Annotated in this window: 37 protein-coding genes; 15 read left to right on the forward strand and 22 right to left on the reverse strand. The window is 63.4% G+C overall.

Annotated elements, in window-relative coordinates:
- The first annotated feature begins 385 nt into the window (after positions 1 to 385).
- From ACIQ17_RS06530 to hemC, 4 genes are all read left to right on the forward strand, one after another.
- A complete protein-coding gene (locus ACIQ17_RS06530) occupies positions 386 to 1,498 on the forward strand; it encodes an NADH:flavin oxidoreductase/NADH oxidase (protein ID WP_398466629.1) in 1,113 nt (370 codons plus the stop codon).
- A 231-nt stretch (positions 1,499 to 1,729) separates the two neighbouring features.
- A complete protein-coding gene (locus ACIQ17_RS06535) occupies positions 1,730 to 1,915 on the forward strand; it encodes a DUF3311 domain-containing protein (RefSeq protein WP_398466631.1) in 186 nt (61 codons plus the stop codon).
- Positions 1,905 to 3,380, forward strand: coding sequence for a monocarboxylate uptake permease MctP (gene mctP / locus ACIQ17_RS06540; protein WP_398466633.1), 1,476 nt, complete (start codon positions 1,905 to 1,907; stop codon positions 3,378 to 3,380). Before ACIQ17_RS06535 ends, mctP begins: the two co-directional genes overlap by 11 nt.
- A gap of 188 nt (positions 3,381 to 3,568) precedes the next feature.
- On the forward strand, positions 3,569 to 4,537 hold the full coding sequence (hemC, locus tag ACIQ17_RS06545; protein WP_398466696.1) for a hydroxymethylbilane synthase: 969 nt from the start codon (positions 3,569 to 3,571) through the stop codon (positions 4,535 to 4,537).
- A 135-nt stretch (positions 4,538 to 4,672) separates the two neighbouring features.
- Here the strand turns inward: hemC and ACIQ17_RS06550 are convergent, their stop codons facing one another.
- Positions 4,673 to 6,772 carry a S9 family peptidase gene (locus ACIQ17_RS06550; protein WP_398466635.1) on the reverse strand — a complete coding sequence of 700 codons (2,100 nt, stop codon included), beginning with the start codon at positions 6,770 to 6,772 and terminating at the stop codon, positions 4,673 to 4,675.
- Positions 6,773 to 6,916: 144 nt separating this feature from the next.
- Between ACIQ17_RS06550 and ACIQ17_RS06555 the strand changes: the two genes are divergently transcribed.
- Positions 6,917 to 8,458: a class I adenylate-forming enzyme family protein gene (locus tag ACIQ17_RS06555; RefSeq protein WP_398466637.1), complete on the forward strand. Its 1,542-nt coding sequence runs from the start codon at positions 6,917 to 6,919 to the stop codon at positions 8,456 to 8,458.
- A 9-nt stretch (positions 8,459 to 8,467) separates the two neighbouring features.
- Here ACIQ17_RS06555 and ACIQ17_RS06560 read toward each other — a convergent pair whose 3' ends face one another.
- The 3 genes from ACIQ17_RS06560 to ACIQ17_RS06570 form a co-directional block, all read right to left on the reverse strand.
- Positions 8,468 to 8,683 (reverse strand): SlyX family protein, encoded by a 216-nt coding sequence (locus ACIQ17_RS06560; RefSeq protein ID WP_398466639.1) that lies wholly within the window; start codon positions 8,681 to 8,683, stop codon positions 8,468 to 8,470.
- Positions 8,676 to 9,470 (reverse strand): rhodanese-related sulfurtransferase, encoded by a 795-nt coding sequence (locus ACIQ17_RS06565; RefSeq protein ID WP_398466641.1) that lies wholly within the window; start codon positions 9,468 to 9,470, stop codon positions 8,676 to 8,678. The genes ACIQ17_RS06560 and ACIQ17_RS06565 overlap by 8 nt, the downstream gene beginning before the upstream one ends.
- Positions 9,471 to 9,626: 156 nt before the next feature.
- The gene (locus ACIQ17_RS06570) at positions 9,627 to 9,842 is read right to left on the reverse strand and encodes a CsbD family protein (protein WP_398466643.1); all 216 of its coding nucleotides are present in this window, start codon (positions 9,840 to 9,842) and stop codon (positions 9,627 to 9,629) included.
- 173 nt (positions 9,843 to 10,015) lie between these two features.
- Between ACIQ17_RS06570 and ACIQ17_RS06575 the strand changes: the two genes are divergently transcribed.
- Positions 10,016 to 10,546 carry a cupin domain-containing protein gene (locus tag ACIQ17_RS06575; protein WP_398466645.1) on the forward strand — a complete coding sequence of 177 codons (531 nt, stop codon included), beginning with the start codon at positions 10,016 to 10,018 and terminating at the stop codon, positions 10,544 to 10,546.
- 39 nt (positions 10,547 to 10,585) lie between these two features.
- Here the strand turns inward: ACIQ17_RS06575 and ACIQ17_RS06580 are convergent, their stop codons facing one another.
- The 7 genes from ACIQ17_RS06580 to ACIQ17_RS06610 all read right to left on the reverse strand — a co-directional run bounded on the left by ACIQ17_RS06580 (position 10,586) and on the right by ACIQ17_RS06610 (position 19,377).
- Positions 10,586 to 12,094 (reverse strand): flavin-containing monooxygenase, encoded by a 1,509-nt coding sequence (locus ACIQ17_RS06580; protein ID WP_398466647.1) that lies wholly within the window; start codon positions 12,092 to 12,094, stop codon positions 10,586 to 10,588.
- A gap of 138 nt (positions 12,095 to 12,232) precedes the next feature.
- A complete protein-coding gene (locus tag ACIQ17_RS06585) occupies positions 12,233 to 13,561 on the reverse strand; it encodes an amidase (RefSeq protein WP_398466649.1) in 1,329 nt (442 codons plus the stop codon).
- A gap of 207 nt (positions 13,562 to 13,768) precedes the next feature.
- Entirely contained in the window at positions 13,769 to 14,737 is a 969-nt protein-coding gene (locus ACIQ17_RS06590) for an ABC transporter substrate-binding protein (protein WP_398466651.1), read from the reverse strand.
- Between the two features lie 35 nt (positions 14,738 to 14,772).
- The gene (locus ACIQ17_RS06595; RefSeq protein ID WP_398466653.1) at positions 14,773 to 15,630 is read right to left on the reverse strand and encodes an ABC transporter permease; all 858 of its coding nucleotides are present in this window, start codon (positions 15,628 to 15,630) and stop codon (positions 14,773 to 14,775) included.
- Entirely contained in the window at positions 15,627 to 16,409 is a 783-nt protein-coding gene (locus tag ACIQ17_RS06600) for an ABC transporter ATP-binding protein (RefSeq protein WP_398466654.1), read from the reverse strand. The genes ACIQ17_RS06595 and ACIQ17_RS06600 overlap by 4 nt, the downstream gene beginning before the upstream one ends.
- A gap of 232 nt (positions 16,410 to 16,641) precedes the next feature.
- Complete coding sequence (locus ACIQ17_RS06605; protein ID WP_398466655.1) at positions 16,642 to 18,333, reverse strand: thiamine pyrophosphate-dependent enzyme; 1,692 nt, start codon at positions 18,331 to 18,333, stop codon at positions 16,642 to 16,644.
- Between the two features lie 165 nt (positions 18,334 to 18,498).
- Positions 18,499 to 19,377 (reverse strand): LysR substrate-binding domain-containing protein, encoded by an 879-nt coding sequence (locus ACIQ17_RS06610; protein ID WP_398466657.1) that lies wholly within the window; start codon positions 19,375 to 19,377, stop codon positions 18,499 to 18,501.
- A 93-nt stretch (positions 19,378 to 19,470) separates the two neighbouring features.
- Between ACIQ17_RS06610 and ACIQ17_RS06615 the strand changes: the two genes are divergently transcribed.
- Positions 19,471 to 20,418: an AEC family transporter gene (locus tag ACIQ17_RS06615; protein WP_398466659.1), complete on the forward strand. Its 948-nt coding sequence runs from the start codon at positions 19,471 to 19,473 to the stop codon at positions 20,416 to 20,418.
- A gap of 7 nt (positions 20,419 to 20,425) precedes the next feature.
- Here the strand turns inward: ACIQ17_RS06615 and ACIQ17_RS06620 are convergent, their stop codons facing one another.
- The 5 genes from ACIQ17_RS06620 to ACIQ17_RS06640 form a co-directional block, all read right to left on the reverse strand.
- Complete coding sequence (locus ACIQ17_RS06620; protein WP_398466661.1) at positions 20,426 to 23,113, reverse strand: DUF2339 domain-containing protein; 2,688 nt, start codon at positions 23,111 to 23,113, stop codon at positions 20,426 to 20,428.
- 121 nt (positions 23,114 to 23,234) lie between these two features.
- The gene (locus ACIQ17_RS06625; RefSeq protein ID WP_398466663.1) at positions 23,235 to 23,741 is read right to left on the reverse strand and encodes a tyrosine phosphatase family protein; all 507 of its coding nucleotides are present in this window, start codon (positions 23,739 to 23,741) and stop codon (positions 23,235 to 23,237) included.
- A 33-nt stretch (positions 23,742 to 23,774) separates the two neighbouring features.
- Positions 23,775 to 24,389, reverse strand: a complete 615-nt coding sequence (locus ACIQ17_RS06630) for a YfbR-like 5'-deoxynucleotidase (protein ID WP_398466665.1) — start codon at positions 24,387 to 24,389, stop codon at positions 23,775 to 23,777.
- Positions 24,389 to 25,015, reverse strand: a complete 627-nt coding sequence (locus ACIQ17_RS06635; protein WP_398466667.1) for a DNA-3-methyladenine glycosylase I — start codon at positions 25,013 to 25,015, stop codon at positions 24,389 to 24,391. Before ACIQ17_RS06635 ends, ACIQ17_RS06630 begins: the two co-directional genes overlap by 1 nt.
- Positions 25,012 to 25,893, reverse strand: coding sequence for a YgfZ/GcvT domain-containing protein (locus tag ACIQ17_RS06640; protein ID WP_398466669.1), 882 nt, complete (start codon positions 25,891 to 25,893; stop codon positions 25,012 to 25,014). The genes ACIQ17_RS06635 and ACIQ17_RS06640 overlap by 4 nt, the downstream gene beginning before the upstream one ends.
- A 129-nt stretch (positions 25,894 to 26,022) precedes the next feature.
- Here ACIQ17_RS06640 and ACIQ17_RS06645 point away from each other — a divergent pair, with 129 nt between their 5' ends.
- Positions 26,023 to 27,357, forward strand: coding sequence for a dihydroorotase (locus ACIQ17_RS06645; protein ID WP_398466671.1), 1,335 nt, complete (start codon positions 26,023 to 26,025; stop codon positions 27,355 to 27,357).
- A gap of 150 nt (positions 27,358 to 27,507) precedes the next feature.
- Here the strand turns inward: ACIQ17_RS06645 and ACIQ17_RS06650 are convergent, their stop codons facing one another.
- The 5 genes from ACIQ17_RS06650 to ACIQ17_RS06670 all read right to left on the reverse strand — a co-directional run bounded on the left by ACIQ17_RS06650 (position 27,508) and on the right by ACIQ17_RS06670 (position 33,001).
- Positions 27,508 to 27,774, reverse strand: coding sequence for a hypothetical protein (locus ACIQ17_RS06650; RefSeq protein WP_398466673.1), 267 nt, complete (start codon positions 27,772 to 27,774; stop codon positions 27,508 to 27,510).
- Between the two features lie 202 nt (positions 27,775 to 27,976).
- Positions 27,977 to 29,200, reverse strand: a complete 1,224-nt coding sequence (locus ACIQ17_RS06655; protein WP_398466675.1) for an alpha/beta fold hydrolase — start codon at positions 29,198 to 29,200, stop codon at positions 27,977 to 27,979.
- A 54-nt stretch (positions 29,201 to 29,254) separates the two neighbouring features.
- Positions 29,255 to 29,917, reverse strand: coding sequence for a sulfite oxidase-like oxidoreductase (locus ACIQ17_RS06660; RefSeq protein ID WP_398466677.1), 663 nt, complete (start codon positions 29,915 to 29,917; stop codon positions 29,255 to 29,257).
- 29 nt (positions 29,918 to 29,946) lie between these two features.
- Positions 29,947 to 31,182, reverse strand: a complete 1,236-nt coding sequence (locus tag ACIQ17_RS06665) for an MFS transporter (RefSeq protein WP_398466698.1) — start codon at positions 31,180 to 31,182, stop codon at positions 29,947 to 29,949.
- Between the two features lie 394 nt (positions 31,183 to 31,576).
- On the reverse strand, positions 31,577 to 33,001 hold the full coding sequence (locus ACIQ17_RS06670) for an amidase (protein WP_398466679.1): 1,425 nt from the start codon (positions 32,999 to 33,001) through the stop codon (positions 31,577 to 31,579).
- Between the two features lie 143 nt (positions 33,002 to 33,144).
- Between ACIQ17_RS06670 and ACIQ17_RS06675 the strand changes: the two genes are divergently transcribed.
- A complete protein-coding gene (locus ACIQ17_RS06675) occupies positions 33,145 to 33,990 on the forward strand; it encodes an alpha/beta hydrolase (RefSeq protein ID WP_398466681.1) in 846 nt (281 codons plus the stop codon).
- Positions 33,991 to 34,185: 195 nt separating this feature from the next.
- Here the strand turns inward: ACIQ17_RS06675 and ACIQ17_RS06680 are convergent, their stop codons facing one another.
- A complete protein-coding gene (locus ACIQ17_RS06680) occupies positions 34,186 to 35,196 on the reverse strand; it encodes a polyprenyl synthetase family protein (protein WP_398466683.1) in 1,011 nt (336 codons plus the stop codon).
- A gap of 244 nt (positions 35,197 to 35,440) precedes the next feature.
- On the opposite strand from ACIQ17_RS06680, the gene ACIQ17_RS06685 reads away from it, so the two are divergent.
- The 6 genes from ACIQ17_RS06685 to glyS form a co-directional block, all read left to right on the forward strand.
- The gene (locus ACIQ17_RS06685) at positions 35,441 to 35,671 is read left to right on the forward strand and encodes a DUF2007 domain-containing protein (RefSeq protein ID WP_398466685.1); all 231 of its coding nucleotides are present in this window, start codon (positions 35,441 to 35,443) and stop codon (positions 35,669 to 35,671) included.
- Entirely contained in the window at positions 35,671 to 36,435 is a 765-nt protein-coding gene (locus ACIQ17_RS06690; RefSeq protein ID WP_398466687.1) for a tRNA1(Val) (adenine(37)-N6)-methyltransferase, read from the forward strand. Before ACIQ17_RS06685 ends, ACIQ17_RS06690 begins: the two co-directional genes overlap by 1 nt.
- A gap of 225 nt (positions 36,436 to 36,660) precedes the next feature.
- A complete protein-coding gene (locus ACIQ17_RS06695) occupies positions 36,661 to 37,545 on the forward strand; it encodes a S49 family peptidase (protein ID WP_398466689.1) in 885 nt (294 codons plus the stop codon).
- A gap of 190 nt (positions 37,546 to 37,735) precedes the next feature.
- Positions 37,736 to 37,924, forward strand: a complete 189-nt coding sequence (locus ACIQ17_RS06700) for a hypothetical protein (protein WP_398466700.1) — start codon at positions 37,736 to 37,738, stop codon at positions 37,922 to 37,924.
- Positions 37,925 to 38,271: 347 nt separating this feature from the next.
- Positions 38,272 to 39,207 carry a glycine--tRNA ligase subunit alpha gene (locus tag ACIQ17_RS06705; RefSeq protein WP_398466691.1) on the forward strand — a complete coding sequence of 312 codons (936 nt, stop codon included), beginning with the start codon at positions 38,272 to 38,274 and terminating at the stop codon, positions 39,205 to 39,207.
- The coding region (glyS, locus tag ACIQ17_RS06710; protein WP_398466693.1) for a glycine--tRNA ligase subunit beta at positions 39,207 to 40,860 on the forward strand (1,654 nt) is incomplete at its 3' end. The genes ACIQ17_RS06705 and glyS, both read left to right, overlap by 1 nt.

A 40,860-nucleotide genomic window follows, 5' to 3' on the forward strand; every position in this document is an offset into this window, starting at 1 on the left:
GGTGGCTGGGGCCGCGGCGGTGGTCGTGGCTGGGGGCGCGGTGGTGGTTTCTATCGTGGTCGCGGTTACGGTCGTGGCTATGGCTTCTACGGCGGTCCGCGCTTCGTGGCGCCGGGCTGCTATTTCAGCCGCCGCTGGGGCCGGGTTGTTTGCCCGTATTGATCGGCAATTGTCGCCTTTCACGGTGACGACAGCATCGAGGCGCTCCGGAAAACCGGGGCGCCTCTTTGTTTGAGGGGTGTTCATTTTGCATGGGACTGCTGCATTTTGAACGGGACGCGCATCGCGGCGCTGGACCGTCTTGCCTTTTTCGCGCGCTGCACCAATCTCGAATGGGCCAGCCGGCGTCGCGTCGGCATCCACGTCCTCCTGCCGCGGGATTTCCATGAGCATTCTGTTCTCCCCCACTAAGTTGCGCGATCTTGCCTTGCCCAATCGCATCGTGATCGCGCCCATGTGTCAGTATTCGGCGGAAGACGGCCGGGCCACCGACTGGCACATGATCCATCTCGGCAATATGGCGCTGTCCGGTGCCGGCATGCTGGTGATCGAAGCGACTGCGGTAGAAGCCATCGGCCGCATCACGCCCGGCGATCTCGGCCTCTATGACGATGCGACCGAAGCCGCGTTGAAACCGGTCCTGGCCGCGATCCGCAAACATTCGAAGATCGCCGTCGCGATGCAGATCGCTCATGCCGGCCGCAAGTCCTCGAGCCATGCGCCGTGGGATGGCGGCCAGCAGGTGCCGCTCGACAAGGGCGGCTGGGTTGCGGAAGCGCCGTCGGCGATCCCGACCAAGCCTGGCGAGCTGCCGCCGAAGGCGATCGATGCCGCCGGGCTCGTGCGCATCCGCGATGCCTTCGTGGCTACAGCCCGGCGCGCCGATCGCCTGGGTATCGATGCGATCGAGATCCATGCGGCGCATGGTTACCTGCTGCACGAGTTCCTGTCGCCGATCTCCAACCGGCGCACCGACAGCTATGGCGGTTCGCTGGAAAACCGGATGCGCTTCCCGCTCGAAGTCTTCGATGCGGTGCGCGCGGCGTTTCCGGCGCACAAACCGGTGGGCGTGCGCGTCTCGGCGTCGGACTGGATCAAGGGCGGCTGGGATATCGAGCAGACCATCGTCTTCGCGCAGGAACTCAAGAAGCGCGGTGTGGACTGGATGGATGTGTCGTCCGGAGGCGTCTCGCCACAGCAGAAGATCACGCTCGGGCCGGGCTATCAGGTGCCATTCGCCGAAGCGGTGAAGCAGGCGACCGGATTGCCGACCATGGCCGTTGGCCTGATCACCGAGACGCAGCAGGCCGAGGATATCCTGCAAGCGGGGAAAGCGGACTTCATCGCGGTCGCGCGCGGCATTCTCTACAATCCGCGCTGGCCGTGGCATGCGGCGGCCGAGCTTGGCGGTCAGGTTCAGGCGCCGCCGCAATATTGGCGATCGCAGCCTTCGACGCAGAAAGCGCTGTTCGGCGACATCACGTTCGGCGCACGCTGAGAAGGCCGTCGGAGTTAGTCAGCTATCAATAGCCGTCGTCCCGCTGTGCCGGACAGCGGCTATTTTAGTGATCACGTAAAAGTTCCCGTGAATCGCGTCCGCCACGCGAATGGCAGCCCTGCGGCGAAGTTGTGTTTACACGCCATGGCTGTGCTCCTACACCCCCGAAAATTCTGCGCCATAAAATAATCGCGGCATCCGGCGCTGCCCGTTTTCGAGAGGAGCCCTGCCATGGGCCGCCATCTTCTATGGCTGTTGCTGATCCCATTCGTCGGACTGCTCTGGGTCCCGTTCTACAATTTTCATGACCCGGTGCTGTTCGGCTTCCCCTTCTTCTACTGGTATCAGCTCGCCTGGGTGCCGGTGACCGCCTTCCTGACCTGGCTTGCTTACCGGACGTATCCCAATGAAGACTGATCTCGACGTCCCGGCGCTTGCCGTCTTTCTGTTTTTCTTCGCCCTCGTCACTGTGATGGGTTTCGTCGCCTCGCACTGGAAGCGTCCGAAGACGCTCGCGAGCCTCGACGAATGGGGCCTCGGCGGCCGCCAGTTCGGCACCTGGATCACCTGGTTCCTGGTCGGCGGCGATTTCTATACGGCCTATACGGTCATCGCCGTGCCGGCGCTTGTTTACTCGGTCGGCGCCTACGGCTTCTTCGCGCTGCCCTACACGATCCTCGTCTATCCCTTCGTCTTCATGGTGATGCCGAAGCTGTGGCAGGTCGCCAAGGACAATGGCTATGTCACCGCGGCCGATGTGGTGCATGGCCGCTACGCCTCGCGCACGCTGGAAGCTGCCGTCGCCATCACCGGCGTCGTCGCCACGATGCCCTACATCGCTTTGCAGCTCATCGGCATGGCCGCTGCAGTGAAGGCGCTCGGATTTGAAGGCGAGATGCCGTTGATCGCAGCCTTCGTTGTGCTGGCGCTGTACACCTACTCATCCGGCCTGCGCGCGCCGGCGCTGATCGCCTTCGTCAAGGACATCATGATCTACATTGCCGTGATCGCAGCGATCTCGGTGATTCCCGGCAAGCTCGGCGGCTATGCGAATGTGTTCAACATGGCGGATGAAGCGTTCAAGGCCAAGGGCTCCGGCAGCATCCTGCTCGGACCGAGCCAGTACTTTGCCTACGCGACACTGGCGCTCGGCTCGGCGCTTGCGGCCTTCATGTATCCGCACACGCTGACGGGCATCTTCGCCAGCAAGAGCGCCACGACGATCCGCAAGAACGCGGTGCTGCTGCCGGCCTATACGCTGATGCTCGGCTTGCTCGCCTTGCTCGGCTATATGGGCCATGCGGCACAGCTCAAGCTCGCCAGCAACAACGACGTCGTGCCCGCGCTATTCCAGACACTGTTCCCGAGCTGGTTCGCCGGCTTCGCCTTTGCGGCGATCGCGATCGGCGCGCTGGTGCCGGCCGCGGTGATGAGCATCGGCGCGGCCAACCTGTTCACGCGCAATTTCTGGAAGGCCTATGTCAATCCGCAGATCGACACGGCCGGCGAAGCCACTGTGGCGAAGCTTGCCTCGCTGGTGGTCAAGGTCGGCGCGCTGCTGGTGATCATCTATCTGCCGACGCAGTTCGCGCTCGATCTGCAGCTGCTCGGTGGCCTGTGGATCCTGCAGACGCTGCCGGCGCTGATCTTCGGCCTGTTCACCGGCTGGTTCACCGCGCCGGCATTGCTGGCGGGCTGGGTGGTCGGCCTGTTCGGCGGCACCTACCTGACCTGGATCGACGGCTTCAAGCCGCTGCATCTGCTCTCGCTCGGCAGCTTCCAGGCCACGGTCTATATCGGCCTGATCGCGCTGGTGGCGAATATCGTCGTCGCCGTGCTGGTCAATCTGGTGGTGCCGAAGCGTCCTGTCGTCGCGGCGTAGGGCGGATGAGGCGTAGCCGTAATCCGCCGGCCGAGTTCGTGTGGCGAAGAACGGCGGATTACGCTTCGCTAATCCGCCCTACGCATTGAGCCAGCGCATTGCTCCATGCATGCGCTGGCTCTATTGTCCGCGCCGTGATGGCCTCCCGCAGAGGGAGGCGAAATGGAGCGTGACACGTGACGGATCAGATGCGCATCGGCACCCGCAAGAGCACGATGGCGCTGGCGCAGACCGAAGAGATCGCGCGCCGCCTCAATGTGGCCGCGCCGGACCTTGCCGTCGAGATCGTCAAATTCGATCCGGTCGGCGACCGCGACCAGACCAGCAATCTGCTGCGCCATGGCGGCAAGGGCGGCGCCTTTGTCGGCGAGATCCGCGATGCCGTGCGCGCCGGCAAGCTGCACGCCGCGATGCATTCGCTGAAGGACATGCCGGGCAATGAGGACACGCCGGGTCTCGTCATCGGCGCCACCCTGGTGCGCGATCCGCCGACCGATTCGCTGGTGCTGCGGCCGGGTCTGACGCTGGACGAATTCACCCGCTCGCGCGGCAAGGGTTTCAAGATCGGCACCAATGCCGTCCGCCGTGCCGCCTATCTACGCCGGCTGTTCCCCGACATCGAGGTCATCCATTTCCGCGGCGCCGCTGATACGCGCGTGCGAAAACTCGACAATGGCGAGATGCAGCGTTTGCCGGGCGGCGGCGAGGTCGGGCCGGCCGATGCGCTGATCATGGCGCGCTCGGGCCTCGAGCGTGTCGGGCTGGCTAATCGCATCGTGCGCGATTTCTCACCGCAGGAGATGTTGCCGGCTGCCGGGCAGGGCATCGTTGCCGTGGAATGCGCAGCGAATGACTGGACAACGCGACGCTATCTGTCGCTGATCGACGATCCCGCCGCGCATCTCGCCTGCGATGCCGAACGTGAAGTGTTGTGGGTGCTGAACGGCCACTGCAATTCGCCGATCGCCGCCTATGCCGTGATCAATGGCGGCGAGATGTGCCTGACGGCATCGGTACTGGACGAAGCCGGCGAGCGTTTTATTGAAGTGACGCGCATGGGCCCGGCCGACCGCCCGCGCGAACTGGGGCGGGCTGTGGGGCTGGAGCTGCTCGACAAGGGCGCTGCGGAATTGATCGAGCGGACGCGGCCGGAATAACTCTTCCGTCATCCCGGCGAACGCCGGGATCCATAGACACCGACGCTGCGGCGTGATCGCTACTGCTGCAACAACGATGTCTTCATTTCGATGTCGGAGGTTATGGGTCCCGGCGTTCGCCGGGACGACCGGCGGTTAAGTCTCCGCCATCCCGACGCTCCACAGCGCAAATGCATAGACGATCGCGATCTCATCCAGCCTGTTGAAGCGACCGGACGCGCCGCCATGTCCCGCGCCCATATTCGTGCGCAACAATACCGGACCGCCGCCGGTCATGGTCGCACGCAGGCGCGCGATCCATTTCGCCGGCTCCCAATAGGTCACGCGCGGATCGGTGAGGCCGCCCATCGCCAGAATCTTCGGGTAGGCCTTTGCCGCGACCTGATCATAGGGCGAGTAGGACAGGATCGTGTTGAAATCATCCGCACTCTCGATCGGGTTGCCCCATTCCGGCCATTCCGGCGGCGTCAGCGGCAGCGTGTCGTCGAGCATCGTGTTCAGCACGTCGACGAACGGCACCTCGGCGACGAGGCCGGAGAACAAGTCGCCGGAGCGGTTGGCAACGGCGCCCATCAGCATGCCGCCGGCGCTGCCGCCATGGCCGACGATGTTCTTCTCCGATGTATATTTCGCTGCGATCAACGCGCGCGCCGACGCTGCAAAGTCATCAAATGAATTCGTCTTCTTGTCGCGCTTGCCATCGAGATACCAGCCCCAGCCCTTGTCGGCGCCGCCGCGGATATGGGCGATAGCGTAGACGAAGCCGCGGTCGACCAGCGACAGGCGATTGGCGGAGAACGAGGCCGGCATCGCGATGCCATAGGAGCCGTAGCCATAGAGCAGCAGGGGTGCCTTGCCGTCCTGCACGAAATCCTTGCGATGCAGGATCGACACCGGGACCTCGGCGCCGTCCTCTGCCTTCGCCATGATGCGGGTGGTGACGTAATCCGCCGGGTTGTGGCCCGAAGGGATCTCCTGTCGTTTCCGCAAGGTCCGCTCACGGCTCACCATGTCGTAGTCATAGACTTCCGACGGGGTCGTCATCGACGAATAGGCGAAACGCAGATTGGTCGTGTCGAATTCGTAGCCGCCGAGCGTGTCGAGCGAATAGGCGCCCTCGTCGAACGCAATGGCGTGCTCGTCGCCCGTTGCGAGATCGCGGATGACCACGGATGGCAGTGCATTGGCGCGCTCCAGCCGGATCAGGTGATGCGCATAGAGCTCGATGTCGATGAGATAGATGCCCTCGCGATAGGGGATCAGGTCCGTCCAGTTCGCGCGGTCCGGTGCGCTGATCAGCGCGGTGACGATCTTGAAGTCGATGGCATCGTCGGCATTGGTGAGAATGAACAGCTGGTCGCCGCGATCTGCGAGCGAATACTGCACGCCTTCCTCGCGTTTTGCGACAAGGCGCGGTGGTGCGTCGGGAGTGGTGAGGTCGATGAGCTGCTGCTCGGATGTCTCGTGATCGCCGCCGGCAATCACGCAGAAGCGGCCGCTGGCGCTTTCGTGGATATGGGTGAACCAGCCGCTATCCTGCTCTTCGAACACAAGCTTGTCGTCAACTTGCTTGGTGCCGAGGCGATGCAACCAGACCTGCATCGGGCGGTGATTGTCGTCGAGCTTCACATAGAAGAACGCCTTGGAATCCAGCGTCCACACCACGCCGCCATCGGTTTCCTCGACGAGATCGTCGAGGTCCTCGCCCGTGGCCCAGTCGCGCACGCGGATGGTGAAATATTCGGAGCCCTTGATGTCGGCGGTCCAGGCTTCCAGCGTGTGATCGGGCGAATGGCGGGCTTCGCCGAACTTGAAATAGTCGTGGTGCTTCGCGAGCGCGTCGCCGTCCAGAATGATCTGCGCATCGCCACCATCGCGCGGCGTGCGGCCGAACAGTTCATGCTGTCCGCCCTCGCGGAATTTGCGCAAGTAAGACCAGGGGCCATCGGGCGATGGGACCGAGGAATCGTCCTCCTTGATGCGACCGCGCATCTCGGCGACGAGCTTCTTCTGCAGCGCCGCGGTGCCGCCCAGCAGGCTCTCGGTATAGGCGTTCTCCGCCTCCAGATAGGTGCGGATCTCCGGCTCCAGCACAGACGGATCGCGCAACACCTCCTGCCATCTGGCGTCCTTCAGCCAGGCATAGTCGTCGTTGACGGTGATGCCGTGGGCCGTGAAGGAATGCGGATGAACGGGCGCAACCGGCGCTGAGGTTTTCGAAGTCTGCTGTGTCATGAAGGCTCTTTTCGCGGAGGTCCGATCGGCTATGATCCCGTCCGTCGGCATGGCGACGTGCTGTGAATATAGGCGGGATCACCCGCTTTGCCATCCTTCGGGCCTTGCTCGGAGGACAAGACAAAACAAGAAACGAGGAAACAAATGCCTGAATTCGTTGCGCTCGATGCGCTGGTCCGGGGCACCGCCGAGCGGGTGCCGCACAAGACCGCCGTGATCGATCCCGACCGCGCGATCAACTATGCCGATTTCAATGCGCTGATCGACCGCATCGCCGCGTCGCTGCAGGCGAGTGGGCTGAAGCCGCAGGATGCGATCTCGATCTGTGCACTGTCCTCCATCGAATATGCGGCGACCTTTCTGGGCGCGCTGCGCGCGGGCGTCGCGGTGGCGCCGCTGGCGCCGTCATCGACCCCGACCGACTTCGCTGCGATGGTGAAGGATGCGGCCGCAAAAATCCTGTTCATGGACAATGCCACCGCGGACAATTTTGCTACGGCGGATATCGACCCCGCCATCCCACGCGTGGCGCTCGACGGCGGCAAGGCCGGGACGGCATTCAAGGCGTGGCTGGCGCCGGAAGGCAGCAAGCCCGCGCCGGTCACGATCGATCCGGATTGGGTGTTCAACATCATCTATTCGTCAGGCACCACGGGGACGCCGAAAGGTATCGTGCACACCATGTGGATGCGCTGGCGGCAATACGGCCAGCTCGATCCGCTCGGTTATGGCGGGGATGCCGTCACCGTGCTGTCGACGCCGCTTTATTCCAACACAACGCTGGTCTGCTTCAATCCGACCTTTGCGGGCGGCGGCACGCTGGTGCTGATGAAGAAGTTCGATGCGCGCGGTTTCCTCGAGCTGAGCGCGAAGCATCGCGCCACCCATGCGATGCTGGTGCCGGTGCAGTATCGTCGCATCATGGCGGTGGAGGATTTCGACAGTTTTGACCTGTCCTCCTTCGTCATGAAGTATTCGACCTCGGCGCCTTTCGCCGCGGGGCTGAAGGCCGATGTGCTGAAGCGCTGGCCGGGCGGCCTGACGGAATATTACGGCATGACCGAAGGTGGCGGCACCTGCATGCTGCTGGCCCATGAACATCCGACCAAGCTGCACACCGTCGGCCAGCCGGCACCGGATCACGATATCCGGCTGATCGACGAGGACGGCAATTTCGTCGCCCAGGGCGAGATCGGTGAAGTGGTCGGGCATTCGCCGGTCATCATGCAGGGCTATCTCAACCAGCCCGGCAAGACGGCAGAGACATTCTGGCGCGATCCGTCAGGCAAGCTCTATGTGCGCACCGGCGATGTCGGTCGCTTCGACGAGGATGGCTTCCTGACGCTGATGGACCGCAAGAAGGACATGGTGATCTCCGGCGGCTTCAATATCTATCCGAGCGATCTGGAGATGGTGCTGGTCCAGCATGATACGGTGCTGGAAGCGGCGGTGGTCGCGATGCCATCGGAGGAGTGGGGCGAGACGCCGGTGGCGTTCGTGGTGCTGCGTCCCGGCGCGTCTGCGGACGCTGCGGAGATCAAGGGCTGGGCCAATGAGCGGCTCGGCAAATTCCAGCGGCTCAATGATGTGGTGATGGTCGACGTGCTGCCGCGCAGCGCCATCGGCAAGGTGCTGAAGCGGGAGTTGCGGGACCGTAGGCTGTCGGGCGATCATCTGTCGGCCTGAGATCGCCCATCAATAATGCGGTGGGCGCTCATTCGTGGGCATGCCCACCGCCGTCTCTGCCTCTGCCAGCCGTTCGCCGAGTGCCGCCATCTGCCGGGTCAGCATGTCGATCTGCTTCCATTGCGCGGTGATCGTCGCATTCAGCGTCTCGATCGTATCGTCCTGATAGGCGATCCGCATTTCCATCTTGTCGATGCGCTCGCGCAGGCTGTCGCTTTCACTCATCTGCAGCCTCGCGCGTGAGAGCAAAGTCTTCGGAATTGATGGGCAGCCCTTCCCGGATCGACTGGCTTTCCTTCAGCCCGTGGCCGAGCGCGACACGCTGGTCGAACACGAAGCAGTCGCCGCGCCACAGGCTTTCGCTTTCCGGGACGTCTTCGAGATATTGCAGGATGCCGCCCTTGAGGTGATAGACCTCGGCAAAGCCATGGGCGAGCATGTAGGAACTCGCCTTCTCGCAGCGGATGCCGCCGGTGCAGAACATGGCGATCTTCTTGTGTTTGGCCGGATCGAGCGTGCGCGCGACGAAATCCTTGAACTGGCCGAAGCTGGCAATGTCAGGATCGACCGCCCCTTCAAACGTGCCCATCGCCACTTCGAACGCATTACGGGTGTCGAGCACCAGCGTGTCCTCGTCCGCGATCAGCGCATTCCAGTCGGCGGCCTCCACATAGGTGCCGACCAGCTTGTTGGGATCGGTGAGGGGATCGCCGAGCGTGACGATCTCCTTCTTCAGCCGCACCTTCATGTGCAGGAACGGCATCATGCTGGCGCGGGAAAATTTCAGTTCGAGATTGTTCAACCGGCCGCCGAACAGCACGCCGCTGTCCAGCTCCCGCATCAGGGCGTCGATCTCGGCATCCTTGCCGGCGATGGTCCCGTTGATGCCTTCCTCGGCCAGCAACAGGCTGCCCTTGATGCCGAGCTGATCGCACAGCGCACGCAGGGGCGCCTGCAATTGACGAAAGTCAGGCAGGGAGGCGAATTGATAGAGGGCGGCAACCTTGTACATGCCGGGGATGTAGCAAAGCAGGCCGGGCGGCGAAACCCTCGGGCGTGCTGGTATGCCAATCTTCCAGACGCACAAAAGCCGGCCCAGAGGACCGGCTCTCGTGCAGCGTCACCTGCGGCCGGCGAGGGGAGTCAGACCCTGCCGGTGGAAATCGGCTCAGCGCTTGCGGCTGGCGAGATCCGATGCCTTGTCGACGGCATTCTTCGCCACATCCTTGGCATCGCCCATCGCCTTCTGCGCGTGGCCCTTGCCTTCCTGGATCAGGCCTTCGCCCTGCAGGCGCTCGGAGCCTGTTGCCTCGCCAATGCCCTGCTTGGCCTTGCCGATGGCTTCATTTGCATGGCCCTTGATCTTGTCGGTGGTAGCACCCATGAGATACTCCTGTTGCGTAAGAGGCTGCGAGTTCCAGGCTTATCCCGGAAACGTCGTAAGCCTCGCTGGGCTTCGTCGAAACAATCGACAGCTCAAGGGAATGTTCCTGGAATTCCGGGGCGCGATGCCGCTCGAAAGGCTGCATTGCCGTCACGTCATTGAGAGGCGCTGCCATGTCCGGCCACGGTCACGATCACACCCATCCGCACGATCATGCTCACGATCACGGCCATGATCCCGATCGCTGGAAGCATGACGGTGTGCGCGTCATCCCGGCGGACAATCTCGACACCAATGTGCCGTCGACCAAGGGCATGGACCGCGCCGCGGCGATCAATTTTGCCCGCGTCGGCGCCCAGAAGTTGTGGGCGGGCACGGTCTCGATCCAGCCGGACGCCAAGACCGGTGCCCACCATCACGGCCATCTCGAAAGCGTGATCTATGTGGTCAAGGGCAAGGCCCGTATGCGCTGGGGCGAGCAGCTCCAGTTCACGGCCGAAGCCGGCCCGGGCGATTTCATCTTCGTGCCGCCTTACGTGCCGCACCAGGAGATCAATGCCAGCCGCGACGAAGTGCTGGAATGCGTGTTGGTGCGCAGCGACGGCGAAGCCGTGGCGATCAATATCGACATCGAGCCGGTGGAGAAGCCGGAGACGGTGCTGTGGGTCGATCCCACACATCCGGATGGCGCGGTGAAGAAGTAAGTTCAAAGGGCCGGCGACCAGATCGCCGGCCCTTTTGCTTTACGCATAGCGAAATACGGGATCGTCGAGATTGATGGCTGGGAACACGTCGCGATCGTTCCAGTAATTCTGGTCGTGCTGCCATTCCGGCTTGTTGCCGCGCTTCGGCAGTAGATGCAGCCCGCGCATGATGTAGCCGGGGTTGAAATCCTGCTCGTCGATCCATGGCAGCAGCGGCATGTCACTTTCCTCAGGCCGCAAAGCCGGCGTGACGGTGGTGACACCTTTCTCGTCCATATGCCGCAGCAGCCGGCAGACGAAATCCGCGACGATGTCCACGCGCAATGTCCAGCTGGCGCGGAAATAGCCGAAGATCCACACCATGTTCGGCACGCCGGTAAACATCATGCCGCGATAGGTGACGGTGTCCGCGAAGTTCAGCGGCTTGTCGTCGATGGAGAAGGCGATGTCGCCGAGCACATTGAGGTCGAATCCGGTGGCGGTCACCACCACGTCGGCGTCAACACGGTTGCCTGACTTCAGCACGATCCCGGTCTCGTCAAAGGTCTCGATCTCGTCGGTCACCACGGTGGCCTTGCCGGCACGGACGCTTTTGAACAGGTCAGCATCGGGGATGAAGGCAATGCGCTGGCGCCATGGCCGGTAGCGCGGCGTGAAATGTGTGGCGATGTCGTAGTCGTCGCCGAGATGGGCGCGTACGCCTTTCAGTAGTTCATCGCGCACGATGTCCGGCTCGTTCTGTGCGCGTTTGGTGAAGGCTGCCTGATCGAACAGGACCTTGTGGCGGACGATTTCGTGGACCCATGTCTCGTCGATATCAAGTTCGCGCAACGTCTCCGCCAGCACATTGGCGTTGCGCCCGGTGATGAAAAAGGTCGGCGAACGTTGCAGCATGGTGACGCCGGCGCATTGATCGGCAATGGCAGGCACCAGGGTCGCCGCCGTGGCGCCTGAACCGATCACCGTGACGCGCTTGCCGGACAGGTCGAGATCGTCGGGCCAGGTCTGCGGATGCACGACGGTGCCCTTGAAACGATCGAGGCCCGGCCAGTCCGGCGTGTAACCCTTGGCATGGTTGTAGTAGCCCTGGCACATCCACAGAAAGCGCGTGGTGAAGGACAGCGTCTCGCCGGTCTCGAGGCGCGTGACCGTCAGTGTCCAGAGGCTGTCGTCATTGGACCAGTTGGCGCCGAGGATCTTGTGTCCGTAACGGATGTGTTGGTCGATCCCGTTCTCGCTGATCACCTCGCCCATATAGCTGAGGATTTCTTCGGCGGTGGCGATCGGTGCCGATGTCCACGGCTTGAAGCGATAGCCGAAGGTGTGGAGATCGCTGTCGGAGCGGATGCCGGGATAGCGGTGGGTGTGCCACGTGCCGCCAAATCCATCCTTCATTTCGAGAATGGCGAAGCGCTTGTCCGGGCTTTGTTGGGTGAGATGATAGGCGGCGCCGATGCCGGAAATGCCGGCGCCGACCACAATGACATCGAAATGCTCGGCTTGCTGCGCCACAGACGGAGTCGTGGCGACCTTTCCCTGAACGTTCATGGGCTCCCGATCTTTTTCTGGCTCCGCGGTCTGTGCGCGGATGCTTGGTCCGGCGGCCCGCCCAGGCGGAGCCGTCGGATGTCATGATTGACGATCGGGAGGAATGCGCAAGGCCTATTGCAGGGACAAGCCGCGAATTCAGGCCACGAGCTTGGGCAGGCCGATCTGGAATGCCAGCGTGGTTTCGATCCATTTCGCCACGCGGAGCGTATGGAAATCCTGCCGGTACGGCCCGACCACCTGCAGCCCGAGCGGCAGGCCGTTCCGGCCAAACCCCGCCGGCAAGGCGACGGCCGGCACGCCCATCAGTGTCCATGGCGCGCAGAAGGCGGCGTCGCCGGTGAAGTCCAGCCCTTCCGGCGCCTCGCCGGTGGCCGGCAAGGTCAGCACCGCGTCATAGGACGCCATCTGCGCGGTGAACGCGTCACGCAGTGCCTGCTGTTGTGCCTTGGCCTTCAGATAATCCGCCGCGCTGTAGTCATAGCCGGCCTTCACCAGCAGCTTGAGATGCTCGCTGGATTTCTCCGGATGGCGCGCGACGAGATCGCCGAAGATGACCGCCGCCTCGCAGGCGAGGATGGTGTTGATGGTGTCCCAGTTGACGTGATCGAGCTCGGTCAGTTCGAGGTCGTCAATCACCGCGCCGGCTGATCGCAGACGCGTGATCGATGCGCCAAACATTTGCTGTTGCTCGCTTTCAGCCTTGGCGAATTTGGCGAAATGCACGGCGGCGATCCGCGGTGCAGGCGACGGCTGGATGCCTTGCGTGACCGAGACCTCGAAAGCGGGCACCGGTTGTCCATGAAGATCGCTGGCGCTCGTACCGGCCAGCAGCGACAGCGCAAAGGCGACGTCATCGACCTTCCGCGCAAAGAAGCCGACATGGTCGAGCGAGCCGGAGAGCGGATGCACGCCGCTGCGCGGGATGGCGCCGTAGCTCGGCTTGAAGCCCACCACGCCATTGAAGGCGGCCGGGCGGATGATCGACCCCAGCGTCTGTGTGCCGAGCGCCAGCGGCACGAGGCCGGCAGCGACAGCCGCTGCGGAGCCCGATGACGAGCCGCCCGGCGTGTGCTTGCTGTTCCATGGATTGGTGGTCGGGCCGGGATGGCGCCAGGCGAATTCGGTGGAGACGGTCTTGCCGAAAATGGTGGCGCCGAGATTGCGCAGCCGCTCCACGACCCAGGCATCGGCGGCCGGCACATGGTCGCGATAGATCGGCGAGCCATTGGTGGTCGGCATGTCGGTCGTCGCGATGATGTCCTTGATGGCGACGGGAATGCCCGATAGCGGCCCAGGCTTGCGGGTGGTGTCGGTTGGCAGCACTTCGAAGGCCTTGAGGACGGGCTCGATGGCCTTGGCCTGTGCGAGGCGCTCGGATGCGTAGTGATCGGCAGCGCATGGGGTGGATTTGAACTGGCGTAGCAGATCGAGGACGCCTGCTTCTGTTCTGGTGGAATTGGTCACGTCGACAACCTCAGAGCTTTCTTTTGTCCCTCCCTCAAGCCGCGTAGCGGCGCAGTGGGGAGGGTGGCCGGCCGAAGGCCGGACGGGTGGGGTGCTCCAAGAAACTCCGGAGCCTGTGGAGGCACCCCACCCCGGCCTATCGGCGGACCCTCCCCACTGCGCAGCTGCGCTGCTTGGGGGAGGGAGACTACAACGGCCGGCGCACGATCACTTCATCGCCAATGCCGGCTCTATATACTTCCGCACGACAAACTTGTCGTAGTCCGGCTGTGCGGCAAGATTACCGAGTGCAATCTGGGTGTCCATCGACACCTTGAGCGACGGCGCGGTGATGTCGACGCTCGGCGGATACACGCCATCCGCCAGCATGCGCTTGACGGCGGCTTCGACTACGGCCGGCTCAAGCGATGGAAACTCCTTCTGCGCGATGGCGACAGTGCGGGCCTCGTTCTTGGCCATGAAGCGCATCGCCATCTCCATGCCGTTGGTGACACGCTGGGCGAGATCGGGATTGACGTCGTTGCGGGCGGTCACCGACGAGAAGGCATAGGCGCCATAGGTCTTCGGGAAGCCGAACACGACCTTCATGCCCTTGGCAACGACCTGGTCGAGGCCGGGCTCATACATCACGGCGACCGGCGCCTGCTTGGCGAGGAACGGCCCGGGCTCGGTGCCGATGGCAACCTGGATCATCTCCACATCGGTCTTGCCGTCCATGCCGTTCTCCTTGAGCAGCTTCAGGAACAGCGAGGTGCTGGTGGTCGGCATGGTGCCGGTGACGACCTTCTGGCCCTTCAGGCTCTTGATGTCCTTGAAGTCGAAATCCGGCGCCGCGGCGAGCCACACGGCCGCGCCATTGACGACATTGGCGATGATGCCCACCGGCGCGCCCTTGGAGGCGGCGATCGCCGTCCATTCCGGCCCGTGGATCGAGAACTGCGCGCTGCCGGAGATCACGGCAGACAAAGCGACGGTTGGCGAACCTGCGGTTTCCTTGGTGAGGTCGAGCCCCTGTGCAGTGAAGAACCCCTCATTGATGGCGACATAGAGCGGCAGATACAGCATCGACTGGAAGGCTTGCGACAGCACCACCTTCTTGTTCTGCGCCGAGGCCGGCGAGGCAAACAGCAACCCGGCCAGCGCGGTGGCGCAGGCAATACGCTTGAGCAACGACATGGAAGTCTCCGTGATGCGAAGGATGGGGGAGGAAGTTAGACCTGGACCTGATGCGACGTGGTCGCCTGCTTCCAGGGCAATGAGCTGCGCTCGATGACGTCGATGACGTAATAGAGGGCGAAGCCCATGATCATCAGCGTGAACAGGCCGACCCAGACCGAGTTGAGGTCATAGAGGCTCGACGCGTTGAAGATCATGTGGCCGAGGCCGCGCTGCGACGAGATGAATTCGCCGACCACGGCGCCGACCAGGCCGAAGCCGATATTGATGCGGAAAGTCGCGATGATCGCCGGAAGGGTCGAGGGCACCACGGCCTTGAAGAACACCTGATGCTTGTCGGCACCCATGGAGATCATCAGCGACTGCAGATCGACATCGGCATCCTTGGCGGCCTGATAGGCGGCGATCAGGGCGACCAGCGCGGTGAGCGAGACGGCGAGGGCCACCTTGGAGATCAGGCCGGTGCCGAACCACAGCACCACGATCGGAGCGAGCGCGATCTTGGGGACCGAATTGATGGCGACGATGAAGGGCTCGACGAGCTTGGCGACGAAGACCGAATACCAGAGCGCGAGGCCGAATAGGGACCCGAAGATGGTGCCGATGACGAAACCGAGAATGGCTTCGAACAGCGTGGTCCACGAATCCAGCAACAGCTCGCCGCTGAGCAGCTTGTTGGTGAAGCTGGCAAAGATGCCGCTCGGCGATCCCATCAGGAAGGCCGAGATGTAACCGGCATGGACGCCAGCCTCCCAGATCGCGAAGAAGAGCGCGACCGCGGCAACCTGCAGGAAGGCGCGGCCAAGCGGCGTGTCGAAGGTCTGACGCTTGTGTCCGCGCACGGCCTTGCGCTTGCTGCGAACGGGTGCGCTGGTCTGGATCGTCATCGTCATGCGGTTTTCTCGGTCTGGATGTCGAGTTCGGCGCAAAGCGTCTTGAAATAGGTCGCGAAATTCACGTCATTTCGCGCGGTGACTGGAGAACTCGCGTCGATGTCGATCTCATGCACGACCTTGACCCTTGCCGGGCGGCCGGACAGCACGACCACACGCTTCGACAGTGCGACCGCTTCATCGATGTCGTGGGTGACGAGGATCACCGTCTTCTTGTAGGTCTGCACGGCGTCCTTGAGCACGCCTTCCAGATACAGGCGCGTCTGATAGTCGAGCGCGGAAAATGGCTCGTCGAGCAGCAGGATGTCGGGATCCATGATCAGCGTGCGGATCAGCGCCACGCGCTGTCGCATGCCACCGGACAATGTCTTGGGATAGGCATTCTCGAAGCCGGCGAGACCGAACTGCTTGAGATATTCGCGCGCCTTGGCCTCGGCTTCCCCGGCATTGACGCCGCGCGTCTCGAGCCCGAGCAGGACATTGCCGAGCACCGTGCGCCACGGAAACAGCAGGTCCTTCTGCATCATGTAGCCGACACGGCCGCGCAGGCTGTCGATCTCCTGGCCGCGATAGGTGATGGTGCCGCTGTCGGGCTCCAGCAGGCCGGCGATGATGTTGAAGATCGTCGTCTTGCCGCAGCCCGAGGGCCCGATGATGCTGACGAAATCGCTTTCATTGATGCTGAACGACAGGTCGTCCAGCACGGTGACGTCGCCATTCTTGCCAGCGAATGACTTGCTGACATTGGCGACGCTCAGTTGCACTTGCTTCGGCGGCATGACGGCATCCCCGTTGGATACCGTTGTTACGCAAACAGCGTGCCAGCTTGGAAACGCGCGCTGCCTCTCACTATCCGGAGAGTTTCAGCACGATTCCCGGCGTGGAAACGCGCGCATGCTTTGACTTTGAGCAAGCTCGAAACCTGCGCGACGAGAAATTGAGCAGTGGTTCAGCACCGGCGCGACATGAACGTTTGACGCACCTCTCCCATTGCGGGAGAGGTGCAGGAGTTCAACCCGTCACCGACATCACCGCTTCCTTGATCTTCGCCAGCGCGTAGTTGCCGATCATGTTGGCATCGACATGCGGCAGGTTCGGGATTTCATCGGCCGCAACCACGCAGTCGACGATGGCGGTGCCGTCGCAGGCCAGCGCAGCGGCAATCGCTTTCGTCAACTCGCCCGGCTGCTTTGCCGTAAAACCCTGGCCGCCGCAGGCGCGTGCCAGTGCGGCGAAATCCGGGTTCGGGAATTCGATCGCTTCGCGGAACGGGGCGAGGCCCACGCTTTCGGCTTCCAGCGTGATGAGGCCCAGTGCGGAGTTATTGTAGACGATGACCTTGAGCGGCAGCTTGTGCTGCACGGCGGTCATGAACTCGCCCATCAGCATGTTGAAGCCGCCATCGCCGGTCAGCACGATCACCTGCTTGCTGCGATCGAGGATCTGGATGCCATTGGCCTGACCGACGGCCGTGCCGACCGCGGCATTGTTGAACGAACCGGTGATGCGCTGGGTGCCGTTCTGGCGGATCCAGTTCGCCGACCACAGTGTGTTGAGGCCAGTGTCGAGCACGAAGATCGCATCGGAACGCGCCAGGTCGCTGGTGACACGTGCGACGGCCTGCGGATGGATCTTGTTCTTGCTGCGGGCGGGATCGGCCTGCTTGTCGAGCATCTCGTCCCACTTCTTGCGGGCGTGCACGGTCTTGTCGAAGAACTTGCCGTCGGCCTTTGCCTGGACGCGGCCGAGCAGGATTGCCAGGGATGGCCGCGCCGAACCGATCACGCCGAGCGCGGTCGGCGTGCGGCGGCCGAGCGCCTGCGCGCGCTCGTCGATCTGGATCACATGGCCCTTGGTCGGCAGGAAATTGGAATAGGGATAATCGGTGCCCACCATCACCAGCAGATCGCAGTCCTGGACGGCGTCATAGACGGGCTTGGTGCCGATCATGCCGAGACCGCCCATCCAGCGCGGGTCGTCAAACGCCATGATCTCCTTGCCGCGCACCGTATGCACCAGCGGCGCTTTCAGCTTGTCGGAGAGTGCCCGCAGCAGATCCGCGGTGCCGAGCGCGCCGTGGCCGCACATGATGACGACGCTCTTGGCTTCGTCGATGCGCCGCACGGCTTCATCGATGGCGGCCTCATTCGGGAGGATCTCGCCGCGCGGGATCAGCGTGGCGATGCTCGATGTCGGCACGTCGGATTTCAGCGACAGCACATCCATCGGCAGCGTCAGGTGCGCGACGCCGGGACCGGCATAGGCCGCCGCGATCGCCTCATGAAACACACGCGGCGCCTGTGCTGCCGTGGTGACCGTCTGCGTGTAGAGCGAGACGTCGCGAAACAGCAGGTCCGGTTCGGTGCTCTGGAAGAAGTCCGAGCCCTTCATGGCGCGTGCCATGTCGCCGGACAGCGCCAGCACCGGCGCATGATCGCGCGCGGCTTCATAGAGGCCAGCCACGAGATGCGTACTGCCCGGTCCCGTCGAGCCCGCACAGACGCCGAGCTTGCCCGTGAGCTTCGCCTGGCCCGCGGCAGCGAGCGCCGCGCCTTCCTCGTGGCGAACACCCACCCATTCGATCTTCGAGCGCCGGACTGAATCCGCCAGCGGATTGAGCGAGTCGGCGATCAGGCCAAAAATCTGCTGCACGCCGATCTGCTCGAGGACATGGACGAGGTCATCGGCGACAGTCTTCGACATGGGAAAGCTCCAGATTTGATGGGGAACGCCGCGGCAGGGATACGGGCCGCGGCGTCGATCCTTAGAACAGATGGATGCTCAATTGTCGCATTGCAGCATTAACATCACGCCCCAACAAATTTGTGATGTTGGATTAAGTTCCGGCAATCGGGGAACGGGTGGACGTCAAGCGTCACGAACCGTCTTGAGAAAGCCCGTGAGGCACGGATTGCGGTTTGCTGCCGACCACATCAGCACCTGATCGACGATCGGCGGTGCATCGATCGGCTTGAAGCGCACACCGGGGATCTGAGAGCGCTGCATCGAGGCGGGCACCATCGCAATGCCGAGGCCCTCGGCGACGAAATTGACGATGGTTTGCTGCAGATAGACTTCGAGTCCGATGACCGGCGTGAAGCCGGCGGCCTCGCAGCGCTCGACAATGGCATCATATAGCATCGGCACCTGCTCGCGCGGGGTGATCAGGAAACGCTCTTGCGACAAGTTTTCGAGCCTCAGCTTGCGGCTGCGGGCGAGTGGATGCTGCTCGGGCAGCGCCACCAGCAACGGTTCGCGCAAGAGCACATGGCTCAGGAAAGGCGAGGGACCCGCGCCGGCAAAGCTGATGGCTGCATCGATGCTGCCGTCGCGCAGCTCGCTCGCCATCGCATTGGGCATCATTTCGCGCACCCGCAAGGCGACATCCGGAAACGCGCACTGATAGCGCCGTGTCAGGCTGGGGACGGTGCTGTAGGCCGCCGACATTGTAAAGCCCACGGTAAGCTGCCCCGCCTCGCCGCGCGCGGTGGCGCTGGCATTGCGGCTGGCCTGATCGACGAGCTGCAGCACGTCGCGGCTGTCGGCGAGGAATTGCGCGCCGGCCGCGGTGAGCGTCACGCCCTTCGGCGTGCGCTCGAACAGCTTGACGCCGAGCTCATGCTCCAGCGCCGCGATCTGGCGGCTGAGCGGCGGCTGCGACATGTGCAACCGTTGGGCGGCGCGGCCGAAATGGCCGGTCTCGGCGAGGGCGCGGAAATAGCGAAACTGGATCAGGGTCGGGGCCATACCGATAAGGTATCATATTTCCGGATATCGGTATTGGATCGGAATGATGCCCTCCGCTACGCCTCTCGCCGGGCCGGTTGGAGGGCCCGGACCGTGCTGACATCGCTATCCGTCATCCTACCCGTCTTCGCCGTGATCGTGGCCGGCTATGTCGCCGGCCGTGCGGGCCTGCTCGGTCCCACTGCAAGTTCGGAGCTGAACAAATTCGTCGTCTATCTCGGCCTGCCCGCCTTGCTGTTTCAGGTGATGGCGGAGGCCGACTGGACTAGCCTGTGGCAGCCCGGCTTCGTCGCCTCCTTTGCCATCGGCATGTTCGTGATTTTCGGTGTCACGCTGGTCTATCGGGTGATGAATGGCCGCCATCTCACCGACGCATCCATCGACGGGCTGAATGCCGGCTATGCCAATACCGGCTATATCGGCTTTCCGCTCTGCGAGCTGATCTTCGGTCGCCATACGCTGGTCTTCGCGACAGTGGCCACCGTGCTCACCGCCAGCCTGCTGTTTGCCACCGCCATCGTGTTCATGGAGATCGGCCTGCAGACCGAGCGCCGGGCGCATCATCTGGCGCGCAAGGTCGCGGTGTCGCTGCTCAGGAACCCGCTCATCATCTCGCCGATCCTGGGCGCGCTGTGGTCGCTCGTCGGCCTGCCTTTGCCTGCACCGGTCGCCTCGACGCTGCATCTCGTCGGCGGCGCGGCGAGCCCATGCGCACTCGTCTCGCTGGGCCTGTTCCTGGCGGCTGCGCGTCCGGAGACGCGGGGCGCCATCAAGGAAGCGCTGGCGCTGTCCAGCCTGAAGCTGATCGGTCAGCCGCTGCTCACCGCGATCTGCGCCTTCTTCGTCTTCCGTCTGCCGCCGACCACTTCCGCGGTCGTCGTGCTGCTGTCGGCGCTGCCGACCGGCGCCGGCTCCTTCATGATCGCGGAGTATTACGACCGCGAGGCGGTGGTGACGTCGAAGACCATCCTGTTCACCACCATCGCCTCGGTCGTCTCCGTTACCGCGGGGTTGGCCTTGATCCAGCATCTGCAGGGCTGATTTTGCATCACGCCGCCGGCGTTTCGACTGCCGCTTTCTTCCGACCGAACAGGATGCGCTGATACAGATAGCCGATCGCCACCAGCACAAGGCCAAGGCACATGAAGGACAGCGCCCGCCAGACGCCTGTCAGCGATGACATGTCGACCAGGAAGGCCTTCAGCACCGTGAGGCCGATCACCACCGCAGACGCCAGCCGCGCGCGCTGCGACGAGAAGATCAGACCAGCGGCGAGCAGCGCGACGCCGAAGATAAGCCAGGCGACCGACAGCGTATATTGCTCGGCATCGAAGACCCGCGCATTGGAGAAGACCGGGCCATGATAGACGCGGCGGATTTCGAACGTCACGTAAGTCAGCGCCAGCAACAGCGCGCCGCCGGCTATGGTGTTGGCATAGGCCGGTTTGCGACGCCCGGCGACGGTATAGGACAGCAGTAGCGCGAGCACCGCCGGCAGGGCGTAGCCGAGCAGCAGCAAGTTGAACACGAGTCCGCCGACATCGATGCGCCAGATGTTCGGATTGGCGATGAACAGCAATCCGAACAGCGTTGCCAGACCGGCATAGACTGTCAGCAGCACCGCACTGACATTGTGAACGATGCTGTTGCTTCGGACACGCAGCCGCTCGAGGCCGATCGCCATGGCGAGCGTTGTGCAAACCTGCAGCGCGATTTCGACCAGATCCGAGCTGAACCGGTAGACGTCGCCGCCATTGACGAAATGGCGGATCTGCAGAAACACCAGCAGCACCGTGAACAGGATCGCGGCGGATTCCACCATGCGCAACGGCACATCATCGCCGCGGCGGCGCATCAGCACGCTTGCGCCCCAGAACGATGCGGCCGGCACGCCGTAGCCCCAGAGCAGCCAGTTGAAGATCGGCGTGGTGCCGACGAGATCGCCGACCACGCGTGGCTCATAGGCCATGCGGGCGCAGACGATGCCGGCAAGTATGGCGGACAGCCAGCGCAGGAACGGGATCGGTCGCTGCATGGAGATCCATGCGGTGCCGAGCGCCATCAGGGAAAGCGCGATGGTGAGCCAGCCTTTCTCCAGTGCAAAGGTCAGCGCCAGCGCCAGCGCGCCGAGCGTGCCGGTGGCGAACAGCGCGGTGGAGATGGCGAGGCCCGGACGCTGCTCACGCTTGCTGAGCATTTCAGTGGCCGCGGCAAAGCTGGCGGCGAGGATCACCGCGAGGATGGCGAAGGGCACCGAGCGATCGAGATGCGCGATGCGGGCATAGAGCGCGATCAGCAGTGCGATCGGCACGAAGGTGGCGCAGGCCGCCCAGATCACCGGAATGACCGCGGTGAAAGAGCGCCCTTGCGCGAGGAAACCGACAATGCCGAAGCCGAGTGCGAACACGGCAGCACTGACGAGATGCGTGGTCACCGCGCCTTCGATCGGGCTGGTGCCGATGCCCGGCAGCGGGCCTCCGGGCAGGACCAGCAGATCGAGATTGCCCTGGATGGCCCAGGAGAGGAAAACGACAGCCACGAAGCCGGCGGCGACGGCCACCGCGCTGGTGGCTGCCTGCGCATACCAGGCGACGAACAGCGTGCCGGCCACGAGCAGTGCGAAGGCGATCATCGCCAGATCGGCATGACGGCCCGCAAGCACGATCATTGTGGCGCCGAACAGGCTGGCGCCGAGTGCCGCCGAGGAAATGCCTTCGATCCGGCCGGGCTCTGCTGCCGGGCCATACATGAAGCCGCAGACCACCAGAAGCGACGCCAGCACGAAGCAGGCGATCACGTGGAACACATGCGGCGCAACCATCTCGGGTCCGCTGTCCAGCCCCGGCAGGGTCCAGAACGTGGTGAATGCAATGGTGGTCAGCACCAGCCAGCGCCACATCCGCATCCTCGCCAGCGCGAAGGCGGCGGCGGAGACGATGGCGAGATAGATGTAGAGTGCCCAGTAATCCGGCTTGGCCGACGACACCAGCATCGGAGTCACGAAGGCGCCGACCAGGCCGAGGCCGGCGAGTGCCGGGCCATGCAGCAGCGCGGCGGCCATGGTCGCCATGGCGACGATGCCGAGCAGCACGAAGGCGGTGGCCGGCACGAGGAAGTCATACAGCGCATAGGCGGCATAGATGGTCGCGAAAGCGACGGCGGTGCCGGCGGCGGTGAGAATCGCCGGGATATTGGCGATCGGCAGCGGCGCGATGGACGACAGCGATTCCTTGCGTCGCGCGACTTCGCCGACGACCAGCAAAGCAAGCGCGAACAGGCCGCCGAGCAGCACGCGGACTTCCGGGCCGAGCAGGCCGGCCTCGATGGAGTAACGCACCATGAACAGGCCACCGAGGGCCAGCGTCAGGCCACCGACCCACACCACCCAGCGGGTGCCGATGCGTTCCTCGAAGCTTTGGCGCGGAGCAGCGGGCGCTGCAGGTTCGGATGATATCGCCGCGTCCGGCGCCGGCGTTGCCGCGATCGCCGGTTGCAGCGTTGGAATTGGCTCTTCAGTTGCGCTGGTGATCGGCTCGGCCGGCTTGATATCGGCGGGCATGTCCGGCGCCAGCGGTGCAGCCGTTTCGGTGACGGCGGCCACCGGGGCAACGGCGCGCGGCGCAGCCTCGAAGGCATCGAGCCTTGCGCGCAGGATCCTGACTTCATTGCGCGCTTTGCGCGCGAAGAAAAAAGCGACGATGGCAACGACAAGCGCAATGAAATCGAAATCAAACATCTAGTTCAGGCCCTCGGTCTTCATTCCTCTTTTTGTCCCACAATGGGAGGAGCGAGGGAAGCCGCAGGGACTTAGTGCCTGTCGAACATGCGATCGTTCAATCTGTATGAACTTTGGCGCATCAATCCAGATCAATGCGAAATGGCTTGCCGGCCACCATCAGGCTGCCCGGCCCCATGTCGTCGAGCGCGCGGACCATGCGCCCGTTGCGTCCGAGCGCCTTGTCGGCGAGTGAGACGATCAAGCGGTTTGGCGATGCGATGGGGGATGCCGCGCGAATGCGTTGCGCGATCTCGTGTTCGTCGCGGTCGGGATTGAGCATGCAGGCCGCGGTGAAGGCACTCGCGGTGGAACGCGAAATGCCGGCATAGCAATGGATCACCAGCGGCGAGGCACGATCCCAGCCGCGCGCGAAATTCATGACCTGCAGGACATGGTTTTCGTTGGGGGCAACAAAGCCGTCCATGCTCTCGGTGATGTCATCCACCTGCACGCGCAGGTGATTGGCCTCGAGCACCGTCTCCGGCCGCACCACCTGCGCCACATTGGCCATGATGGTCAGCACATGGCTGGCGCCCGTCGTTTTGACGGTGGCATGCAGATCGGCGAGGGAGCAGACATAGATCATGATGGTCTTTCTACCGCGACCGGGCCATGCGTGTCATCCCGCTGTCAGCGCTTCAAAACGCGCGAGGAACCGCTTCTCCGCCTTGCTGGCCGACCACGGCGTCAGATAGTCCGCTTCGACCGCGAGCTCCAGGCACGGATCCTTGCCGAACAGCCGTTTCGCTTCGGTTTCCGCAAAGCCCGCGAGCCGCGTCGCCTCCAGATAGGCGGCGCCCATATCGGCGTTCTTGATCGCTTTGGTCATTTTGGGATCGAGCCCGGCCGGCAGGCCGAAGCGGATATGGATGGCCGCGAGCAGACGATGCTCCACCCGCTTGTAGGCGTCGCCGATCACCGCCTTGAACGGCGAGATCATGTCGCCGATCACATATTCCGGCGAGTCATGCAGCAGTGCGGCGAGACTGTAGCTGTCGTCAGCGCGCGAAAACTGTTCGCGCATGATCGCTTCCACCAGCAGCGAATGCTGCGCCACCGAGAAGATGTGCGGGCCGCGCGTCTGCCCGTTCCAGCGCGCCATGCGCGCGAGGCCGTGAGCGATATCCGCCAGTTCGACATCGAGCGGGGAAGGATCGAGCAGATCGAGCCTTCGGCCCGACAGCATGCGTTGCCAGGCGCGCGGCGTGCCGCCGGTCACGGTCGCCTTCGCCATCAGGTCGCCTTCAGCCGCAGCGGGCGTTTCTTCTTGCTGCACAGCTCATGGCAATAGCAGGAGGTGAGGTGGTCATTGACCATGCCCGTCGCCTGCATGAAGGCATAGACAATGGTCGGGCCAACGAATTTGAAATTGCGCGACTGCAATTCCTTGGAGATCTTGATCGACAGCGGCGTCGAGGCCGGTACGCTGGCATGGGTCTTGAATTTGTTGACGATGGGCTGGCCGTCGACGAAATCCCAGAGGAATTTCGAGAAGCCGGGTCCGTCCTCCATGATCTTCAGATAGCCCTTGGCGGACAGGATGGTGCCTTCGATCTTCGAGCGATTGCGCACGATGCCCGCATCGTTCATCAGCGCATGCACCTTCTTCTCGCTGTAGCGCACGATCTTTTCCGGCTGGAAATCATCGAACGCTTTGCGAAAGTTGTCCCGCTTGCGCAGGATCGTGATCCACGACAGTCCGGCCTGGAAGCCGTCGAGGATCAGTTTTTCATACAGCGCGCGGTCGTCATATTCCGGCACGCCCCATTCGGTGTCGTGATAGGCGACATAGAACGGATCCTCGCCCGGCCATGGGCAGCGCGTCTTGCCGTCGGCATGGGTGATCGGGGCTTTGCTCATGCGTGTTTCTTGGCAACGAGGGCGCGGACGGCTTCGGGATCGGCGAGCTGAATGGTGATGTCGCCGGCCAGCAAGGCCGCGCCGGCATCCAGCGCGTCGGTGGCGCGGTCGGCGCGCACAAGTGCGAGGCCGCTATTGCCGGCCGATGACCCCATGGTGCCGATCGGCTTGTCAGCCGCGCGGATTTCCGTGCCTGCGACCGGCGTGGTCCCGTCGAGCGTCACCGCCACGATCCGCGTCCGCGCGGTGCCGCGATGCTGCATGCGCGACACCACTTCCTGGCCGATATAGCAGCCCTTGTCGAAATCGACGCCGGCCATGCGGTCCATATTGGTCTCGTGCGGGAAGGCATCACCATAGGCGAAGTCGATGCCGCCGCGCGGCACGCCGCAGGCGATGCGATGCGCTTCATAGGCGGGCTCATCGACGAGTTGGGCACCAAGCAGTGATGCGGTCTTCTCCGCGAGGTCGGCCGGCACCAGGATGCGCATGCCGAGCGCCGCGTTGCGCGGATCGACGAAGGTCAGGTCCGGCTTCATCGCCGGCTCGCCGTCCCACACTGCCAGCACGCCCAGCCCGTCGGACAGATTCTCCACTGTCACCTTGGCGCGCAGCTTGTAGAAGCCGAGCTTGGTGGCGAGTGGTTGTGCCAGCTCGCGCGGGCAGTCGATCAGCAGACCGCCGCCATGGCCGCCAGGCGCTTCCGTGACAAGAAAATCCGCCACGATCTTGCCCTGCGGCGTCAGCAGCGCGCCGAACCGCGCCTTGCCCGGCACGAGTTCGTCGATGTCCGAGGTGATGAGGTTGTTGAGAAAGCTGCGGGCGTCGTCGCCGGCAATCTTCACCACACCCCGATCGGGGAGAAATGCTGCTTTCATGCGGAAAATCTCGAAAAAACTCAGGAATCGCGGCTGACGGATATCAACGCCAAAGTTAAGCCGCTAAGATGCCGGTAACAAGGCCTGCGCCATGCGCGCAGACATCCACAGGCTGCAAGCGAGACTGGTATGAGCGAGACTTTCGACACGATTCTGAAGAACGGCACCGTCGTCAATCAGGATGGCGAGGGCCAGCGCGACATCGGCATCCGCGACGGCCGCATTGCAGCGCTCGGCACTTTCGGGCCGGAGCAGGCCGGCAAGACCATCGACTGCAAGGGCCTGCATATCTTGCCCGGGGTGATGGACACCCAGGTGCATTTTCGCGAGCCTGGCCTCGAGCAGAAGGAAGACCTCGAAACCGGCTCGCGCAGCGCCGTGATGGGCGGCGTCACCGCGGTGTTCGAAATGCCGAACACCAATCCGCTGACCATCGACGAGGCGACCTTCACCGACAAGGTGAAGCGCGGCCATCACCGCATGCATTGCGATTACGCCTTCTTCATCGGAGGCACCCGCGAGAATGTGCAGGACCTGCCGGAGCTCGAGCGCGCACCGGGTTGCGCCGGCGTCAAGGTGTTCATCGGCTCCTCCACCGGTGCGCTGCTGGTCGAGGATGACGACAGCCTGCGAAAAATCTTCCAGGTCATCAAGCGTCGTGCCGCCTTTCATGCCGAGGACGAATTCCGCCTCAACGAGCGCAAGGGCCTGCGCATCGAGGGTGATGCCCGCTCGCATCCGGTGTGGCGCGACGAGGTGGCGGCGCTGATGGCCACGCAGCGTCTGGTCAATCTCGCCCGCGAGACCGGCAAGCGCATCCATGTGCTGCATATCTCGACCAAGGAAGAGATCGACTATTTGAAGGATCACAAGGATGTCGCCTCCTGCGAGGCGACGCCGCATCATCTCACCATGGCGGCGCCGGAATGCTATGAGCGCTTGGGCACGCTGGCGCAGATGAATCCGCCGGTGCGCGATGCCAGCCATCGCGCCGGCATCTGGAAGGGCATCGAGCAGGGCATCATCGACGTGCTCGGCTCCGACCACGCGCCGCATACGCTGGAAGAGAAGCAGAAAGTCTATCCGGCCTCGCCGTCGGGCATGACCGGCGTGCAGACGCTGGTGCCGCTGATGCTGGATCACGTCAATGCGGGCCGGCTGTCGCTGCAGCGCTTCGTCGATCTCACCAGCGCCGGCCCGGCGCGGCTGTACAACATGGCCATGAAGGGCCGCATCGCGGCGGGCTATGATGCCGACTTCACCGTGGTCGATCTCAAGCGCAGCGAGACCATCACCAACAAATGGGTAGCCTCGAAGGCGGGCTGGACGCCGTATGACGGCGTGACCGTGAAGGGCTGGCCGGTCGGCACTTTCGTGCGCGGCAGGCAGGTGATGTGGCAGGGCGAACTCATCACCCCATCGCAGGGCGAGACGGTGAAGTTTCTGGAGACCTTGAAGCAGTGATGTGATGGAGCGCGTAGCGCTCAAGCTCATTTGTCATCACCCGCGAAAGCGGGTGATCCAGTAAACGACGTAGATTTGTGGAATCACTGGCTTCGGTGTTTACTGGATCGCCCGGTCAAGCCGGGCGACGACGGAGAGAGCAGGTGCCGCTTACTGCCTCGCCAGCGTCAGCGAAAACTCGCCGTTCCGCACGCGCGTCGGCAGGCCCTCGACGAACTTCGCCACCGCGTCCTCGCCATAGGTCCCGACCAGCTCCGCAAAGGCCGCAAACAGGCTCGCCTGGGCGAGGCAATCGCCATCGACGCCGTCGTGGCGCGCTTCGGCCCATGCCTCGTTCAGATAGCTGAGCGCCGCCTGCTTCTGCTCCTGGTCCGGGAGGGGAGCGCGGGTGGGCTGGTAGGACAGGCGTTCGCTCATGAAATTCCCAAACAATCTGCGGCAGGACGCCGGCGCGAATGCGCGTCGGCGTGAAACTGATTCCTTTGGCTCGTCCACAGATTTACCACGCGCCGCACGCACCGCGAGCAACATCTTTAAGAAAGGTTAACGGCCGGGATTCACATTGTCGGACATTGCGTTAGCAACGGGAACCGGTCGACTTCGGAACCCGATGCGCGGGCTAGTCCACCGCTTTCGTCACGATCCGGATCTCGGATGTCAGCGTCCGGTGGACCGGACACTTGTCGGCGATCTCCATCAGCTTTGTGCGCTGTTCGGCGTCGAGCCCGCCGGTGATGGAAATATTGCGCTCGATCTGGTCGAGCATGCCGTCCTTCGTCTCGCACTCCGCGCAGTCTTTCGCGTAGATCTTCCTGTGGTTCAGCGTGACGCTGACGCGCTCCATCGGCAGCGCCTTGCGGTCGGCATACATCCGCATGGTCATCGCCGTGCAGGCGCCGAGCGCGCTGAGCAGGAGATCATAAGGGCCGGGGCCCGTGTCTTCACCGCCCGCCGCGACCGGCTCGTCAGCCGTCAGGCGATGCGGGCCAATGGTGATCTGTTGCTGGAATTTATTGGCCCGGGTCTCGGCGACGACGACCTGCCGCGGTTCGTCGGGCAGCGCGGCAGCAGCGGCATGCGCGACGGGAGCGAGATAGCGCGACGCCCAAGCCGCGATCACATCGGCCGCATAGGTCGCATCCGCCTTGTCCGTCAGCAGATGGTCGGCATGATCGAGTGACACAAAGCTCTTCGGGTGCTTCGCCGCCACGAAGATGCGCGTGGCATTGTCGATGCCGACGGTGTCGTCGATGGGGGACTGCATCACCAGCAGCGCCTTGTGCAGCCTGGCGACCTTGGCCAGCAGATTGTGTTCGGCGACATCGTCGAGAAAGGCGCGCTTGATGCGGAACGGGCGGCCGGCGAGATTGACCTCGACCTCGCCTTTCTCACGGATGTCATGCAGCCGATCCGCGAACAGATGCGTGACATGGGCGGGATCGGATGGTGCCGCAATGGTGACGACCGCTTTCGCTTCGGGAATCTCGCCCGCCGCCGCAAGGATCGCAGCGCCGCCAAGACTGTGGCCGATCAGGATCGTCGGTGCACTGCCCAGCGCACGCAGGTGATTGGCGGCGTGGACGAGGTCGTCCACATTGGAGGTGAAGGTGCTGTTGGCAAATTCGCCATCGCTGGAGCCGAGGCCGGTGAAATCGAAACGCAACACGGCGATGCCATGGGCGGTGAGCGCTTCGGCAATGCGCCGTGCGGCCAGCGAGTCCTTGCTGCAGGTGAAGCAGTGCGCCAGCAGCGCCGTGGCCCGGATGTCGCCGTCCGGTCGGTCAAATGCCGCGGCGAGCATGTGGTCGGATGAGCCGGCGAACCGGAGTTTCTCGGTCTGCATGGTATTCTCCTGCGCAGCAACAGCCCGCAGCGTACCACGCCAGGCCAGATCGCATCAGTCGTCCGAGTAGCGCTGCTCTTCCCACGGATCGCCGCGATTGTGATAGCCGCGGACTTCCCAGTAGCCGGGCTTATCGTGCTCACGGAACTCGATGCGCTGCAGCCATTTGGCGCTCTTCCAGAAATACAGATGCGGCACGATCACGCGCACGGGGCCGCCATGGTCGCGATCGATCGGCGTGCCCTGCCACGTATGCGCCAGCAGCGCATCGTCGGATGAAAAATCCTCGAGCGACAGATTGGTGGTGTAGCCGTCATAGGATTCGAGCGACACGAAGCGCGCGTCCGGCTTCGGCCGGCAAGCGTCGAGCAAGGCGCGGGTCGAAAGACCTTCCCACTGATTGTCGTAGCGCGACCATGTGGTGACGCAGTGAATGTCGGAGATGAAAGTGGACTGCGGCTGCGCGGAAAATTGCGCAAAGTCCCAGAACAGCGGCGTCTCGACGGCGCCATAGACATCGAGGCGCCAGCGCTCGCGATTCACATTGGGCGTGACGCCCAGATCCAGCACCGGCCAGTCCTGTGTCAGGTGCTGGCCAGGTGGAAGTCGTTCCGTCTCCGGGCGCGCATGCCGGCCGGTGAGAAACCGGCCTTCGCGCGCCCAGCGTTGTTTGGTCTGCGTCAGCTTGGATTCGGATGGTGTCTTGTCTTCATCCATGCTGACGCTCCTTGGCTAGGCGCTGACCATCACTCGTGACGGTGCATGGCCGAGTTATGCTTGGTGTCGCGCATGGTCGCGTAGATCAGCAGCGACAGGAAGATCATGCCTGACAGATAGTAATAGAAATAGTGCTCGTGACCCGATTGCTTGAAATACAGCGCCACGGCCGGGGCGGTTCCGCCGAAGATCGAGACGGTCAGCGCATAGGGCACGCCGACGCCCATGGCGCGGATATTGGTCGGGAACAGTTCGGCCTTCACCACGGCATTGATGGAGGTGTAGCCCGCCACGAACACCCAGGCGCCGCAGATCAGCAGGAAGGCGACAAAGGGCGATTTGGTGGTCTGCAGCGTGGTGAGGATCGGCACCGTGCACAGCGTGCCAGCGACACCGAAGAAGATCAGCAGCGGCTTACGGCCGAAGCGATCCGACAGCGCGCCATAGATCGGCTGCAGGATGCAGGCGAAGATCAGCGTGCCGAAGATCACCGTGGTGGTCTGGTCGGCGGTGAGGCCCACCGAGAGTTTCACGAAGGTCTGCATGTAAGTGGTGAACGTATAGAACGCAGCCGTACCGCCGGCGGTGAGGCCGACAACCAGCAGCAATTCGCGCGGATATTTCAGCAGGCCGGCCATGGAGCCCATCGGCTTGGCCTGCTTCTTGGCTTCTGTGAACTGCTCGGTCTCATGCATGTCGCGACGCATGACGGCGGCGAAGATGGCGAGGCTGGCGCCGATGAAGAACGGAATGCGCCAACCCCAGTCCTTCAGCTCCTGCTCGGTAAGGAACACCTTCTGCAGCAGCAGGAGAACGATGATGGCGGTCAGCTGGCCGCCGATCAGCGTCACATACTGGAAGCTCGAATAGAAACCGCGATGGTTGGGATCGGCGACCTCCGACAGATATGTGGCGGAGGCGCCGTATTCGCCGCCAAGGCTGAGGCCCTGGATGATGCGGGCGATGGCGAGCAGGACGGGCGCGGCGAAGCCGATGGTCGCATAGGTCGGCGCCAGCGCGATGATCAGCGAGCCGAAGCACATGAACAGCACGGAGATCGTGAGCGACAGCCGGCGTCCGTATTTGTCGGCGAGGAAGCCGAACAGCCAGCCGCCCAACGGGCGCATCAGGAAGGTGGCGGCGAACAGCACGGCCGCATTGAGCTGCTGCACGACCGGATCATTGGAAGGGAAGAAGGCCGGCGCGAAATACAGCGCAAAGGCGGTGTAGGCGTAGAAATCATACCATTCGACGAGATTGCCCATCGAGCCGATGAAGATCGCCTTGATGCGTTTCTTGGCGTCGTCGAAGTGAAGTTTGCCGTCCGCCGGCGGTGCGAATGTCTCAGCCACTAAAAGCCCTCATATTCCGTGAAACGAAATATTCGGTTGCCAGAAGCGGGGGGAAAAGCCAATGCCGGGAAACGCATTGCTGATGGCAGGATCGTTCTGTCCGCCCATGCGCGCGCTTGCGGCGCAGCATAGCGTCTTTAAACGCAAACTGCGGCAATGTGGCTTATACTAAAGTATGAATTCGTCAGCGGTATCTAGCGCAGCTGGGCCGTAGGGTGGGCAAAGCGAAGCGTGCCCACCTTCAAGTGCACGGTTGGTAGAGGTGGGCACGCTGCGCTTTGCCCACCCTACATGTTGCCGAGTGCCGTTACTTCGCCGGACGCGGATCGATCGGTGTGATCGCCTGGAAGCCCAGAATATCCTCCAGCACGCGGGCGCCGGCGAGCAGCGAGGCTTCGCCGCGCGGCGGGCCGACGATCTGCAGGCCGACGGGCAGGCCGGTCGCAGTGAAGCCGCAGGGGATCGACAGTGCCGGGCAGCAGGTCAGGGTAATCGCATAGACGATGCCCAGCCACTGCACATAGTTGTCGAACTTGGTGCCGTTGCATTCGGCGAGATAGCGCTGCTCGATCGGGAATGGCGGCGTGATGGTCGCCGGGCACAGCAGCAGGTCATACTTCTGGAAGAACTCGTAAGCGCGGGCCGCCAGTGCCACGCGCTGCGATTCCGCCTTGGCGAGATCCTCGACCTTCAGCTTGAGGCCTTCCTCGATATTCCAGATCACTTCCGGCTTCAGCTTGTCGCGGTGGTCGCGTAGCAGGCCGAGTTTTGAGATCGCAAAATCGTAGGCGCGCAGCACATGGAAGCATTCATGGGCCTCGCGCAGGTCGGGATGCGCTTCCTCGACGATCACGCCGGCTTCGGCAAAACGCTCCGCCGCCTTGCGGGTGAGCGCCGCGACTTCCGGATCGACGGGTGTGATGCCGAGATCGGGCGAATAGGCGATCCGCTTCGGCTTCTTGCCGGCGCGCACGACGGAACGGAAGGTCTCCGGCAGCTTCGGCAGCGAGATCAGGTCGGCGGGATGTTCGCCGCTCATGGCGTCGAGCATCAGCGCGAGGTCTTCGACATTGCGGGCCATCGGGCCCTGCACGCTGACCATGCGGGCCAGCGCGATATTCGGCGTCGCCGCAACGCGACCGGGGCTCGGGCGCAGGCCGACAATGCCGCAGAAGCTGGCAGGATTGCGCAGCGAGCCGCCCATGTCCGAGCCATGCGCGATCCAGGCTGTGCCGCTGGCGAGCGCCGCCGCAGCACCACCGGACGAGCCGGCCGCCGATTTCGACAGGTCCCACGGATTCAGCGTTGCCCCGAACACTTCGTTGAAGGTGTTGGCGCCGGCGCCGAATTCCGGCGTGTTGGACTTCGCATAGACCACGCCGCCATTCTCTTCGAGGCGCTCGACGAGGACGTTCGACTTGGCCGGCACCACATCCTTGAAGATCGGCGAGCCCTGGGTCGTGCGCACGCCGGCCACGGAGGTCAGATCCTTGATCGGCACCGGCAGGCCCGCGAGGATCCCGCGCTCACCCAGCGGCTTCTTCATCAGCTCCCTGGCGTGATCACGCGCGCGGTCGAAGCACAGGATCGGCAGCGCATTGACCTGGCCTTCCACCTCCTTGATGCGCGTTTCCAGCGCATCGAGCACATCGAGCGGCGTCACCGTGCCATTGTTGAGTTGATCGACGACGGCGCAGGCCGTTGCTTTGATGAGGTCGGAATGGGAAGCCACGCACGTCTCCAAAGGTGATGCAGAAAAAGCAGATGCAGCATGTTCGTCCGGCGCGTGGCGGTCTAGCCTATTTCTTGCATAATTGGCACGCACAAGCGGCACCGCGCCGCACAAGGCAGAGATGCAAGCTAAGGATAACAACCATGAGTAATCCGTTCGGCGATTCCAACTGGCGCGCGATGTCACGCGAGCAAATCGATGCCGGCCTCAACAACAGCGTGGCCGTCGCCGGAAGTGCCGAGATTGCCAATGGTTGGGGCCAGCGCTCCGATGCCATGAAGGCGAAATATCCCGCGCATCTCGACCTCACCTATGGCCCGCGCGACCGCAACAGGATCGATCTCATCAAGGTGACGGAAGGTGGCCCGGTGCTGCTGCTGATCCATGGCGGCTACTGGCAGATGCGCTCAAAGGATTTTTTCACCTGTTTTGCGGCGGGTCCCATCGCCCACGGCATCAATGTCGCTGCCATTGGCTACACGCTGGCGCCGGACGCGACGCTGGACGAGATCGTCGCGGAGATTCATGCCGGCGTGGATGCGCTGGTGGCGCAGGCCGGCGCGCTTGGCATCGATGCGGAGCGGATCGTGGTGTCGGGCTGGTCGGCCGGTGGCCATCTGACCTCGACGACGCTGTCGCATCCGAAAGTGAAGGGCGGCGTCGCGATTTCCGGCATCTACGATCTCGAGCCGATCCGCGCGTCCTATCTCAACGAGAAGCTCAAGCTCGATGAAGCGATGTCGAAGCGGCAGTCACCGCTGCTGCAGGGCGCCGGGCCCAACAAGCCGCTGGCACTCGTGGTCGGCGGCGCCGAACTGCCGATCCTGCGCCAGCAGACCGCGGACCTCGCGGTGCATCGCGTGCAGCATGGCTTGCCGGTGAGCTATGAGGAGATTCCAGGCGCGGATCACTTCTCGATCATGGCGGAGCTGGAGAAGCCGGAGGGGCGGATCGCGGCGCTGATCAAGGATTTGGTGGCGAGGATTTAGCGTTCTTCTCCATCCCCCAAGCGGCGTAGCCGCGCAGCGGGGAGGGTGGATCGAAGCGAGCGTTCAGCGAGCTTCGAGACGGGTGGGGTGCCTCCCCACACGCCGACGTCACGTGGGGGAGAGACCCCACCCCCGCCTAGCGGCGGACCCTCCCCTTCGCTTCGCTCCGGGGAGGGAGACTTCAGGCAACAGAGCTCAATGCGTTCTCGCCAGACAGAACGCCACCACCTGCTCCAGCGCCGTCTTCATCGGCGAGGGCGGGAACAGGGCCAGCGCATCGACAGCCATCGCACCATAATGATGCGCGCGGCTGATCGTGTCTTCCAGTGCACGATGCTTGGTCATCAAGCCAATGGCATGATCGAGGTCGCCGTCGCCGATCTCGCCGCGCTCCAGCGACTTGATCCAGAATTCGCGCTCGGCATCATTGCCGCGGCGGAACGCCAGCACGACGGGCAGCGTGATCTTGCCCTCGCGGAAATCGTCGCCGACATTCTTGCCCAGCTTCGCAGCCTTGCCGCCGTAATCGAGCACGTCGTCGACGAGCTGGAACGCGATGCCGAGATTCATGCCGACCGAACGGCACGCGGTCTGCTCGGCCTTCGGACGGTTGGCGATGACGGGGCCGACTTCGCAGGCAGCGGCGAACAGCTCGGCCGTCTTGCCGCGGATGACCGCGAGATATTCGTCCTCCGTGGTGGCGGTGTTCTTGGCGGCGGCGAGCTGCATCACTTCGCCTTCGGCGATCGTCGCTGCAGCCGACGACAGGATGTCCAGCGCGCGCAGCGAGCCGACTTCCACCATCATGCGGAATGCCTGGCCGAGCAGGAAGTCGCCGACCAGCACCGAGGCCTCGTTGCCCCACAGCATGCGCGCCGAGAGTTTTCCGCGACGCAGTTCGCTCTGGTCGACCACGTCGTCATGCAGCAGCGTCGCGGTGTGCATGAATTCGACGGCGGCGGCGAGCTTGATGTGGCCGTCGCCGGTGTAGCCGGTGAGATTGGCCATCGCCAGCGTCAGCATCGGGCGCAGCCGCTTGCCGCCCGAGGAGATCAGGTGGTTGGCGACTTCGGGGATCATGGTGACGTCGGAGCCGGTGCGCGACAGGATGGTCGCATTCACGCGCTCCATGTCGCCGGCAACAAGGCTGACAAGCTGGTCGATCGACGCTGTTGCGTGACTCTCGAAAGGAACAATCACCGCCACGCTGTAGTCTCCGAATTACTAAGGTCTCTGCGCGGTCAGCCGTGGCCGGCCGGCGCGCTCGCCCTGATAGGCCGAATTCGCGCGAAAATCATGTAAATTCATGCGCAGATGGGGCCGGTTAGACAATATGTCCGCAGAATAGGAACTGCGCGGGGATGCGGCAAGGGCTAGGGAACCTGGATCAAATCCAGATATACCGGCCAAGAGACGCTAACTGACGCGAAGAAACAGGGATGGTGGTCAATTGCGCGAAATCCTGCGGACAAATGATGTGGTGCTGGTCTCGGCGGTGGGCGCGCTGCTCGACGGCGCCAATATCCACCATCTGGTGCTGGACCAGAATATGAGCGTGCTGGAAGGCTCGCTCGGCGTGATCCCACGCCGGATTCTCGTGCATGAGGATGATGCGCGGGAGGCGCGTGCGATTCTGACCGAGGCTGGACTCGCGCATGAGTTGCGCGCCGAGGGCAAATGATGCCTGACACGATCGTGACCACGGATGACCGCGTGTTGGGGGGCCAGCTGCTGTTGCGGCAGCCGGCCTCGGGTCATCGCGCCGGTCACGATGCGATCCTGCTGGCAGCCGCGACGTCGGCGCGTCCAGGCCAGCGGGTGGTGGATTTCGGCGCCGGCGTGGGGACGGCGGGTCTCGCTGTCGCAAGACGTGTGGCCGGACTGTCGCTCGCCTTGATCGAAATCAATCCGGATTTTGCCGATCTCGCGCGCCACAACGCCAAAGCCAATGGCCTCGCCGCCGAGGTGATGACGCTTGACCTCGGATCAAGTGCCGAGCACTTCGCCGCCAGCGGTCTGCCGCCGGACAGCGCCGACGTCATCCTGATGAATCCACCCTTCAACGATGCCACGCGCCATCGCGCCTCGCCGGACAGGACCCGGGAGATCGCGCATGTTGCGACCGGGGACACCCTCGCGACATGGGTCCACGCCGCACGCCGCGTTCTGAAATCGAACGGCGTTCTGACGATGATCTGGCGTGCCGATGGAATCGCCGATGTGCTGGCGGCGGTCGATCGCGGCTTCGGCTCGCTCGCGCTGATGCCCGTGCATGGCGATGCATCGGCGCCGGCGATCCGGATTCTCGTGCGTGCAATAAAAGGGGGGAGGGCGCCTGCGGCAATTCATCCCGGCATTGCGCTACGGGATGCGAGCGGCGCACCCGATGCCCATATCCAGCACATTCTGGCGGGGCATGCGGCTCTGCCATGGGCATCGCTCTAGGCGATGCGCATGACTTATGACTGTCGCGCTGTTCCCGAACGCTTCTGCGGCGCCGACGTGAAATGGATCGCCGTGAGCAGCGTGCCGATGATCAGCATCAGCAGATAGATCTTCATGTTCGCTCCCAACGCGCGTTTGGCAATTATGGTTTGCAAACGCTGAAAGTCTCTGCCGGTTCAATGACACGCGCGTGATAATGTACGGTTAACGTCGAGGTAACTTTGTATGAGCGAATCCAGTTTGAAAGCGGCGATCTCAAGGCTGCTGCCTGCGCGTTTCCGTCGCGCGACAACAGTGGTTCCGGTGGTCCGTCTGTCCGGCACCATCGGCGCCGTCACGCCGCTGCGGCCGGGCATGTCGCTCGCGGGTGTCGGCAAATTGCTGGACAAGGCATTCGCCACGAAGAATGCCAAAGCCGTTGCGCTGGTGGTGAATTCGCCCGGTGGCTCGCCGGTGCAATCACGGCAAATTTATCTGCGCGTGCGCCAGCTCGCCGCCGAGAAGAAGCTGCCGGTGTTCGTGTTCGTCGAGGATGTCGCGGCGTCCGGCGGCTACATGATCGCCTGCGCGGGCGATGAAATCTTCGTCGATCCGTCGTCCATCGTCGGCTCCATCGGCGTGGTCGGCGGCACGTTCGGTTTTCAGGAATTGATCAGGAAGATCGGCGTCGAGCGGCGCCTCTATACGGCGGGCGAGCACAAGGCGACGCTCGATCCGTTCCTGCCGGAAAATCCCGATGACGTCGCACGTCTGAAATCGCTCCAGCGCGAGATCCACGCGATCTTCATCAACCTCGTGAAGGAAAGCCGCGGCGCCCGTCTCAAGGGGCCCGAGGACGAATTGTTCACGGGCGCCTATTGGGCCGGCGAAAAGTCCGTCGAATTCGGTTTGGTCGATGCCATCGGCGATCTCCGTTCGGTGCTCCGCGCGCGTTACGGCGACGAGGTGAAGATGCCGGTGATCGCGCAGCCGACCGGGATGCTGTCGAACCTGCTCGGTCGCAAATCCTCCAGCGGCGCGCAGCTGGAACTCGGCGCGTTGGCGGATCTGCCGGATCAGATCGTGACCACGCTGGAAACCCGTGCACTCTGGTCGCGCTTCGGGTTTTGAAGAGACCTGTAGCCTGGATGGAGCGAAGCGTAATCCGGGATCCAGCCTATCAACGCATCGCCGGTCCCGGATTGCGCTCCGCTCCATCCGGGCTACGCTTCCGATCTCGTCCCCCAAATCGCCATTGTCCCGCGCCAGCAGTTGAGCGAAATTACTGGGAAGGGGGCTCGTCATGAGCAAGGACACGAAAATGCCGCCGCTGGTCGCCATTGCGGGTGCGCTTGGAAGCGCTGCCGTGGTCCGTTGGGCCTATCGCACCGTCAAGCGCGTCAATCAGGAACTCGATGCAGCCCGTCAGGCCCGGATGGCCGAGACATCCGCCCCCGAAGCCAAGACCCTCCGCCGCGACCCCGTCACCGGCGCCTATCGGCCGGGCTGACGCCGGCGCCTCCGTAGCTCGGATGGAGCGAAGCGTAATCCGGGGACCGGCGACTTCGTGAAGCTCTGATTCCTGGATTGCGCTGCGCTCCATCCAGGCTACAGGCAGACCAAAACGAAAGCGCCGGCCCGAGGACGGGCATGTCCTCCTGACCGGCAGCAACTCGGAAGTTCTGTTGGGGTTCGCCGGGTCAACGCCATCAGGGCCGCTTTCGTTCCGCCCTGCGGCGTATCGCCTTGATTCCACGGGGCCGCATGGATACGGTCCGCGCGCCTCGATCCGCCCCGACATTCCGGGGTGATTTGGATGGCTATTCCCGAAAAACCGGCCCGGATATACCCAAAAACATGACGGACTCCCTGCCTCCGCATATGCGCCCGGAACGCTCGTTCCAGGGTTTCATTCTCGCTCTGCAGCGGTTCTGGGCCGAGCAGGGCTGCGTCATCCTGCAGCCCTATGACATGGAAATGGGTGCCGGCACCTTCCATCCCGCCACCACCCTGCGCGCGCTGGGCCCAAAGCCCTGGAAGGCCGCCTATGTGCAGCCGTCGCGCCGGCCGAAGGACGGCCGCTATGGCGAGAACCCGAACCGGCTGCAGCATTATTACCAGTTCCAGGTGATCATGAAGCCGTCGCCGGCGAACCTGCAGGACCTCTACCTGCAGTCGCTGAAAGCCATCGGCATCGACACCGCCCTGCATGACGTCCGCTTCGTCGAGGACGACTGGGAAAGCCCGACGCTGGGCGCCTGGGGCCTCGGCTGGGAATGCTGGTGCGACGGCATGGAAGTCTCGCAGTTCACTTACTTCCAGCAGGTCGCCGGCGTCGAATGCGCGCCGGTTGCGGGCGAGCTTACCTATGGCCTCGAACGCCTTGCGATGTATGTGCAGGGCGTCGACCGCGTCTATGACCTCAACTTCAACGGCCGCGAAGGCGCCGAGAAGGTGACCTATGGCGACGTCTTCCTGCAGGCCGAGCAGGAATATTCCCGGCACAACTTTGAACATGCCGACACCGCGATGCTGTTCGAGCAGTTCAAGATGGCCGAGGCCGCCTGCAAGAAATATCTCGATGCGGGCTGGAAGGGCGACAAGCGCGAGGAACACCTGATGGCGCTGCCGGCCTATGACCAGTGCATCAAGGCCAGCCATGTTTTCAATCTGCTCGATGCGCGCGGCGTGATCTCGGTCACCGAACGCCAGAGCTACATCATGCGCGTCCGCGAGCTGGCCAAAGCCTGCGGCGAAGCATGGGTGCACACTGAAGCCGGAAGCGCTGCCTGATGCCCGATCTTCTCCTCGAATTGTTCTCCGAAGAAATCCCCGCCCGCATGCAGGCCAAGGCGGCGGAAGACCTGCGCCGAATGGTCACCGACAAGCTTGTCGATGCCGGCCTCGTCTATGAAGGCGCCAAGGCTTTCGCGACCCCGCGCCGTCTCGCGCTCACCGTGCATGGCATTCCCGCCCGCCAGCCCGATCTCAAGCAGGAGCGCAAGGGTCCTCGCGTCGGCGGCGCCGAAGCCGCGATTGCCGGCTTCCTGAAGGCCACCGGTCTGAACTCGATCGACGAAGCCAAAATCCAGCGCGATCCCAAGGGCGATTTCTACATCGCGCTCACCGAAAAGCCGGGCAAGCCGGCCATCGATGTGCTCGCCGAAATCCTGCCGATGGTGGTCCGCACCTTCCCCTGGCCGAAGCAGATGCGCTGGGGCGAGGCGTCGATCAAGTCGAGCGCACTGACCTGGGTGCGTCCGCTGCATTCCATCGTCGCCACGTTTGGCATCGAGACCGAAGAGCCGGAAGTCGTCAAATTCGACCTCCCTGGTGTCAGCGTCGGCCAGACCACGCGTGGCCATCGCTTCCTCGCGCCCGGCGAGATCGAGGTGCGCCGCTTCGACGATTACGTCGCAAAGCTGCAGCATGCGAAGGTCGTGCTCGATCCCGAGCGCCGCAAGGAGATCATTCTTGCTGATGCGCGCCAGCTCACCTTTGCGCAGGGTTTTGAGCTGGTCGAGGACCCCGCGCTGCTCGACGAAGTCTCGGGCCTGGTCGAATGGCCGGTGGTGCTGATGGGCTCGTTCGATGCGGACTTCCTGTCGATCCCGGATGAAGTGATCCGCGCGACCATCCGCGCCAACCAGAAGTGTTTTGTGGTGCGCGATCCGAAGACGGAAAAGCTCACCAACAAGTTCATCCTCACGGCGAATATCGAAGCCAGTGATGGCGGCGCCGCCATCATCGCCGGCAACGAACGCGTCATCCGCGCGCGCTTGAGCGATGCGAAGTTCTTCTACGAGACCGACCTGAAGACGAAGCTGGAAGACCGGCTGCCGAAATTCGATCAGATCGTGTTTCACGAGAAGCTCGGCACGCAGGCAGAGCGCATCAAGCGCATCGAGCGGCTGGCCGGCGAGATCGCGCCGCTGGTCGGTGCTGATCCTGCGAAGACGAAGCGTGCGGCACAGCTTGCCAAGGCGGATTTGCTGACGGAAGTCGTCGGCGAATTCCCCGAGCTGCAGGGCTTGATGGGCAAGTATTACGCGCTGGCCCATGGCGAAGATGCGTCGGTCGCGGCGGCGAGCGAAGATCACTGGAAGCCTCAGGGCGCTGGCGACAGCGTACCGAACGATCCTGTGAGCATCGCTGTCGGCCTTGCCGACAAACTCGATACGCTCACCAGCTTCTGGGCGATGGATGAAAAGCCGACCGGCTCGAAGGACCCGTTCGCGCTGCGCCGCGCGGCGCTTGGTGTGATCCGCCTTGTGCTGGAGAACAATCTTCGTCTCTCGATGACCAAGGCTTCGCAGTCTGGTGTTGAAGGTCTGCTCGCGACCAGCGCCGGCAAAACCTTTGCTGATACGCAGAAGGTCCCGGCCGATCTCCTCGCCTTCTTCGCCGACCGCCTGAAAGTCCAGCTGCGCGATCAGGGCGCGCGTC

The organism is Tardiphaga sp. (assembly GCF_044340795.1).
Taxonomy (GTDB): domain Bacteria; phylum Pseudomonadota; class Alphaproteobacteria; order Rhizobiales; family Xanthobacteraceae; genus Tardiphaga.

Coding starts and splice junctions, on each gene's coding strand:
- ACIQ17_RS06530 (WP_398466629.1), top strand. CDS start 386: ATGAGCATTCTGTTCTCCCCCACTAAGTTGCGCGATCTTGCCTTGCCC.
- ACIQ17_RS06535 (WP_398466631.1), top strand. CDS start 1,730: ATGGGCCGCCATCTTCTATGGCTGTTGCTGATCCCATTCGTCGGACTG.
- mctP (WP_398466633.1), top strand. CDS start 1,905: ATGAAGACTGATCTCGACGTCCCGGCGCTTGCCGTCTTTCTGTTTTTC.
- hemC (WP_398466696.1), top strand. CDS start 3,569: ATGCGCATCGGCACCCGCAAGAGCACGATGGCGCTGGCGCAGACCGAA.
- ACIQ17_RS06550 (WP_398466635.1), bottom strand. CDS start 6,772: ATGACACAGCAGACTTCGAAAACCTCAGCGCCGGTTGCGCCCGTTCAT.
- ACIQ17_RS06555 (WP_398466637.1), top strand. CDS start 6,917: ATGCCTGAATTCGTTGCGCTCGATGCGCTGGTCCGGGGCACCGCCGAG.
- ACIQ17_RS06560 (WP_398466639.1), bottom strand. CDS start 8,683: ATGAGTGAAAGCGACAGCCTGCGCGAGCGCATCGACAAGATGGAAATG.
- ACIQ17_RS06565 (WP_398466641.1), bottom strand. CDS start 9,470: ATGTACAAGGTTGCCGCCCTCTATCAATTCGCCTCCCTGCCTGACTTT.
- ACIQ17_RS06570 (WP_398466643.1), bottom strand. CDS start 9,842: ATGGGTGCTACCACCGACAAGATCAAGGGCCATGCAAATGAAGCCATC.
- ACIQ17_RS06575 (WP_398466645.1), top strand. CDS start 10,016: ATGTCCGGCCACGGTCACGATCACACCCATCCGCACGATCATGCTCAC.
- ACIQ17_RS06580 (WP_398466647.1), bottom strand. CDS start 12,094: ATGAACGTTCAGGGAAAGGTCGCCACGACTCCGTCTGTGGCGCAGCAA.
- ACIQ17_RS06590 (WP_398466651.1), bottom strand. CDS start 14,737: ATGTCGTTGCTCAAGCGTATTGCCTGCGCCACCGCGCTGGCCGGGTTG.
- ACIQ17_RS06595 (WP_398466653.1), bottom strand. CDS start 15,630: ATGACGATGACGATCCAGACCAGCGCACCCGTTCGCAGCAAGCGCAAG.
- ACIQ17_RS06600 (WP_398466654.1), bottom strand. CDS start 16,409: ATGCCGCCGAAGCAAGTGCAACTGAGCGTCGCCAATGTCAGCAAGTCA.
- ACIQ17_RS06605 (WP_398466655.1), bottom strand. CDS start 18,333: ATGTCGAAGACTGTCGCCGATGACCTCGTCCATGTCCTCGAGCAGATC.
- ACIQ17_RS06610 (WP_398466657.1), bottom strand. CDS start 19,377: ATGGCCCCGACCCTGATCCAGTTTCGCTATTTCCGCGCCCTCGCCGAG.
- ACIQ17_RS06620 (WP_398466661.1), bottom strand. CDS start 23,113: ATGTTTGATTTCGATTTCATTGCGCTTGTCGTTGCCATCGTCGCTTTT.
- ACIQ17_RS06625 (WP_398466663.1), bottom strand. CDS start 23,741: ATGATCTATGTCTGCTCCCTCGCCGATCTGCATGCCACCGTCAAAACG.
- ACIQ17_RS06630 (WP_398466665.1), bottom strand. CDS start 24,389: ATGGCGAAGGCGACCGTGACCGGCGGCACGCCGCGCGCCTGGCAACGC.
- ACIQ17_RS06635 (WP_398466667.1), bottom strand. CDS start 25,015: ATGAGCAAAGCCCCGATCACCCATGCCGACGGCAAGACGCGCTGCCCA.
- ACIQ17_RS06640 (WP_398466669.1), bottom strand. CDS start 25,893: ATGAAAGCAGCATTTCTCCCCGATCGGGGTGTGGTGAAGATTGCCGGC.
- ACIQ17_RS06645 (WP_398466671.1), top strand. CDS start 26,023: ATGAGCGAGACTTTCGACACGATTCTGAAGAACGGCACCGTCGTCAAT.
- ACIQ17_RS06650 (WP_398466673.1), bottom strand. CDS start 27,774: ATGAGCGAACGCCTGTCCTACCAGCCCACCCGCGCTCCCCTCCCGGAC.
- ACIQ17_RS06655 (WP_398466675.1), bottom strand. CDS start 29,200: ATGCAGACCGAGAAACTCCGGTTCGCCGGCTCATCCGACCACATGCTC.
- ACIQ17_RS06660 (WP_398466677.1), bottom strand. CDS start 29,917: ATGGATGAAGACAAGACACCATCCGAATCCAAGCTGACGCAGACCAAA.
- ACIQ17_RS06665 (WP_398466698.1), bottom strand. CDS start 31,182: ATGGGCAATCTCGTCGAATGGTATGATTTCTACGCCTACACCGCCTTT.
- ACIQ17_RS06675 (WP_398466681.1), top strand. CDS start 33,145: ATGAGTAATCCGTTCGGCGATTCCAACTGGCGCGCGATGTCACGCGAG.
- ACIQ17_RS06690 (WP_398466687.1), top strand. CDS start 35,671: ATGCCTGACACGATCGTGACCACGGATGACCGCGTGTTGGGGGGCCAG.
- ACIQ17_RS06695 (WP_398466689.1), top strand. CDS start 36,661: ATGAGCGAATCCAGTTTGAAAGCGGCGATCTCAAGGCTGCTGCCTGCG.
- ACIQ17_RS06700 (WP_398466700.1), top strand. CDS start 37,736: ATGCCGCCGCTGGTCGCCATTGCGGGTGCGCTTGGAAGCGCTGCCGTG.
- ACIQ17_RS06705 (WP_398466691.1), top strand. CDS start 38,272: ATGACGGACTCCCTGCCTCCGCATATGCGCCCGGAACGCTCGTTCCAG.